60 protein-coding genes (1 of these 60 cut by a window edge) are annotated in these 54,043 nt (G+C 69.4%); 26 read left to right on the plus strand and 34 right to left on the minus strand.

The annotated features are described in order from the left end of the window. Positions 1-241: 241 nt before the first annotated feature. Positions 242-1,474, plus strand: a complete 1,233-nt coding sequence (locus N8I71_RS17885; RefSeq protein ID WP_262879390.1) for a bifunctional alpha/beta hydrolase/OsmC family protein — start codon at positions 242-244, stop codon at positions 1,472-1,474. Here the strand turns inward: N8I71_RS17885 and N8I71_RS17890 are convergent. After that, positions 1,434-1,907 carry an Lrp/AsnC family transcriptional regulator gene (locus tag N8I71_RS17890; RefSeq protein ID WP_262879391.1) on the minus strand — a complete coding sequence of 158 codons (474 nt, stop codon included), beginning with the start codon at positions 1,905-1,907 and terminating at the stop codon, positions 1,434-1,436. The two genes, N8I71_RS17885 and N8I71_RS17890, sit on opposite strands and share 41 nt — an antisense overlap. 410 nt (positions 1,908-2,317) lie before the next feature. Here N8I71_RS17890 and N8I71_RS17895 point away from each other — a divergent pair, with 410 nt between their 5' ends. Further along, a complete protein-coding gene (locus N8I71_RS17895; protein ID WP_316249265.1) occupies positions 2,318-3,157 on the plus strand; it encodes a ferredoxin--NADP reductase in 840 nt (279 codons plus the stop codon). Between the two features lie 87 nt (positions 3,158-3,244). On the opposite strand, the gene N8I71_RS17900 is transcribed toward N8I71_RS17895, so the two are convergent. After that, positions 3,245-3,982 (minus strand): translation initiation factor 3, encoded by a 738-nt coding sequence (locus tag N8I71_RS17900; protein WP_262879392.1) that lies wholly within the window; start codon positions 3,980-3,982, stop codon positions 3,245-3,247. Positions 3,983-4,218: 236 nt separating this feature from the next. Here N8I71_RS17900 and infC point away from each other — a divergent pair, with 236 nt between their 5' ends. Both infC and N8I71_RS17910 read left to right on the plus strand, forming a co-directional pair. Then, positions 4,219-4,710, plus strand: a complete 492-nt coding sequence (gene infC / locus N8I71_RS17905; protein ID WP_262879393.1) for a translation initiation factor IF-3 — start codon at positions 4,219-4,221, stop codon at positions 4,708-4,710. Positions 4,711-4,927: 217 nt separating this feature from the next. Continuing rightward, positions 4,928-5,533, plus strand: a complete 606-nt coding sequence (locus tag N8I71_RS17910; protein WP_262879394.1) for an NYN domain-containing protein — start codon at positions 4,928-4,930, stop codon at positions 5,531-5,533. A 97-nt stretch (positions 5,534-5,630) separates the two neighbouring features. Here N8I71_RS17910 and N8I71_RS17915 read toward each other — a convergent pair whose 3' ends face one another. The 8 genes from N8I71_RS17915 to N8I71_RS17950 all read right to left on the minus strand — a co-directional run bounded on the left by N8I71_RS17915 (position 5,631) and on the right by N8I71_RS17950 (position 15,996). After that, positions 5,631-6,422 (minus strand): FAD binding domain-containing protein, encoded by a 792-nt coding sequence (locus tag N8I71_RS17915; protein ID WP_262879395.1) that lies wholly within the window; start codon positions 6,420-6,422, stop codon positions 5,631-5,633. An 89-nt stretch (positions 6,423-6,511) separates the two neighbouring features. Next, complete coding sequence (locus tag N8I71_RS17920; RefSeq protein ID WP_262879396.1) at positions 6,512-8,890, minus strand: xanthine dehydrogenase family protein molybdopterin-binding subunit; 2,379 nt, start codon at positions 8,888-8,890, stop codon at positions 6,512-6,514. 132 nt (positions 8,891-9,022) lie between these two features. Further along, positions 9,023-9,508, minus strand: a complete 486-nt coding sequence (locus N8I71_RS17925) for a (2Fe-2S)-binding protein (protein WP_262879397.1) — start codon at positions 9,506-9,508, stop codon at positions 9,023-9,025. 164 nt (positions 9,509-9,672) lie between these two features. Continuing rightward, entirely contained in the window at positions 9,673-10,425 is a 753-nt protein-coding gene (locus N8I71_RS17930; protein WP_262879398.1) for a dienelactone hydrolase family protein, read from the minus strand. Positions 10,426-10,482: 57 nt separating this feature from the next. Further along, on the minus strand, positions 10,483-11,508 hold the full coding sequence (locus N8I71_RS17935; protein ID WP_262879399.1) for a molybdopterin-binding protein: 1,026 nt from the start codon (positions 11,506-11,508) through the stop codon (positions 10,483-10,485). Positions 11,509-11,515: 7 nt separating this feature from the next. Beyond that, positions 11,516-12,496 carry an XdhC family protein gene (locus N8I71_RS17940; protein WP_262879400.1) on the minus strand — a complete coding sequence of 327 codons (981 nt, stop codon included), beginning with the start codon at positions 12,494-12,496 and terminating at the stop codon, positions 11,516-11,518. Between the two features lie 67 nt (positions 12,497-12,563). After that, the gene (locus tag N8I71_RS17945) at positions 12,564-14,645 is read right to left on the minus strand and encodes an OmpA family protein (RefSeq protein WP_262879401.1); all 2,082 of its coding nucleotides are present in this window, start codon (positions 14,643-14,645) and stop codon (positions 12,564-12,566) included. A 70-nt stretch (positions 14,646-14,715) separates the two neighbouring features. Continuing rightward, positions 14,716-15,996 (minus strand): vWA domain-containing protein, encoded by a 1,281-nt coding sequence (locus tag N8I71_RS17950; RefSeq protein WP_262879402.1) that lies wholly within the window; start codon positions 15,994-15,996, stop codon positions 14,716-14,718. Positions 15,997-16,165: 169 nt separating this feature from the next. On the opposite strand from N8I71_RS17950, the gene N8I71_RS17955 reads away from it, so the two are divergent. After that, positions 16,166-16,999 carry a hypothetical protein gene (locus tag N8I71_RS17955; protein ID WP_262879403.1) on the plus strand — a complete coding sequence of 278 codons (834 nt, stop codon included), beginning with the start codon at positions 16,166-16,168 and terminating at the stop codon, positions 16,997-16,999. 78 nt (positions 17,000-17,077) lie between these two features. Here N8I71_RS17955 and N8I71_RS17960 read toward each other — a convergent pair whose 3' ends face one another. Together N8I71_RS17960 and N8I71_RS17965 are read right to left on the minus strand one after the other, a co-directional pair. Next, positions 17,078-17,563 carry a peptidase S1 gene (locus tag N8I71_RS17960; protein WP_262879404.1) on the minus strand — a complete coding sequence of 162 codons (486 nt, stop codon included), beginning with the start codon at positions 17,561-17,563 and terminating at the stop codon, positions 17,078-17,080. A gap of 88 nt (positions 17,564-17,651) precedes the next feature. Next, the gene (locus N8I71_RS17965; RefSeq protein WP_262879405.1) at positions 17,652-18,575 is read right to left on the minus strand and encodes an AAA family ATPase; all 924 of its coding nucleotides are present in this window, start codon (positions 18,573-18,575) and stop codon (positions 17,652-17,654) included. Positions 18,576-18,751: 176 nt separating this feature from the next. Here N8I71_RS17965 and N8I71_RS17970 point away from each other — a divergent pair, with 176 nt between their 5' ends. After that, the gene (locus tag N8I71_RS17970; RefSeq protein WP_262879406.1) at positions 18,752-19,711 is read left to right on the plus strand and encodes a hypothetical protein; all 960 of its coding nucleotides are present in this window, start codon (positions 18,752-18,754) and stop codon (positions 19,709-19,711) included. Between the two features lie 16 nt (positions 19,712-19,727). Here N8I71_RS17970 and ureG read toward each other — a convergent pair whose 3' ends face one another. The 6 genes from ureG to ureC all read right to left on the minus strand — a co-directional run bounded on the left by ureG (position 19,728) and on the right by ureC (position 24,451). Continuing rightward, positions 19,728-20,339: an urease accessory protein UreG gene (gene ureG / locus N8I71_RS17975; RefSeq protein ID WP_262879407.1), complete on the minus strand. Its 612-nt coding sequence runs from the start codon at positions 20,337-20,339 to the stop codon at positions 19,728-19,730. A gap of 13 nt (positions 20,340-20,352) precedes the next feature. Further along, positions 20,353-21,003: an urease accessory protein UreF gene (locus N8I71_RS17980; protein WP_262879458.1), complete on the minus strand. Its 651-nt coding sequence runs from the start codon at positions 21,001-21,003 to the stop codon at positions 20,353-20,355. A gap of 4 nt (positions 21,004-21,007) precedes the next feature. Continuing rightward, positions 21,008-21,592 (minus strand): urease accessory protein UreE, encoded by a 585-nt coding sequence (locus N8I71_RS17985; RefSeq protein ID WP_262879408.1) that lies wholly within the window; start codon positions 21,590-21,592, stop codon positions 21,008-21,010. 42 nt (positions 21,593-21,634) lie between these two features. Further along, on the minus strand, positions 21,635-21,856 hold the full coding sequence (locus tag N8I71_RS17990) for a hypothetical protein (RefSeq protein ID WP_262879409.1): 222 nt from the start codon (positions 21,854-21,856) through the stop codon (positions 21,635-21,637). Between the two features lie 168 nt (positions 21,857-22,024). After that, a complete protein-coding gene (locus N8I71_RS17995) occupies positions 22,025-22,666 on the minus strand; it encodes a hypothetical protein (protein WP_262879410.1) in 642 nt (213 codons plus the stop codon). A 24-nt stretch (positions 22,667-22,690) separates the two neighbouring features. Further along, a complete protein-coding gene (gene ureC / locus N8I71_RS18000) occupies positions 22,691-24,451 on the minus strand; it encodes an urease subunit alpha (RefSeq protein WP_262879411.1) in 1,761 nt (586 codons plus the stop codon). Positions 24,452-24,702: 251 nt separating this feature from the next. Here ureC and N8I71_RS18005 point away from each other — a divergent pair, with 251 nt between their 5' ends. After that, positions 24,703-25,542: a cytochrome c gene (locus N8I71_RS18005; RefSeq protein ID WP_262879412.1), complete on the plus strand. Its 840-nt coding sequence runs from the start codon at positions 24,703-24,705 to the stop codon at positions 25,540-25,542. A gap of 63 nt (positions 25,543-25,605) precedes the next feature. Here N8I71_RS18005 and N8I71_RS18010 read toward each other — a convergent pair whose 3' ends face one another. The 9 genes from N8I71_RS18010 to N8I71_RS18050 are packed head-to-tail and all read right to left on the minus strand — an operon-like array spanning position 25,606 to position 29,151. Continuing rightward, on the minus strand, positions 25,606-26,133 hold the full coding sequence (locus tag N8I71_RS18010; RefSeq protein WP_262879413.1) for a GNAT family N-acetyltransferase: 528 nt from the start codon (positions 26,131-26,133) through the stop codon (positions 25,606-25,608). Next, entirely contained in the window at positions 26,130-26,525 is a 396-nt protein-coding gene (locus tag N8I71_RS18015) for a carboxymuconolactone decarboxylase family protein (protein ID WP_262879414.1), read from the minus strand. Before N8I71_RS18015 ends, N8I71_RS18010 begins: the two co-directional genes overlap by 4 nt. Next, positions 26,525-26,680, minus strand: a complete 156-nt coding sequence (locus tag N8I71_RS18020; RefSeq protein WP_262879415.1) for a hypothetical protein — start codon at positions 26,678-26,680, stop codon at positions 26,525-26,527. The genes N8I71_RS18015 and N8I71_RS18020 overlap by 1 nt, the downstream gene beginning before the upstream one ends. Before the next feature lie 59 nt (positions 26,681-26,739). After that, positions 26,740-27,102 carry a lysozyme inhibitor LprI family protein gene (locus N8I71_RS18025; protein ID WP_262879416.1) on the minus strand — a complete coding sequence of 121 codons (363 nt, stop codon included), beginning with the start codon at positions 27,100-27,102 and terminating at the stop codon, positions 26,740-26,742. Then, on the minus strand, positions 27,099-27,416 hold the full coding sequence (locus N8I71_RS18030) for a hypothetical protein (protein WP_262879417.1): 318 nt from the start codon (positions 27,414-27,416) through the stop codon (positions 27,099-27,101). The genes N8I71_RS18025 and N8I71_RS18030 overlap by 4 nt, the downstream gene beginning before the upstream one ends. Beyond that, positions 27,413-27,718: an urease subunit beta gene (locus tag N8I71_RS18035; RefSeq protein ID WP_262879418.1), complete on the minus strand. Its 306-nt coding sequence runs from the start codon at positions 27,716-27,718 to the stop codon at positions 27,413-27,415. The genes N8I71_RS18030 and N8I71_RS18035 overlap by 4 nt, the downstream gene beginning before the upstream one ends. Next, positions 27,715-27,996, minus strand: a complete 282-nt coding sequence (locus N8I71_RS18040) for a hypothetical protein (protein WP_262879419.1) — start codon at positions 27,994-27,996, stop codon at positions 27,715-27,717. Before N8I71_RS18040 ends, N8I71_RS18035 begins: the two co-directional genes overlap by 4 nt. 15 nt (positions 27,997-28,011) lie before the next feature. After that, positions 28,012-28,314: an urease subunit gamma gene (locus tag N8I71_RS18045; protein ID WP_262879420.1), complete on the minus strand. Its 303-nt coding sequence runs from the start codon at positions 28,312-28,314 to the stop codon at positions 28,012-28,014. Positions 28,315-28,335: 21 nt separating this feature from the next. Next, positions 28,336-29,151: an urease accessory protein UreD gene (locus N8I71_RS18050; protein WP_262879421.1), complete on the minus strand. Its 816-nt coding sequence runs from the start codon at positions 29,149-29,151 to the stop codon at positions 28,336-28,338. 161 nt (positions 29,152-29,312) lie between these two features. Between N8I71_RS18050 and pyrC the strand changes: the two genes are divergently transcribed. From pyrC to N8I71_RS18105, 11 genes are all read left to right on the plus strand, one after another. Then, the gene (pyrC, locus tag N8I71_RS18055; RefSeq protein ID WP_262879422.1) at positions 29,313-30,356 is read left to right on the plus strand and encodes a dihydroorotase; all 1,044 of its coding nucleotides are present in this window, start codon (positions 29,313-29,315) and stop codon (positions 30,354-30,356) included. A 98-nt stretch (positions 30,357-30,454) separates the two neighbouring features. Next, on the plus strand, positions 30,455-31,135 hold the full coding sequence (locus N8I71_RS18060) for an orotate phosphoribosyltransferase (RefSeq protein WP_262879423.1): 681 nt from the start codon (positions 30,455-30,457) through the stop codon (positions 31,133-31,135). A gap of 234 nt (positions 31,136-31,369) precedes the next feature. Then, on the plus strand, positions 31,370-32,866 hold the full coding sequence (locus N8I71_RS18065; protein WP_262879424.1) for a replicative DNA helicase: 1,497 nt from the start codon (positions 31,370-31,372) through the stop codon (positions 32,864-32,866). A 311-nt stretch (positions 32,867-33,177) separates the two neighbouring features. Further along, positions 33,178-34,839, plus strand: coding sequence for a winged helix-turn-helix domain-containing tetratricopeptide repeat protein (locus N8I71_RS18070; RefSeq protein ID WP_262879425.1), 1,662 nt, complete (start codon positions 33,178-33,180; stop codon positions 34,837-34,839). Positions 34,840-35,068: 229 nt separating this feature from the next. Further along, complete coding sequence (gene alr / locus N8I71_RS18075; RefSeq protein ID WP_262879426.1) at positions 35,069-36,109, plus strand: alanine racemase; 1,041 nt, start codon at positions 35,069-35,071, stop codon at positions 36,107-36,109. Beyond that, complete coding sequence (locus tag N8I71_RS18080) at positions 36,106-36,894, plus strand: MlaE family ABC transporter permease (protein ID WP_262879427.1); 789 nt, start codon at positions 36,106-36,108, stop codon at positions 36,892-36,894. Before alr ends, N8I71_RS18080 begins: the two co-directional genes overlap by 4 nt. Next, entirely contained in the window at positions 36,891-37,637 is a 747-nt protein-coding gene (locus tag N8I71_RS18085) for an ABC transporter ATP-binding protein (protein WP_262879428.1), read from the plus strand. Before N8I71_RS18080 ends, N8I71_RS18085 begins: the two co-directional genes overlap by 4 nt. Then, positions 37,634-38,056 carry a hypothetical protein gene (locus N8I71_RS18090; protein ID WP_262879429.1) on the plus strand — a complete coding sequence of 141 codons (423 nt, stop codon included), beginning with the start codon at positions 37,634-37,636 and terminating at the stop codon, positions 38,054-38,056. The genes N8I71_RS18085 and N8I71_RS18090 overlap by 4 nt, the downstream gene beginning before the upstream one ends. Further along, positions 38,053-38,421 (plus strand): hypothetical protein, encoded by a 369-nt coding sequence (locus tag N8I71_RS18095; RefSeq protein ID WP_262879430.1) that lies wholly within the window; start codon positions 38,053-38,055, stop codon positions 38,419-38,421. Before N8I71_RS18090 ends, N8I71_RS18095 begins: the two co-directional genes overlap by 4 nt. A 134-nt stretch (positions 38,422-38,555) precedes the next feature. Continuing rightward, positions 38,556-39,023: a paraquat-inducible protein A gene (locus N8I71_RS18100; RefSeq protein WP_262879431.1), complete on the plus strand. Its 468-nt coding sequence runs from the start codon at positions 38,556-38,558 to the stop codon at positions 39,021-39,023. Beyond that, entirely contained in the window at positions 39,020-39,400 is a 381-nt protein-coding gene (locus tag N8I71_RS18105; RefSeq protein WP_262879432.1) for a hypothetical protein, read from the plus strand. Before N8I71_RS18100 ends, N8I71_RS18105 begins: the two co-directional genes overlap by 4 nt. A gap of 3 nt (positions 39,401-39,403) precedes the next feature. Here the strand turns inward: N8I71_RS18105 and N8I71_RS18110 are convergent, their stop codons facing one another. Further along, positions 39,404-40,285 (minus strand): autotransporter outer membrane beta-barrel domain-containing protein, encoded by an 882-nt coding sequence (locus N8I71_RS18110; RefSeq protein ID WP_262879433.1) that lies wholly within the window; start codon positions 40,283-40,285, stop codon positions 39,404-39,406. A 724-nt stretch (positions 40,286-41,009) separates the two neighbouring features. Between N8I71_RS18110 and radA the strand changes: the two genes are divergently transcribed. The 3 genes from radA (at position 41,010) to purF (ending at position 44,629) form a co-directional block, all read left to right on the plus strand. Further along, positions 41,010-42,377 carry a DNA repair protein RadA gene (radA, locus tag N8I71_RS18115; protein ID WP_262879434.1) on the plus strand — a complete coding sequence of 456 codons (1,368 nt, stop codon included), beginning with the start codon at positions 41,010-41,012 and terminating at the stop codon, positions 42,375-42,377. A gap of 63 nt (positions 42,378-42,440) precedes the next feature. Continuing rightward, complete coding sequence (locus N8I71_RS18120) at positions 42,441-42,998, plus strand: CvpA family protein (RefSeq protein ID WP_262879435.1); 558 nt, start codon at positions 42,441-42,443, stop codon at positions 42,996-42,998. A gap of 146 nt (positions 42,999-43,144) precedes the next feature. Then, positions 43,145-44,629 carry an amidophosphoribosyltransferase gene (purF, locus tag N8I71_RS18125; RefSeq protein ID WP_262879436.1) on the plus strand — a complete coding sequence of 495 codons (1,485 nt, stop codon included), beginning with the start codon at positions 43,145-43,147 and terminating at the stop codon, positions 44,627-44,629. Positions 44,630-44,633: 4 nt separating this feature from the next. Here the strand turns inward: purF and N8I71_RS18130 are convergent, their stop codons facing one another. Then, positions 44,634-45,038 (minus strand): BLUF domain-containing protein, encoded by a 405-nt coding sequence (locus N8I71_RS18130; RefSeq protein WP_262879437.1) that lies wholly within the window; start codon positions 45,036-45,038, stop codon positions 44,634-44,636. Positions 45,039-45,228: 190 nt separating this feature from the next. Further along, positions 45,229-45,801, minus strand: a complete 573-nt coding sequence (locus N8I71_RS18135) for a biotin transporter BioY (protein ID WP_262879438.1) — start codon at positions 45,799-45,801, stop codon at positions 45,229-45,231. Positions 45,802-45,946: 145 nt separating this feature from the next. On the opposite strand from N8I71_RS18135, the gene N8I71_RS18140 reads away from it, so the two are divergent. Then, a complete protein-coding gene (locus N8I71_RS18140; protein WP_262879439.1) occupies positions 45,947-46,627 on the plus strand; it encodes an SDR family NAD(P)-dependent oxidoreductase in 681 nt (226 codons plus the stop codon). 84 nt (positions 46,628-46,711) lie between these two features. Here N8I71_RS18140 and N8I71_RS18145 read toward each other — a convergent pair whose 3' ends face one another. Both N8I71_RS18145 and N8I71_RS18150 read right to left on the minus strand, forming a co-directional pair. Further along, a complete protein-coding gene (locus N8I71_RS18145) occupies positions 46,712-47,137 on the minus strand; it encodes a cell division protein ZapA (RefSeq protein WP_262879440.1) in 426 nt (141 codons plus the stop codon). Next, positions 47,130-48,005, minus strand: coding sequence for a coiled-coil domain-containing protein (locus N8I71_RS18150; protein WP_262879441.1), 876 nt, complete (start codon positions 48,003-48,005; stop codon positions 47,130-47,132). The genes N8I71_RS18145 and N8I71_RS18150 overlap by 8 nt, the downstream gene beginning before the upstream one ends. 341 nt (positions 48,006-48,346) lie before the next feature. On the opposite strand from N8I71_RS18150, the gene tkt reads away from it, so the two are divergent. Continuing rightward, positions 48,347-50,362 carry a transketolase gene (gene tkt, locus N8I71_RS18155; protein ID WP_262879442.1) on the plus strand — a complete coding sequence of 672 codons (2,016 nt, stop codon included), beginning with the start codon at positions 48,347-48,349 and terminating at the stop codon, positions 50,360-50,362. A 130-nt stretch (positions 50,363-50,492) separates the two neighbouring features. Here tkt and N8I71_RS18160 read toward each other — a convergent pair whose 3' ends face one another. Then, positions 50,493-50,924 (minus strand): DUF2267 domain-containing protein, encoded by a 432-nt coding sequence (locus N8I71_RS18160; RefSeq protein WP_262879443.1) that lies wholly within the window; start codon positions 50,922-50,924, stop codon positions 50,493-50,495. A 99-nt stretch (positions 50,925-51,023) separates the two neighbouring features. Beyond that, the gene (locus tag N8I71_RS18165) at positions 51,024-51,995 is read right to left on the minus strand and encodes a DUF808 domain-containing protein (protein ID WP_262879444.1); all 972 of its coding nucleotides are present in this window, start codon (positions 51,993-51,995) and stop codon (positions 51,024-51,026) included. Positions 51,996-52,256: 261 nt separating this feature from the next. On the opposite strand from N8I71_RS18165, the gene gap reads away from it, so the two are divergent. The 3 genes from gap to N8I71_RS18180 all read left to right on the plus strand — a co-directional run. Beyond that, on the plus strand, positions 52,257-53,261 hold the full coding sequence (gene gap, locus N8I71_RS18170) for a type I glyceraldehyde-3-phosphate dehydrogenase (RefSeq protein WP_262879445.1): 1,005 nt from the start codon (positions 52,257-52,259) through the stop codon (positions 53,259-53,261). Positions 53,262-53,378: 117 nt separating this feature from the next. After that, positions 53,379-53,897 carry a peptidase S1 gene (locus tag N8I71_RS18175; RefSeq protein ID WP_262879446.1) on the plus strand — a complete coding sequence of 173 codons (519 nt, stop codon included), beginning with the start codon at positions 53,379-53,381 and terminating at the stop codon, positions 53,895-53,897. Positions 53,898-54,003: 106 nt separating this feature from the next. Further along, positions 54,004-54,043 carry the beginning of a glyceraldehyde-3-phosphate dehydrogenase gene (locus tag N8I71_RS18180; RefSeq protein WP_262879447.1) on the plus strand. 104 nt of this gene lie beyond the right edge of the window, so 40 of the gene's 144 nt are visible here — the first part of the coding sequence; its start codon is at positions 54,004-54,006; the stop codon falls past the right edge of the window.

Raw genomic sequence — 54,043 nt, forward strand, 5'->3', positions numbered from 1 at the left:
GGGGGCTCTGCCCCCCGCGGCGCGGGCCGCGCCTCCCCCCGGAGTTTTCCACCAGGATGAAGAGATCGGCGCGGCGCCCCTGCCCGCCGGACGGCGGTCCGAGGCCCGCGCCCGTCCCCGGACCTGACACATCGGATCACGCCGGGGCACCTCCACGCACGGTTGCGCGAGCGGACCCGCCCGTGCCCTTGCCCCGCGCCGGGCCTGCGCCCATCCTCGGGGGACCTGAGGGAGACTGCCAATGCCCACCGATCGCTTCACCTTCACCGGCCACGACGGCCACGATCTCGCCGCCCGGCTCGACCTGCCGGAGGGGCCGCACCTCGCCACCGCGCTCTTCGCCCATTGTTTCACCTGCGGGAAGGACATCGCCGCGGCCCGCAGGATCGCGGCGCGGCTGACGGCGGAAGGCATCGCGGTCCTGCGTTTCGACTTCACCGGCCTCGGGCATTCCAAGGGCGAGTTCCAGAACACGTCCTTCACGTCGAACGTCGACGATCTGCTGCGCGCGGCCGAGGCGCTCTCGGCCCGTGGCATGGCGCCCACGCTCCTGATCGGCCATTCGCTGGGCGGTGCGGCGATGCTGAAGGCCGCGGGCCTGATCGCCTCGGCCCGCGCGGTCGTCACCATCGGCGCGCCTTTCGACCCCGGGCACGTCACCCATAATTTCGGCGACGCCCTGACCGAAATCCGGCGCGATGGCTCGGGCGAGGTCGATCTCGGCGGCCGCCCGGTGCGGATCGGCCGCGGCTTCGTCGAGGACGTGGAGGGCGCCGCGTTGGCCGAGGACATCGCCGGGCTTGGCCGCGCGCTTCTGGTCCTGCACGCACCGCGCGACAGTGTCGTCGGCATCGACAACGCGACCCGCATCTTCACGGCGGCGAAGCATCCCAAGAGCTTCGTGACGCTCGACGATGCCGACCACCTGATTTCCCGGCCCGCCGACGCGGAATACGCCGCCGGCGTGATCGCCGCATGGGCCGCGCGTTATCTCGACCTCAGGCCCCCCGCCCCACCCCCCGGCGCGCCCGAGGGCGTGACCCGCGTCTCGGAGGCCGATGCGAACGGTTTTCTGCAGGATGTCATGGCCGGACCGCTGCACCACGTTCTCGCCGACGAGCCGAAGAGCTATGGCGGCACGGGGCGCGGCCTGACGCCCTACCAGTTCCTCGCCGCGGGGCTTGGCGCCTGCACCTCGATGACGATCCGCATGTATGCGCGGCACAAGGGCTGGCGGTTGCGGCATGTCTCGGTCGACGTGACCCACGACCGCGTCCACGGGCAGGACGCGCGGGGGCATCACACACCGCTCGAGACCTTCCGCAGGGTCATCCGCATCGAGGGCGACCTCGACGAGGCGCAGCGCGCGCGCATCCTTCAGATCGCCGACAAGTGCCCGGTCCACCGCACGATGGAGGCCGGCGCCCAGGTCGTCACCGAACTAGTTCCAACGGAAGAAGCGGCGACGACTTGATCTCCTCCATGGAGAGCAGCGCGGTGACGGTGTGGATCTTCACCTCGCCGATGAGCGCCTGGTAGAACGTGTCGTAGGCCCGCGCGTTCGGCACCCTGACCTTCAGGATGTAGTCGATGTCGCCCGCAAGCCGGTGCGCCTCCATCACCTCGGGGCGGGCGCGGAGCGCGGCGAGGAATTTCCCCTGCCACTCCGCCTCGTGCTCGGAAGTGCGGATCAGGACGAAGAAACAGGCGTCGAGCCCCAGCGCCTCGGCATCGAGCAGCACCGTCTGCCGCCCGATCACGCCCGCCTCCTTCAGCTTGCGAATCCGCGTCCAGACCGGCGTCTTGGACGAGCCGACATGCCGCGCGATCTCTTCGAGCGAGCGGCTCGCATCCTCCTGCAGCGCGGCGAGGATCTTCCGGTCGAGGGCGTCGATCTGAACGGGCATTCGCGGTCTCACGGGTTGCGGGAACGGGAAACGTGCTGGCGGCGTGATACGGAACATATGTCCCGTTTCGCAAGAGATATCTGCCATTTGTCGGGAAAGTGTCCTACAGTGAGCGTCGATACGCCCTCTGGAGTTCGTCAAGATGTGCCGCGCCACTACCCTTCCCGCCAGGTTTCAGGCCCGGGAAACCACATCGCCGGTGCAGGCAGGCCCACCGTCCGGCGGCGTGAAGGCGGACGGTGGACGGCGCGGCCCCTTCGCGGCAGGGTGACGCCCGGGGCTTGCGCCGGCCGCGCCCCTGATCCAGATCAAGGCCGGCGCATCGGGGGAAGGGCAAGGTCCCCCGAACCCATGGCCAGCCACCAGGGCCAGCCACCAGAGCCCGAGACCACAGAACGAGGCCCGGACCCGTGAAAGACACCGATGCGAGCGCCGCCAAGGCGACCCCGACCCTTCCCGACGCGCAGACCGTGACGGAGGTGCAGCACTACACCGACCGGCTGTTCCGGTTCCGCTGCACCCGGCCCGCGAGCCTGCGCTTCCGCTCGGGCGAGTTCGTGATGATCGGACTGATGGACGAGCCCGATCCGAAGACGGGCAAGGCCAAGCCGCTTCTGCGGGCCTATTCGATCGCATCGCCCGCCTGGGACGACGAGCTGGAATTCTACTCGATCAAGGTTCCCAACGGCCCGCTGACCTCGCGGCTTCAGCACATCAAGCCGGGCGACGAGATCATCCTGCGACCGAAGCCCGTGGGAACGCTGGTCCACGACGCGCTTCTGCCCGGCCGGCGCGTCTGGTTCTTCGCCACCGGCACCGGCATCGCGCCCTTCGCCTCGCTCCTGCGCGATCCGCAGACCTACACCGACTATGACGAGGTCATTCTCACCCATACCTGCCGCGAGGTGGGGGAACTGACCTACGGGGCCGAACTGATCGAGAGCATCAGGGGCGACGAGATGCTGGAGGAGCTGATCGGCGAGGGCTTCGCGGACAAGCTGCGCTACTACCCCACGACAACCCGCGAGGAGAGCCCGAAGATGGGGCGGATCACCGACCTGATCCGCTCGGGCGAGGTCTATGCCGATCTCGGCGTCGCGCCGCTCTGCCCGCAAAACGACCGGGCGATGATCTGCGGCAACCTCGCCTTCAATCTCGAGCTGAAGGACATGCTGGAGGAAGCGGGGCTGACCGAGGGCGCGAATTCCAAGCCCGCCGAATACGTGGTGGAGAAGGCCTTCCTCGACTGACAAGCGCGTGGGCGAGGAACGAAAAACCCCCGGACGCCAGAAGGCGCCGGGGGTTTTCCTTTCGGCCTGAAGGCTCCGCCGTGGGGATCACTCGAGCCCGAGCAGACCCCGAACCTGCGCCAGCGCGCCGGGCAGAAGGTCGGGGTTGCCCCGGGCCCCTTCGAGCGCGGTCCGAGCCGAGCGTTTGGCCAGCGCCGACATTTCCGACGCCTCGATCGCGGCGATCGCGGCATCGTAGTCGAAGCCTTCCGGCGTGAAGAGCGCCGAGAGCGGCGCCTCGCCGGCCGCTTCCACGGCGCCGGACGCGGTCTCGGCCGTGTCGGACACGGCATCGCCCGCGCCTTCAACGGCTTCGGCAGTCGCCTCGGCGGCATCCGCGGCGGTCTCCGCGGCGGTGCCCGTGGCTTGCTCGGCGGCTTCTTCGGCGCCGGTCACGGCTTCTTCCACGGCGGTTGCAGCCTCGCCCGCGGCCTCGGTCGCGGCATCGACGGCCTCGGCGACCGTCTCGCTGCCTGTCTCCGCCGCGCCGGTCACGGCCTCCTCGACCGCCTGAACGGCCTCGCCGGCGGCGTCGACCGCGGCTTCCACGGCCTCCGATGCCGTTTCGGCGGCATCTTCCAGCGCGCCCTCGGCCGCTTCGGCGGCGTTCTCCAGCGCCTCGCCCGCGCCTTCGGCCGCGTCCCCGGCGGCTTCCGCGGCGTCGCCGGCGGCCTCCTCTGCGGTTCCGACCGCGTCGTCCACGGTCTCCGGCCCGCTCTGGCTCAGGAAGTACCCGCCGAGCCCGAGGGCGGCGAGAATGACGATAACGATCAGGATACGATTCATGATGGTCCCACCTTTGAATGTTCGTTGCGAACGTCGGTTGCGCTACACCATCACGTGCCGCGCGTGCAATGCGACGGCGGCAAAGTGCACACCTCCGGCGGATGCACGCCCAAATCGCCTTGAAAGACAGGGGGTCAGGCGATAGGTTACACGCTCGCAATCCAGGCTACAGAAGGACGCATCCCATAGCCCGCAGACCCCACAACGCGCCGCCGACCCGCGACACCGGCCCGCGCGTGAACGACCGCATCCGCGCCCCGGAAATCCGACTGATCGGACCGGAGGGCGAAAACCTCGGTGTGTTGCACCCCGCCAAGGCCATGGACCTCGCCGTCGAGGCCGGGCTCGACCTGGTGGAAATCTCGCCCAACGCCGAACCCCCGGTCTGCAAGATCATGGATTTCGGCAAGTTCAAGTACGAGACCCAGAAACGCGAGAGCGAAGCGCGCAAGAAGCAGAAGACGATCGAGGTCAAGGAAGTTAAGTTCCGTCCCAACACGGATATCCACGACTACGAAGTCAAGATGCGCAACGTCACGCGCTTCCTGGAAGGCGGCGACAAGGTGAAGGTCACGCTCCGCTTCCGCGGCCGCGAGATGGCGCACCAGAACCTCGGCCGCGACCTGCTGGAGCGGGTGGCCGCGGATGTCGAGGGCCTCGGCAAGGTCGAGAACATGCCCAGGATGGAAGGCCGGCAGATGGTCATGATGATCGGCCCGGCCAAGTAGGTCAGCCGCTCATCCGATGCCACGAGGCGCGCCGCTCTGGCGCGCCTTTTTTGTCTGGCCTCTCCCCTTCGCGGGTTGGCACGGGGGGGCACGCCCCGGCGCGACGAAGGCTGGAACGGCCTTGCGCATTACCGGAAATGGACTGTTTCGAGCCCGCCCCCGCCTCCGGCGCGGCCGCAGGCTTGGCCGGACGGCCCTGGCGCGCTAGGCAAGCAGGATGATCGTGCCCTTTTTGCTGTTGCTCCTGTCCCTTGCCGGTGTCGCTGCGGCGTTCGTCCTGCCCGGCATGTCCGACCTCCTTCTCATCGCAGCCCCCGCCGGTGTCGCGAGCCTTCTCCTGCTCGGCCGGGCCTGGCTGGCCGCACGGCGCGAGCGGGCGACCCCGGCGTGGATCGTGATCGACGGGTCCAACGTGATGCACTGGGCCGACGAGACGCCGCGGATCGAGCCGGTGCGCGAGGTGGTGCGCCGCCTCGAGGGCCTGGGGTTCACGCCCGGCGTCGTCTTCGACGCCAACGCGGGCTACCTGCTCGAAGGACGCTACCGTCACGACCATGCCTTCGGACGGATGCTCGGCCTGCCCTCCGATCGCGTCATGGTGGTGGACAAGGGCACGCCGGCCGACGCCACCATCCTCGAGGCGGCGCGGGACATGGGCGCGCGCGTGGTGACGAACGACAGGTTCCGCGACTGGGCCGAGCGGTTTCCTGATGTCCGGAAACCCGGTTTTCTCGTGAAGGGCGGCTACCGCGGCGGCCGCCTCTGGCTCGACCTCGACCAGGGCGCCGAGGTGCCCGCGACGGGACGCATGGAAGCCGACTGAAGCAGGGCGCCCTGCCCCCGTGAAAACGAAGCGGCCCCGCTTCGGGGGCCGCCGGGTCGTGGGCGCCCGGCCAGCCGGACGCCCTGCTTCGGGACATTCAGCCGGCGGCGGCGACCGCGCGGCCGGTCAGGACCTTGACCAGGTGCGCCCGGTAGGCGGCCGAGCCGTGCAGGTCCGCGATCATGTCGCCATCGGGCGGCGAGAGCGCGTCAATGGCATCCTTCGTGAAGGAGCCGTTCAGCGCCTCTTCCGCCTCGGTCCAGCGGAACACGCCGTCAGACGAAGCCCCCGTCACCGCGACGCGCACGCCATCGGCGTATTTCGCCACGAAAACACCCACCAGCGCGAAGCGCGAGGCCGGCTGCAGGAACTTCTGGTAGTTGGCCTTCTCCGGCACCGGGAAGCGGACCTCGGTGATGATCTCGCCCTCGTCGAGCGCGGTCGTGAACATCCCCTGAAAGTAGTCGTCCGCCGCGATGTCGCGCGCGTTGGTCTTGATCGTCGCGCCCGAGGCCAGAGCCGCCGCCGGGTAGCAGGCCGAGGGATCGTTGTTGGCGAGGCTGCCGCCGATCGTGCCCCGGTTGCGCACCGCCGGGTCGCCGATCCGGCCGGCGAGCGCGGCGAGCGCCGGGTAGTGCGCCGCCGCCTCTGCCGCGACCGTCGCATGGGTCGTCGCCCCGCCCACGCAGACCTCGCCCGCATCCGACAGGCATACGCCCTTCATCTCGGAAATGCCGGTGAGGCTCACGAGGGTCTCGGGCGCGGCCAGCCGCTGTTTCATGGTCGGCAGAAGCGTCTGCCCCCCGCCCAGCGCCTGCGCCCCTTCGGACGACAGCGCCGACACGGCCTCCCCGATCGTGGCGGGCTTGGCGAATTCGAAATTGTACATCTCGGTTCCTCCTGAAGGGATCGCCCTTCATCTTTCCTGAAATACGCAGACCCGGCCCCGCCGACATGCGGCGGCGCCGGAATATCGCCTCAGCCCCGCATCGCGGCCCAGACGCGCGACGGCGTCAGGGGCATGTCGATATGGGTGACGTGGGCATAGCCTCCGCGCTGCAGCGCATCGATCACCGCGTTGACCACCGCCGGCGGCGAGCCGATGGCCCCCGCCTCGCCGCAGCCCTTCACGCCAAGCGGGTTGTGCGTGCAGGGCGTGGCGCAGGAATGGTCCACCGTCACCATGGGCACGTCGTCGGCCCGCGGCATGGCGTAGTCCATGTAGGACGCGGTCAGAAGCTGCCCGGTCTCGTCATATGCGGTGTGCTCGATCATCGCCTGTCCGATACCCTGGACCACCCCGCCATGCACCTGCCCCTCGACGACCATCGGGTTCATCACGTTGCCGAAATCGTCGGCGCAGGTGAACGAGAGGATATCGACGCTCCCGGTATCGGGATCGACCTCGACCTCGCAGAGATAGGCGCCCGCGGGATAGGTGAAGTTGTTGGGGTCGTAGAAGGCGGTCTCCTCCAGCCCCGGCTCCAGCGTCTCCAGCGGGTAGTTGTGCGGCACGTAGGCCGAGAAGGCGATCTCGCCGAAGCTTTTCGCCTTGTCGGTGCCCGCGACCGCGAAGCTGCCGTTCTCGAAGGTGATGTCGCCTTCCGAGGCCTCCAGCATGTGCGCCGCGATCTTCTTGCCCTTGTCGATGATCTTGTCCATCGCCCGGTCGATGGCCGAGCCGCAGACCGCGAGCGACCGCGACCCGTAGGAGCCCATCCCGAACGGGATCTTCGAGGTGTCGCCATGGACGATCTCGACGTTCTCCTCCGGAATGCCGAGCTTCTCGGCCACGACCTGCGCGAAGACCGTCTCGTGCCCCTGCCCGTGGCTGTGGGCGCCGGTCATGACCTGGATCGTGCCGGTCGCGCTGACCCGCACGGTGGCGGCATCATAGAGACCCACGCGAGAGCCGAGCTGCCCCACGAGGTGCGAGGGCGCGATGCCACAGGCTTCGATCCAGGTGGAAAGGCCGAGGCCCCGCAGCTTGCCGCGCGCCTTGCTCTCCGCCGCCCGCGCCTCGAACCCGGCCACGTCGGCCATTTCCAGCGCCTTGTCGAGCGTCGCCTGGTAGTTGCCGGTGTCGTATTGCAACGCCACGGGCGTGGTATAGGGGAACATGTCCGGCGTGATCAGGTTCTTCCGCCGCACCTCGACGGGATCGAGGCCCAGTTCCCGCGCCATCTTGTCGATCGCGCGCTCGAGGCTGTAGGTCGCCTCGGGCCGGCCCGCGCCACGATAGGCGTCGACCGGCGCGGTGTTGGTGAAGACCGCCTTGAGGTTCACGTAGACGTTCGGGACCTTGTAGGGCCCGGCCATCAGCGTGCCGTGCAGGAAGGTCGGCGTCGCCGTCGAGAAGTTCGACAGGTAGGCGCCGACATTGGCAAGCGTCGTGGTGCGGATGGCGACGATCTCGCCGTCCTTCTTCGCGCCCACCTCGATCTTCGTGACGTGGTCACGGCCATGGGCATCGGTCAGGAAGCTCTCCGTCCGCTCCGCCGTCCAGCGCACCGGCCGGCCGAGCTTCTTGGCCGCCGCCAGCACCAGCGCCTCTTCGCCGTAGTGGTAGATCTTCGAGCCGAAGCCGCCGCCCACATCGGGCGCCACGACCGTGAGCTTGTGCTCGGGAATGCCGAGCACGAAGGCGCAGACCAGCAGCTTCGTCAGGTGCGGGTTCTGGCTCGTCGTGGTCAGCTTGTACTCGCCCGAAGCCGGATGGTACTCGCCGATCGAGGAGCGCGGCTCCATCGCGTTCGGAACCAGCCGGTTGTTCACGAGCTCCAGCACCGTGACGTGCTCGGCCGACTTCATGGCGGCATCCACCGCCTCGCGGTTGTCCTCGATCCAGCCCCAGTCGAAACAGAGGTTGTCGGGGATCTCGTCATGCACGCGGTTGTCGGCATTGGCGACGGCCGCGGCGAGGTCGACGATGGCGGGCAGTTCCTCGATGACCGTGCCCGCGGCCACCGCCTCGGCGGCGTCCTTGGCCTGGGCATAGGTCTCGGCCACAACGGCGGCATAGGCGTCGCCCACGTGACGCACCTTGCCATGGGCCAGCACCGGGCGCTTGGGCTCGCGCATCGGGCTGCCGTCACGCGAGTGGATCAGCCAGCCGGCGGGGTTGCCGCCCACCTCGGCGAAATCCTCGCCGGTGAAGATCGTCAGAACGCCGGGCATCGCCGCGGCTTCGGACGTGTCGATCGACACGATCTTGCCGTGCGCCACGGTCGAACGGACCATGACCGCGTAGGTCTGTCCCTGCATCGCCATGTCGTCGGTGTAGTGGCCGGTTCCGGTCAGGAAACGGACGTCCTCGCGGCGCTTGGACCTTGCGCCAATCCCATGATCTTTCGGCATGGGGTTCCTCCCTTGGGTGTGATCGCCCCGGCCCGCCACCATAGGGGGCCTCGGGGTTCGGGGCCTCCTCCGCCCCTTCATCTTTCCTCAAATACGCATCCGCGGCCTCTCACCCCGCGGGCGCGCCGGGCCTTACTCGGCGGCGATGGCCGAGACGTCCTGGCCGGACGCGGCCATGATCGCCTTCACGATGTTGTGATATCCCGTGCAGCGGCAGATGTTGCCCTCGAGATACTCGCGCACCTCGGCCTCGGTCGGCTTGGGGTTCTCCTTCAGGAGTGCCGCCGCAGACATCACCATGCCCGGTGTGCAGAAGCCGCACTGAAGGCCGTGATGGTCCTGGAAAGCCTGCTGGATCACGGAAAGCGAGCCATCGGCATTCGCCATGCCCTCGATCGTGCGGACCTCCGCGCCCTCGGCATCAAGCGCCAGCATCGTGCAGGATTTGACCGCTTCGCCGTCGACATGCACCACGCAGGCGCCGCACTGGCTGGTGTCGCAACCGATATGCGTGCCCGTCAGCCTAAGGCCCTCGCGCAGGAATTCAGACAGGAGCGTGCGCCCCTCGACATCGCCGGAAACAGTCTTGCCGTTCACCGACATGCTAACCTTGGTCATCCATGTCCTCCCTAGGTTTTCCCTTGGTTCTTGGGAGGTATCCAAACAAGGGATCGGCCGAAAATCAAATGGGATTTGCCGTTGACGGCGCTTTGCCGCGCGCGGGTCCCGGCAGAGGCCGCGCAGGCGGGCCGCGAAGGATGCGGCCCGCCCGCCAGAAAACTTCAGAGCGTTTCGTCGAGGAAGTCCAGCAGACCCGCCCAGCTGTCGGCATCGGGGCCTTCGAGATAGTCGTTCGAGCCCGGCACCGTGAAGCTGTGCCGCGCGCCGCCGTAGATCTCGGCGAGATGCGGGATGCCGGCCTCGTTCAGCTCGGCCATCACCTGCGCGAGATCGCCGATGCCCGAGACCGGATCGGCCGAGCCGTGGAAGAACATCAACGGCGCGCCCACGGCCGCCGACCAGTCCTGCCCCTCGGGTGTCGGCAGCCCGCCGTGGAAGCTGACGAAACCGTCGAGATCGGCACCTGCGCGCGCCGCCTCCAGAACCGCCGCCCCGCCGAAGCAGTAGCCGATCATGACCACGTTTTCCGTCGCGCCCGGCAGATCCGCCGCCGCCGCGATGGAGCCGAGCAGCCGCTCGCGGAACGTCTGCCGGTCGCCGTAGAGCGCGCCCGACAGCGCGCGGTATTCCTCGAACCCCTGCGGGTCGGTGTCGGCGCCGTAGACGTCGATGGCAAACGCGGTATAGCCCGCCTCGGCCAGCATCCGGGCGCGCGTCTCCTCGTAGTCGGTCATGCCGTCCCAGTCGTGGACGATCAGGATGGTGCCGAGGCTCTCCCCCTCGGGTGTCGCAAGGTAGCCTTCGAAATCCATGCCACCCACGGTGTAGGTGACGTAGTCGCCCGTGACCTCCGCCGAGAGCGGCAGGGGCGCGAGGGCGATAAGGGATGCGGCGAGTGTGCGTTTGACGGACATGGTTACTCCCTGGGTTTCTGTTCGCATGCCCGGGAAGATAGCGCGCAATCCCAACGTTCAATCCGGCGCGCCCGGCGCGCGGCGCGGGCCGTCGCGGGGCTGTGGCCGGGTCGGGATTTCCTTCAGGAGGCCACCGACCCCCATCGCGGCGATATCCTCGTGGCTCACCTCGACGCCGCAGACCACCCGCTCCAGCACCCAGTCCGCCCCGTTCAGCGCCGGTGAACGCGCGCAGCCCGGAAGCCCGATGACCGGACGGCCCCCGATCTCTCCGAGAAACAGCAGGTTTCCGGGATCGACCGGCATTCCGAAACGGATCAGCCGCCCGCCCGCCCGCACCATCCCCTCGGGCGCGACGTCATGGGCGTCCGACGTCGCCGACGCCGTCAGGATCAGCGACAGGCCCGAGCGATGGCGCACGAGCGCCGCGGCCACCGCGCCCGCTTCGTGATCAACGATCTCGACGCCCGCCAGCGCCACGCCGAGCGCGGCAAGACGCCCCTCGACCGCGGCGATCCCCTTGTCGTCACGCCGCGCGGGCGCGCCGGGAACCTGCGTCACGATCAGCTCCGCCGCGGAAATCACGGGCGGCAGGCGCCGGAGCGCCCCGCGACCAGCCGCACAGGCCGCCTCCAGCGCCGCCTCGGGTACCGCGTAGGAGATGATCTTCACCGTCCCGACCATCGTGCCCTCGGTCACCCGCTGCCATTCCGGAACGGTGGCGAGCGTTATCATCGGGTCGACGGCATTCAGCCGCGAGATAGCCGCGGCGTCGAGCGCGACGATCCCCGCCCCCGTGGCGCGGATGTTGACCCGGCCGGTGAAGGCGGGGTCGAGCCGCAGGCCCGCGGCCTGCCCATCGCCCACCAAAGCCTCGGCGAGCCGCAGCGCGGCCGCGTTCTCGCCCACGTCGCCGGGGTCGAGGCGGGCGACCGTCACCTCGGCGATCCCCGCCGCGGCGAGGGCGGCGAGGTCGTCCGCCGTCAGGACATGGCCCTTTTTCAGAAGCCCTCCCGGCACGCGCAGCGCGTAGGCCAGCAGCCCGCCCTCCGCCTCCGACAGGGGAACCGGGCCGAAGCGCATGGCGGCCTCAGCCCTTGCGCAGGCGCTGCGTCACCTGCGCCAGCACGGAAACGGCGATTTCCGCAGGCCCCCGCGCGCCGATGTCGAGGCCGACGGGCGCGTGGATGCGGGCGATCTCCTCTTCCGTGAACCCCGCCTCCTGCAGGCGCGCGACGCGCTTGGCATGGGTGCGGGTGGACCCCAGGCAGCCGAGGTAGAACACCTCCGAACGCAGCGCGCGGGTGATCGCGGGATCGTCGAGCTTGGGGTCGTGGGTCAGCGTGACAACGGCGGTGCGCGCATCGAGGCCGAGCGTGTCGAGCGCCTCGTCGGGCCAGTCGTCCAGCACCGTCTCGCCGGGAAAGCGGGTCTCCTGCGCGAAAGCCGGGCGCGGGTCGACGAGGCTCACGTCATAGCCCGCCATCTTCGCCATCGGCACCAGCGCCTGGGCGATGTGGACGGCGCCGACGACGATCATCCGAAGCGGCGGGTTGTGGACGTGGACGAAGGTTTCCCCGTCCTCCTCCATCCCCGAACGATCGGCGCGGAAGCGCTCGGCATGGGCATGGGCCGGGTCGAGCCGCCGGTCCCCCGTCGCGGTGTTCACGACATAGGCCACCGGCAGCCGCGCCGCGCGGGCCTCCACCAGTTCGGCCAGAACCGCCTCGGGCAGCGCGCCGCCCACCGGCTCCAGCCAGACGCGGATGCGCCCGCCGCAGGCAAGCCCGACCGCGAAGGCCTCGTCGTCGGAGACGCCGAACTCCAGCATTTGCGGGCGCCCCGTGCCGACGGCCTCCATCGCCTCGACCACGACCGCGCCCTCGACGCAGCCGCCCGAGACCGAGCCGGCCATCTCGCCGTCGCCCGAGATCACCAGCTGACTGCCGACCGGCCGGGGCGCCGAGCCCCAGGTCTCGACCACGGTCGCCAGCACCGCCCCGCGCCCCGCCCTGTGCCAGGCGAGCGCGGTCTCCGGCATGTTCTCCAGCTCCGGTGTCATGGGTGTCATGGCGACATCCTCCCTCGGGCCGAGCCTACGCCGGTCGTGGCCATGCGCAAGGCCCGAGGGTGACGCGTCAGTTCGCGCGCGCCACCGCCAGCAGGTCCGTGATCCGGCGCACGGCGACGCGGCGGTTCAGGCGCTCGGCCTCCAGCGTGGGGATGCGCAGGTCTGCCTCTCCGTACCCCTGGATGACCATGTTCTCGGGCGGAACCCCGAAATACTCGGACAGGGCCAGCGCCACCGATTCCGCGCGCCGGTCCGACAGCGCGAGGTTGTAGGACGCCGACCCCACCGCGTCGGTATGACCCTCGATCAGGAAGATCTCGCCGGGGTTGCGGGCGATGGTGTCGGACATGATGCGACCGAGCGACAAAAGCTGCGCCGCCTGGTCCGGCGCGATCGCGGCCGAGCCCGAGGCGAAGGTTATCGCGTCGAGATCGACCACCGGCGCAAGCGCGCGCACCGCGCCGATCTGGCGAATCTGCGCCAGCGAGAAGCCCCGGTCGAGCCCCGCCTCGCGCGCCAGCGCACGCGCCAGGGCGTCGGCATCCGCCGCCGATGCGGAGGGTCCGGGCGCGGCGGGAAGGGCCGTTACGGAGACCGGCGCGAGGGCGCGGGTATCGTCGATCAGCGTGGTCACCGTCCCGTCGGGCGCGATGACGCTGCGGCGCAGGATGCGCAGGTCGGCATCGCGCAACGTCACCACGCGGGTGCCGTCGGGCCGGGTGATCGTGGTCCGGGACGAACCATCGCGGAAGCTTTCGGTGACGACCCCGTTCCCCGGCCGGCGAAGAAGCACGTCGTCGTCCCGGATCACCTGGTAGTCGCCCTCGGGGCGCAGCACCACGATCCGGTCGTCGGAGCGGTTCACCACCTGCCGGTTGCCCGAGATGAGCGAGCCGACGAGCAGGCCGGCCGCGCCCGCGATCAGCGCGGTCTCCAGGTTGCTGAGCCCCCCCTCGCGCCGACCGCTCTCGACCGTGACGATCGGGGCGAACTCCTCGTCGGGTGCGCGCGCGGTCTCCTCGGTGATAAGCTCCTCGGTCACGACGGGGACCGGGGTTTCGGCGGCCTGGGTGGCGGTTTCGGTAGCGGGATCGGTTGCAAGCGCCATGGATTGCAGGCGCTGTTCCTCCTCGGACGCCAACCGCGCCACCTCGGCCTCGGCCTCGGCCATGGGATCGGCAGGCGCGACCTCTTCCTCCGCGGCGGCGGCGATCGCCTCGGCCTCGGCCACGGTCTCGGCCTGTTCGGCGGTGATCTCCTCGGGGGCGGTCAAGACGGAAGGCTCGGGCGCGACCTCGGCGGTCGAGGGCACCGTTTCTTCGGAAGCGGCGGGCGTTTCGGCGGCTTCGGCCGCGGCGGCTTCGGCCGCGGCGGCTTCTGCCGCGAGGCGGGCGGCCTCTTCGACGGCAGCCGCCTCCTGCGCTGCGGCGGCCTCCGCTGCAGCAGCTTCCTCGGCCACGCGGGCGGCTTCTTCCGCCGCAGCGGCTTCGGATGCGGCGGCCTCCTCTGCGACAGCGGCTTCAGCGGCAGCCGCTTCCTCCGCGGCGACCGCTTCGGCGGCGGAGGCTTCTTCCGCTGCACGCCTTGCCTCTTCGGCTGCGGCCTCCTCGGCGGCGGCAGCAGCTTCCTGCGCGGCAGCTTCTTCGGCCGCAGCGGCTTCCTGCGCGGCAGCTTCTTCGGCGGCAGCGGCAGCCTCAGCAGCGGCGGCGGCCTCGACAGCGGCAGCTTCCTGTGCGGCGGCCTCGGCGGCAGCAGCAGCCTCCTGCGCGGCAGCTTCTTCAGCCGCAGCGGCGGCCTCGGCAGCAGCGGCAGCCTCGGCGGCGGCGGCTTCCTCGGCAGCGGCAGCTTCCTGTGCGGCAGCTTCTTCGGCGGCGGCAGCCTCCTGCGCGGCAGCTTCCTCGGCCGCAGCGACGGCCTCGGCAGCAGCAGCCTCAGCGGCAGCGGCCTCAGCGGCAGCGGCCTCAGCGGCAGCGGCCTCAGCTGCGGCGGCTTCTTCTGCAAGAATCCGCGCCAGGCAGCTTTCCTCATCCTCGCCGTCGAGGCAGCGCGCGGGATCGATCGCCTGGGCGAAGGCCGCGGACGGAACCTGCGCCAGAACGAGGGCGAGGCTCGCGGCAAGGGCCGTGGTGGAGCGGAAGGTGCGGCGCATCGGGGCCTCGAATCATGTTGCGTGCCAGAAGTGGCACTCTGCAGTAGAGCCCCCCCCCGACGCTTGCAACTCACGTCCGCGCGCGCGTCTCCCCATCGGCAAGCAACCGCATCAGCCGCGCCTTCTCGCCGGCGTCGTCCGGCCGACTGACCGCCTCGGCCAGGCCCGCGAGGGCGGCGATGTTGTGGCCCGCCCGGAACGAATCGACATGCGGCAGCATCGCCCGGATGCCCGCCGCGCGCGGCGCAAACCCCTCCCAGCGCAGCAGCGGATTGACCCAGATGAGCCGCCGGGACGAGAGCTGAAGCCGCTCCATCGCAGCCGAAAGGCGCGCGGGCTCGTCGCGGTCGAGGCCGTCCGTGATCAGGAGCACGATCGCCCCCTGCCCCAGCACCCGCCGCCCCCAGTCGCGGTTGAAGGTCTCGAGGCAGGCGCCGATCCGGGTTCCCCCCTCCCAGTCCTGCGCCTCGGCCCCGGCGGCGGCAAGCGCGGCATCGACGTCGCGCTGCGCGAGGTGCCGGGTGATGTTGGTCAGACGCGTTCCGAAGGTGAAGGCATGGACCCTGGACCAGCCCGCGCCCTTGTGGTTCGCGACCGCGTGCAGGAAATGCAGGACCGCGCGGGAATAGGAGGACATCGACCCCGAGATGTCGCAAAGCGCCACGAGCGTGGGCCAGCGCGGGCGCGGCGCCTTCAGCTCGAAGCCGGTGAGTTCGCCCCCCTGGCGGAGCGACCGGCGCATCGTCCGCCGCCAGTCGGGTCGCCGCCCCGACAGCGCCGGCGCCGCGCGGCGGCTGGGGATCGGGCGCACGGCGAGCGACATGGTGGCCAGCACGCGCCGGGCCTCGGCCATCTCCTCGATGGACATCTGCTCGAAATCGAGGGTCTTGAGCCGTTCCTCCCGGCTCATCGTCAGGCTTGCGTCGATCTCGATCTCGGTCGCGTCCTCATCGGCCGGCGGCGGCTGCGGCAGGTCGCGGGTCTGTCCGTCCAGAAGCGCCTCGGCCGCGCGTTTCTCGGCGGCGACGGCGGGACGTTCCTCGGCCACGCCCGACAATGCGGGCAGCATCAGCGACATCATGTGTTCGAGGAACCGCGGATCGCGCCAGTAAAGCCGGAAGACCTGCGCGAAGACCGCCCGGTGCTCGGGCCGCGAGGTGAAACAGGCGCGCAGCGTGTAGAAGAAGTCGTCGCGGTCGGTGAAACCCGCGGCCTCGACCGCGCGGATCGCGTCGGCCACGCGTCCCGGGCCCGCGGGCAATCCGGCCTTGCGGAGCGCGCGGGCGAAATGGGTGATGTTGCGGACGAGCTGCGGATTGTCCGGCAGCTCCAGCTGGGCGAGCGCGACCATGCGCGCGAGACTAGGCGCGGTGCCGTCCCTTGGCCAGCCGCTTCGGGAGTCCCCGACCCGGAGTTATTCCATTTCGTTCGCAAGAATTGATATAAATCATTGTTTCACGAGACAATCGCAGAGCTCCTTCAGTCAGGGCGGCACGATCCCCGCCTGACTGGAGGCATTCATGACATATCGACGGCAGATTTCACTGGGCGTGGCTGCCCTGATCGGCGGCCTTTCCGCGCTCGCTGCGGCTCCGGCCACGGCGCAGCTCTACAACCCATGCCCCTACACCAACGACGGCGACTGCGACGAGCCGAACGGGCTCAACCTCTGCGCCTGGGGCACCGACACCGCGGACTGCTCGAACCCGAATTCCAATTTCGGCAACGGCACGGGTTATGGCGGCGGGGCCAGCACGACGGGCGGCGGGGGATCGGGCCTCTACAACCCCTGCCCCTACACCAATGACGGCGATTGCGACGAACCGAACGGGCTCAACCTCTGTGCCTGGGGCACCGACACGGCGGATTGCTCGAACCCCAATTCCAACTTCGGCAACGGTCCGGGTTACGTGGCGGGGTCGAGCGCGGGCGGCGCCACGCACCAGCCGGGCGCGAGCCCCTCGTCCTATTCGCCCTGGACCCGCATCACCAACGACCAGCGGCAGTACATCGCCCAGCCGGGCGGCGTCTTCCCGCTGTCGGTGACGAATGGGATGTTCTTCGAGCCCGGCAACTACGTGATCTACCACGGGCTGACCGACGGCTCGGGTCCGACCTCGCCGATCTGGAACGTGCAGGCGGTCTCGGTCACGCTGATGCCCGACGAGCGCTACATCGCGCGGGCCTCGGCCTACGGGATCGAGTCCTTCCAGCCGGGCGGCGGCGCGCTCAACATGTACAGCCCGCCGGAGCGGGGCCGCGCCATGATCTATGCGCGCAACGACGATTCGTCGAACTGGCGCGCGATCTGCGTGCTTCCGGCCAGCTGGCCTCAGAGCTATTGCGGCCAGTAGGCTCGCGACGGCCCGCGGAAACGAAACGGCCTCCGGCGCTGCGGCGTCCGGAGGCCGTCCGCTGGGAAAACCCGTGCCTCAGTAGTTCAGTTCGGTCACAATGAGCTGGGCGGGGTTGTTCGACGACAGGTAATAGCTGCCGGTCCAGATGTCGTACTGGCCCTGCAGCGGATTGTAGAACGTGATCGCGGAGTTGGTGCCGCGATAGTCGTCGTTGTAATGCCAGGTTCCGTCGGGCGCGTTCACCAGAAGGATGGTGTCGACGTTCGACCTCGCCTCGATGGCGATGGTCAGCTGGCCGGTCGGCGAGACGCCGGAATACTGGAACCGGAAATCGGGACGCGACACGACGTAGCCCGGCCAGTTGAAGCCGCAGCTCTGCAGGTTGACGGTGCCGCCTGCGGTCACGTTGCGGACCCAGGGATCGGGCATGAAGTTCGCGGGGATGTTCGCAGACCCGAACACCGTGGGGTTGTTGTAGCTGGGGCAGGCCATCGCGGCGGGCGCGGCGAGGGCCGCGACGGCGAGGCCCAGCGCGACGAAGGCGCCTTTGAAGAAGTTCATCTTGTCTCGTCTCCTGAAGTATTTGGCACGCGGGATCAGTGTAGACCGACGCTGGCCCGATTTGTGGAGAATCTGCGACCCTTTTTGTTCAATCGGCCGCGGCCGCCATCTCGTCGAGGATGCGCCGCGCCGCCGAGCCCTGAAGCTTCTGGATGTCGTCCTGGTATTTCAGGATCGCCCCGAGGGTGTCGGCGATGACCTCCGGCGACAGTTCGATCACGTCGAGCGCGAGCAGACACTTGGCCCAGTCGATGGTCTCCGCGACGCCCGGACGCTTGAACAGGTCCTCCTCGCGCAGCTTCTGCACGAAGGCCACGACCTGCCGGCTCAGCGTCTCGGAGGCCTCCGGCACGCGGGCCGCGAGGATCGCCATCTCGCGCTCGATGTCCGGGTAATCGACCCAGTGATAGAGGCAGCGCCGCTTGAGCGCGTCATGCACCTCGCGGGTGCGGTTCGAGGTCAGCACGACAATGGGCGGCTCGGGCGCGGCGATGGTGCCGAGCTCAGGGATCGTCACCTGGAAGTCGCTCAGCGCCTCGAGGAGGAAGGCCTCGAACGGCTCGTCCGTGCGGTCGAGTTCGTCGATCAGGAGGACGGGCGCGCCCGCCGGATCGGGGCGCATCGCCTGCAGCAGCGGACGCTCGATCAGGTAATCGGCCCCGAAAAGCTCGGCGCGCAGGACGTCCTTGTCGGCGCTGCCCTCGGCCTCGGCGGCGCGGATCGCGACCATCTGGGCGGCGAAGTTCCACTCGTAGACCGCGGAGGCCGCATCCAGCCCCTCGTAGCACTGGAGCCGGATCAGGCGCCGCCCCAGCCCCGAGGCCAGAGCCTTGGCGATCTCGGTCTTGCCGGTCCCCGCGTCGCCCTCGAGAAACAGCGGCCGGCCGAGGCGCAGCGACAGGAAGACTACCGTGGCAAGCGAGCGCCCGCAGATGTAACCCTGCCCGCGCAGCATCTCCTGCACGTCGCCGATGCCGGCGGGTGCCGCCCGGGCGCTCTCCGATGGGGCCATGCCGTCCCTCCTTGCCTTCCGCGCAATGAAGGCCGCCGCCCCGCGCGCGGTCAACCCCCCGAGACGGCCCACGAAAAGCCGCAAGCGCTCCACAGCTTTGCAAAACTCCCTGTTCAGGGGTATGCGGTATGGCCGACTCTCTGCACCGGCCAGCTGCCCGAGGATACCGACACCACATGCCGCCCGAGGCCCCTCCTCCCGGCCCCGAACACGGGCTCGACCGCGACGCCTGGATGCGCCGTCTGGCGCAGATCGGCGCCGACCACGGACTATTCGACCGAATCGGCGCCCATCACCTCGGCCTCTTCATCGAGGAAGGCGAGACCCTGCTGATCGCCTTCGACCGGGCCGAGCGCGCCTGGCGCGAGACATCGGACGGGTTGCCCGCGGGCTTCGACATGGTCCGGCGCCGGTCCTGGTCGCTCCTGTCTATCATGGCCGAGGGCGAGACCTGGTTTCGCGGCGCCCCGCTCCTGCGCTTCTTCCGTACCCTGAAGGACAGCGGAATCCTCGCGGGATACCATCGCGTGATCTTCTACGGCGTAGGACCCGATTGCGGGTTCGCGGCCTGTGCCTTCGCCGGGCTGGTGCCGGGCGCGCGCGTGCTGGCCGCCGCGCCGGTGGCGACGCTGAACCGGGCCGAGGCCCCGTTCGAACGCCGCTTCCGGGCGGCGCGCAGGCTCGACTTCCACGGGCCGGTCGGCAACGGCCCGCGCGGACTTGCGAAGTCAGACGGCGCGCTCGTGCTCTACGACCCGACCGATGTGGCCGAGGCGGCGCAGGCCGCACTCTTTTCGGGGCGGAACACGCTGAGGGTCGGCCTGCCCTACGCGGGCCGCGACTTCGCCCGCATCCTGCTGAACGGCGAGGCGGCGGCGCCGCTCCTGCGCATGCTGGAACGCGAGATGCCCACGGCCGCCGCCGTGCGTACCGCCCTGAAGGAGCCGATCCGCGAGAACCCGGGCACGATGATCCGCTGGTCCCGCGCGGCGCTGGTGCAGGGGCATGCGCGCCGCGCCGCGAGGATCGCGCGCGACGGGCTCGCGGCGACGGGCGACCGGAGGCTTCGCGCGCTTCTGGCCGAAACACGGGCCGAGGCGGAGTTGAACGGCAGGGCCGAGGCCGAGACCGTCTGAGGCGCGCGCGCCGTTGTCAGAGCCCGCCGGCCTCCTCGAGGAAGGCCACCACCGCGTCGAGGCCCTGGCCCGTCCTGAGACTGGCCATCACGAAGGGGCGCCCCGCCCGCGCCGCCGCCGCGTCGCTTTCCAGCAGGTCGCAGTCGACGCCCACGTGGGGCGCCAGGTCCACCTTGTTGACGATCAGCAGGTCCGAGCGCGTGACCCCCGGCCCCTTCTTGCGCGGAATGTCCTGCCCCGCCGCGGTGTCGATGACGTAAAGCGTCAGGTCGGCCAGTTCCGGCGAGAAGGTCGCGGCGAGGTTGTCGCCGCCCGACTCGATGAAGATGATGTCGAGGTCCGGGATGCGGGCCCGGAACTCGGCCACGGCGGCGAGGTTGATCGAGGCATCCTCGCGGATCGCGGTATGCGGGCAACCGCCGGTCTCCACGCCCTTGATGCGGTCGGCGGGAAGGACCTGCTTGCGCAGCAGATACTCGGCATCCTCGGCGGTGTAGATATCGTTCGTGATAACCGCGACGGAGTATTTCCGCGACATCGCGCGCGCCAGCCCTTCGGTCAGCGTGGTTTTTCCCGCCCCGACCGGCCCGCCGATGCCGACCCGCAAGGGTCCGTTTTCGCTTGGCATTCGCCCTCTCCCATCAGGTGCGGAACAGCCGCACCTCCTGCGTTTCATGTTCCATCGCGGCAAGGTCGGCGCCGAAGGCCGCGCCGCCCAGCGCGTCGGCCACCTCGCCCGGGGCGAGCCCGGCGGCCCCCCGCGCGACCGTGCCGATCGACGGGGCGAGGCCCGCGAGCACCCGCTGTCCCTCGGCCTGTCCGAGCGGCACGAACCGCACGGCGACCGAGACGAGCGCGGCCGCGACCGCCTGAAGGTAGAGCGACGCCACGGTTTCGGACGGAACGCGCAACGCGCGCGCCGCCTCGCCCACCGCGACCGGATAGGGCCGGTCGGGCGCGTCGGCCCCCATGGAGCGCCGCGTCCCGGCAAAGGCCGCACCCTGCGCGCGCGTCTCCTCCCAGCGTTCGGCGGACCCCGCCAGCGCCCGCGCCATGTCGGAAAGCGCCGCGAGGTCGGCGCCAGGCCGCATCGCGGCGGCCAGAAGGATCGCGTCCGTCCGCCCGCTGCCGACCTCCAGCACGGTTGCGATCCAGGATGCGACGCCCGCCCCGTCCGTCACCCGGCCGGCCGCGATCTCGGCCTCGAGCCCGTGGGAATAGGCGTAGGACGAGACCGGGAAAGCCGGCGACAGCCATTGCGTCAAGGCCAGGAGATCGGCGGCGTCGGTCATCTGCTCAATGGCCGGAGCCGTGGTCGTGACCGTGCGGATGGGAATGGTCATGGTCATGGTCGTAGCCGTGGTCGTGGCCATGCCCGTGCCCGTGCCTGTGCCCGTGGTCATGATCGTGACCATGATCGTGGCCCGGACCATGCGAATGCCCGTGCGTACGCCCGTGGCCATAGGCCCCGCCCTCCGGCGTGAAGGGCCCGGTCACTCGCTCCACCCCTGCGCCGAGGCGGGCCAGCATGTCCGACAGGACATGGTCGTCCCGGATCAGCAGATGCCCCTCCAAGACCTGGCAGGGCGTGTGGCGGTTCCCGATATGCCAGGCCAGCCGGGGCAGATCGCCCGTGATCCTGAGCAGAGGCTCCGGTGCGGCCTCCACCGCGACGAGGCCGCCCTCTTCCGTTTCCAGCGCATCGCCCGCGTCGAGCGACACGGTCTCGGGCAGATCGACGAGGACGGCGCGCCCCGAGGCACAGACCACGCGCTTGCGGCGCAGGAACCGGCCCTCGTAGTCGAGGATCAGCCGGTCGAGCGGCGCCCCGGTCCAGGCGCCGGCGCGGTGCAGGCGCGATGCGCGCAGGGTCTCGGTCATCGTGCCTCCCATGGATGCGGCCGGGCGGGTCCCCGGCCACGGTCAGAGCGTGAAGAGATCGCGGAACACGATACGGGGGATGTCGGCGCGCGCAATCCCCATCTGCCGCAGCGCGGCGTCAGGCAACCGGTCGAGCGCCACGGCAAGGGACAGCCTGGCCCCAGAAAGGTCGCGCGCGCCGAGCCCCTGCCCCAGGAGGCAGAAATAGGCGTCGAAGCGGATTCCGAGGGCGGGCGAGTAGTTGCAGTTCGCAGGCGAAGCCATTGGTGGACCACCTTTTTCGCGGCGACCAGCCACCGCGCGGCGGCGATGTCCGGGGCCTTGCGGCTCCTCCCCTGAGGCTAGAGCCTAACAGCGAATCCTCCCCGGTCGATGGACCCGGACGCGTCCGGGCAGGGACTTTCGCCGCATTGCGGCATCAGCGCCACAGGCTCAGGGCGCGGCCTCGCCCAGGGCGATGGCGCGGGGCTCGGACAACTGAGGCTCGACCCCCACCACATCCCCGCCGAGGAACATCGAGAAGCCGAGCTCTCTCAGATGCAGGTATCGGTTTATCGAGGGCGCCTCGGCGGCCGGCGCATCGGCAGACGCACGGGTCTCGTAGATCGGTATCGCCCGGTATCGACAGGCGCCGATCATGACCTCGCGCTCGGAGCCAAAGGTCCAGGCGACGAGGTTTTCCTCCGTGCTCCCGTCGGAAAGAACGGCTGTCTCGCGCCCGATCGCATTCGTTCCGGACATCGGCGCGGGGTATCCGCCGCCGATGAATACATAGCTGTAGCTCTCGCGCGTGGTGTCGTCCGGCATGCCGCCCGGACCCTCCATCCAGCTTTCGAAGATCAGGCCGGTCGGCAGGCTGACATAGACCCAGGTCTCGTCGTCGGCCGGATAGCGTTCCGTCTCGCGCAGCCTGCCGTCCGCTGTGCTGCGGTAGGTGATGGACATGTCGTCGAACCGCACCGTCACCCCGGACGCCAGCGCCGAGGGATCGCGTGGACAGTCGGACTGGGCCTGCGCGGCGTCGGCGATCAAGAAGACCACCAACCCCAGACCGCTACTCACGATGCGTCGCATCCGGTTTCCTCCCCCGGCCTTCGGTCAGTACATGAAGTAGCGCTGCGCCAGCGGCAGCTCGTGCGCGGGCTTGCAGGTCAGAAGCTCGCCATCGGCGCGGACCTCGTATGTCTCGGGATGGACCTCGACCTTTGGCGTCGCGCTGTTGTGGATCATGTCGGCCTTGCGCACCTTGCGGATACCCTCGACCGCCAGCGTCTCCTTCGCCAGGCCCAGAGCGCTCCGGATGCCCGCCGCCTCCGCCGCCTGGCTCACGAAGGTGACCGAGGAGCGTTCGAGCGACCGCCCGAAGGCGCCCCACATGGGCCGCGAGTAGACCGGCTGCGGCGTCGGGATCGAGGCGTTGGGGTCGCCCATCTGCGCCACGGCGATGGTGCCGCCGATCAGGACCATCTCGGGCTTCACCCCGAAGAAGGCGGTGTTCCACAGCACGAGGTCGGCGCGCTTGCCCACCTCGATCGATCCGATGTGCCGGGAGATCCCGTGCACGATGGCCGGGTTGATCGTGTACTTCGCCACGTAGCGCTTCACGCGCACGTTGTCGTTGTCGCCCGTCTCCTCGGCCAGCCGCCCGCGCTGGAGCTTCATCTTGTGGGCGGTCTGCCAGGTGCGGATGATGACCTCTCCCACCCGTCCCATGGCCTGAGAGTCGGACGCCATGACGGAAAACGCGCCCATGTCGTGCAGGATATCCTCGGCCGCGATCGTCTCCTTGCGGATACGGCTCTCGGCGAAGGCCACGTCCTCGGGGATCGACTTGTCGAGATGGTGGCAGACCATGAGCATGTCCAGATGCTCTTCCAGCGTGTTCACGGTGTAGGGCATCGTCGGGTTGGTCGAGGACGGCAGGATGTTCTGATAACCCACGACCTTCATGATGTCGGGCGCGTGCCCGCCGCCCGCGCCCTCGGTGTGGAAGGCATGGATGCAGCGGTCGCCGATGGCCGCGAGCGTGTTCTCGACGAAGCCGCTCTCGTTCAGGGTGTCGGTGTGGATCATCACCTGGATGTCCATGTCGTCGGCGACGGATAGACAACAGTCGATGGCGCCGGGGGTGGTGCCCCAGTCCTCGTGGAGCTTGAGCGCGCAGGCCCCGGCCTCGATCTGTTCGACCAGCGCGTCGGGACGCGAGGCATTGCCCTTGCCCGCGAAGGCGAGGTTCATCGGGAAAGCGTCGGCAGCCTGCAGCATCCGCCCGATATGCCAGGGCCCCGGCGTGCAGGTGGTCGCCAGCGTGCCATGCGCCGGGCCCGTCCCGCCGCCCAGCATCGTCGTCAGGCCCGAGTGCAGCGCGTCGTCGATCTGCTGCGGGCAGATGAAGTGGATGTGGCTGTCGAAGCCACCGGCCGTCAGGATCCGCCCCTCGCCCGCGATCGCCTCGGTCCCCGGGCCGATGACGATGTCGACGCCCGGTTGTGTATCGGGGTTGCCCGCCTTGCCGATGGCGTGGATGCGCCCGTCGCGCAGGCCCACGTCGGCCTTGTAGATGCCGGTATGGTCGACGATCAGCGCGTTGGTGATGACCGTGTCCACCGCCCCTTCGGCGCGCGTGCGCTGCGACTGGCCCATGCCGTCGCGGATCACCTTGCCGCCGCCGAACTTCACCTCCTCGCCGTAGACGGCAGCGTTCGGCCCGGACCCGCCGTTCATCGCCGCGCCGACGCGCGTCGCGGTCAGGTCGCGCTCCACCTCGATGATGAGGTCGGTGTCGGCCAGGCGCACGCGGTCGCCGGTGGTGGGGCCGTACATGTCGGCGTAGGTGCTGCGGGGAATGCGGGTGGGCATGGGTCTTTCTCGGCTCCGGCGTCGACGGCGTTCGCGAAAGCCTAGGACGCGGCGCCGGTCGAGGCCAAGGACAAAGACACGGCGCCCCCGCTCCGCGCCCGGGACTGCCACGAGTTTGAGCAGATCGCGCGCAACGGGCAGGCCCCGAAGGGGATTGGACGCGCGCGAAACGCGGAATCCTGCTATCGTGATGCTCTGGCGCGGGACGGCAACTGAACCATTTGAACCGCGCCGCTGGGAGGGAGAACATCATGAAAGTATGTGTTCCGGCCGCAGTTGCGGTCTCTCTGGTCGTTTCCATGGCCCATGCCGAGCCGAGCGTCGAACGGGGCGAATACCTCGTGCGCGGCATCGCGGGATGCGGGAACTGTCACACGCCCATGGGTCCGGACGGCCCTGTCATGGGAATGGAGCTTGCCGGGCAGGTGGTGGAGGACGGCGAGGCGTTCCGCGCCGTCGCGGCGAACATCACGCCGGCCAGCGAAATCGCGGACTGGTCCGACGCTGAGCTTGCCCGCGCCATCCGGGAAGGCATCCGCCCGGACGGGAGCCTCATCGGCCCGCCGATGCCCTTCGCGATGTATCGTGGCCTCGGGGACGACGACCTCATGTCCATCGTCATGTTCCTGCGCACAGTGCCCCCGGTCGAGAACGATCCCGGCACGTCCGAGTACCGCATCCCGCTGCCGCCCGCCTATGGCCCGCCGGTCGAGAGCGTCGCGGCCCCCGCGGCCGGCGTCACGGTCGAATACGGCGCCTACCTTGCCGGGCCGGTGGCCCATTGCATGGAATGCCACACGCCGATGGGGCCGCAGGGGCCGATGGTCGGCACCGACCTCGGCCGGGGCGGGTTCGAGTTCCACGGCCCGTGGGGAACCTCGGTCGCGCCGAACCTGACCAGCCACGAGGATGGCCTCGCCGGCTACAGTGACGCCGAGATCGCGACGATGATCACGCAGGGCGTGCGTCCCGACGGCTCGCGCATGCTGCCGCCGATGCCCTACGGCTATCTTGCGGGCATGACGGAAGACGACCTCGCGGCGATCATCCTCTACCTGCGCAGCCTCCCGGCTCTGCCCGACGCGGGCTGAGGCCCAGGCGCGGTCCGGGTCGCGTCAGGTCACCATGGGGGGCGGTGTGTCATCGCCCCCCGATCAATCCAAGGGCGGCCCGGAAAGATCGAGCCGCATGAGGATGACGCGGCTGTTCCCGGCATCGGGATCGATCGGGTCGGGCACCCTGCGAAACCCGAAGGATTCGTAGAGCGGGATCGCCTCGACATGGCGGTCGAGCGCACCGAGCCGGATCGCGGGATACCCAAGCGCGCGCGCCGTCTCGATCGCCCCGGCACAGAGCGCCCGCCCCGTTCCCGTGCCACGCGCGGCGGCGCGCACATACATGCGGTTCAGCTCGGCGTCGCCGTCCGGACGCGGCCGCACCATCACCATGCCGACCGGGCTTCCGGCGTGGCGCGCCAGCAGGCATTCGCCGTACGGCGGATTGTAGTTCGCCGCGAAATCCGCAAGCCGTGCCGCGACCTCCTGCCTCTCGATATAGGTGTCGATGTCCTCGACCATCTCGGGGTAACGCCCTTTCAGGAAATCGAAAAACTCCCAGACGAGGGCGGCCGTGGCCTCGATGTCGGCCCCGTTTCGGACCTTGGCAATCTCGACCTCGTTCATGCCTTGAACATCTCGTCCACCTCGACGCCGAGGCCTTGCACCAACCCGTTGGTCTGCATCGCCATCCCCACCACGGCGAGAAGTTCGGCGTGCATTTCGGGCGTCATCCCCTTGCCCTTCGCCGCCGCCGTGTGGCTGTGGATGCAGTATTCGCACCCGTTCGCCGTCGAGACCGCGACGTAGAGCATCTCCTTGACCACCGGGTCGAGCGCGCCCGGCGCCATCACGACCTTCAGCCGGTCCCAGAGCGCGCGCAGCCCCGCTGGATCATGCGCCATCGCGCGCCAGAAGTTGTTGACGTAGTCGGTGCCCCTGAGGGCCCGGATCTCGGCGAAGACCTCGGCCGCCTCGGGCGAGAGTTCTTCATCCCTCAGCAGGCGCACGGTTCCCATCAGACCGGCGCCACGACAGGCACGGCCCGGCCCCTGCCGCCCCTGACCATTGGCGCACCCGCGATCGGCGTCGCGCCTTTGGCCGCGCCCCCGACGCGGTCGCGGCGCGACGGCATCCGCTCCTCCACGCCGTTCATCATGCACTCATCGTTCATCTATCGAAGTCTCCCGGTTGCCGACCTGTTGCCCGACGGTTCCCCGCAGGCCTCCGCCCCTAGCCACCCGCCATCGCGGCGAGGTCCTGCGCCCGCCGCTCCGTCAGGCGCGCAAGGCAGCCGTTGCGCAGCATCGCCTCGCCAGAACCGCCCCGCATCTCGCCGGCCTCGACCTCGCAGGTGAGGTCCCGGTAGGTGACCCATGCAAGCTGCGCGGCGCGCATCCGCACCTCGTCCTCTTCCGGCAGCCGCGCGAGAACGGCGGCGTAGGCGCGCTCCATCTCGTCCTGCCAGCCGAGGTATCTCTGCCCGAGGCAGAAGTTGATCTGCTGCTGCGGCATCATCGATATGTCGCCAGCGCAATCCCAGTCCTGCGCCGCCGCCGGCGCGGCGAGGACGGCGAGGAATGCGATGACCCTCACGCCTGCCATCGCCGCCGCCCCCGTTCTTCCAGCCGCGTGCGGTTGTCGCGTGCATGCCGGGCCAGGGGATCGACCGCGGCCGAGACGACCTGCGCCGCGCCCTGTCCGCGTATCGCGGCCTCCGTCGCGCGCCCCAGCGCCTCGGCAAAGGCGCCCGGTTTCTCGCGCATCGCGCGCCAGCCCTCGTCGAAGGGCGTGTTCCAGGCCCCCGCCGCGCCCAGTCCGCGAAGCCAGATGACGCCCTGGGCCTCGATCCCCAGACGGGCCAGGTCCAGCCCCGCGCGCCAGGCATCGAAGGGCGTGACGAACCTCATAGCTTTCCCATGACCCCCTTGTTGAAGCCCCAGACCTCGCGGTCGCCACCGTAGGGCACAAGCTGTACCTCGCGGGTCTGGCCCGGCTCGAAGCGGACGGCGGTGCCGGCGGCGATGTCGAGCCTGTGGCCGCGCGCGGCCTCCCGGTCGAAGTCGAGGGCGGAGTTCGTTTCGGCGAAATGGTAATGGCTGCCGACCTGAACCGGGCGGTCGCCGGTGTTCGACACCGTCAGGGTGATCGCGTCGCGGCCCGAGTTCAATTCGATCTCGCCGGGCGCGGCCAGGATTTCTCCGGGGATCATGCGTCGTCCTCCTTTTCAATCGTACGGCCCTGGATGGCGGCTAGGATGCGCTTGCCGAAGATACCCGCCAGCGCGCCGATCAGAAGCGCGAAAGCCGATCCGCCGCCGCTCAGGATCGCCGCCGCCAGAAGAAGCAGCACAAGCGTCAGGAGGTCCATCTCCGTCTTCGCGACCGGGATCTTCGACAGGGCGACGTTTTCCAGGGCCTGCCGCACGAAAGGCTCGGCAAAAGGCGTCAGCGCGCCTGCGGCCACCCCCAGAAGAAAGCTGAAGATCATCGCACAACCCCTTGATTACCGGATCGGATGATGGACCGTCACAAGCTTCGTTCCATCGGGAAAAGTCGCCTCGACCTGCACGTCGTGGATCATCTCGGGCACGCCCTCCATGCATTGCGCGGCAGTCACCACGTGGGCGCCCGCCTCCATCAGGTCGGCCACGGAGCGGCCGTCGCGCGCGCCCTCGACCACGAAATCGGTGATGAGCGCGATCGCCTCGGGGTGGTTCAGCTTCACGCCGCGCGACAGGCGGCCACGGGCCACCATCGCGGCGAGGCTGACGAGGAGCTTGTCCTTTTCTCGGGGGGAGAGGTTCATCGTTTCATTCTTCCATGGATGTCAGACCTGCCAAACGCGCGGCAGGGGCAGTTGCGTGAGCGCCTCGACCGCGGCGGCGACGGCACGCCTGAGCGGAAAGGCCTGCGGCGAGAGAAAGCGGACGGTCAGGCGCCCGTCCCAGGCCGACGCCGCCGCGCGGACGGGGCCATCGGCGGAAAGGACGGCGCGGATCGCGGCCAGGCGGTCGGCGGCGTCGGCCGACAGCAGCGTCAGGCTTGCCTGCGCCCGGGCACCGTCGAGACCGGCTGGACCCGCGCGCGCAAGGTCTGCCTCGCCGAGAAACACGCCCTCGATCAGGACTGGCCGCCCGCCCCGCGTGACGCGGCGCCGGTCGGCGAGGTGCACATGGCTCAGCGTCTCGCCCATCGCCGCACGACCGAGCACGATCGTCTCCAGCATCACGAGCGTCGCATCCTCGGCCATCTCGACCTCGAGCCGCCGGTCGAGCGCCGCGCCCTCGAACAGGATCAGTTCCTGCGGCAGCCAGTGAAGCCGCGCCCCCGGCCCGAGCGTCAGGCGCGTCTCGACCCGCGCCGCGCCGCCCGCGCTGCGATAGGCCCGTTCCGCCGTCTGCGTCGTGGCGACCGCCATGCACCCCTGAAGCTCCACGGCGTAGTCCAGCCGGTCGCCCCCGGTCAGGCCGCCCGCGGTATTGAGAAACACGATCTCCGGCGCGCGACCATGCATCCGCGGCAGAATCGCCTTTGCCGCGCCCGCCTGCGCAAGGCGCGAAAGCCGCCCCTCCGGCGAGAACTGCACGGCGGCACGGCCCTGGACGCGCTGATGGCGGGGATCGCTGGCGGCGAGGTCGAACATGTCGGGATCGAGCCTAGGCCCGGCCCCGCGCCGCTGGCAAGCGTGCTCGCGCGCCCCGCCCTCCGGCGAAGCCCGGCACCGCCCGCCCTGCCCAAGAATGAGGCACCGCGCGGCCTCGCGCCCTCTTGGCCTCTGCGGGCCAATGGGTGTAGCGGAGGGACATGACCCAACGCCTCACCCTCCGCCGCCCCGACGACTGGCACCTCCACCTGCGCGATGGCGCCATGCTGGAGGGCGTCCTGCCCGAAACCGCGCGCCATTTCGCCCGCGCCATCGTCATGCCGAACCTCGTCCCGCCCGTGGTGACGGGCGACGATGCCCGCGCCTACCGCGACCGCATCCTCGCCGCCCTGCCCGACGGCATGGACTTCACGCCGCTGATGACGCTCTACCTGACCGAGACGACGGACCCCGCCGATGTGCGCGCGGCCCATGCCGACGGCCTCGTGACGGCGGTCAAGCTCTACCCGGCCGGCGCCACGACCAACTCCGCCTCGGGGGTGCGCGACCTCGGGCGCGTCCGCGGCGTGCTCGAGACGATGGCCGAGATCGGCCTGCCGCTCTGCATCCACGGCGAGGTGACGACGCCCGAGGTCGACATCTTCGACCGCGAGCAGGTCTTCCTCGAAACGGTGCTCGATCCGCTGCGCCGCGACCTGCCGGACCTCAAGGTGACGCTCGAACACATCACAACGTCGCACGGCATCGACTACGTGGCGGACGCGCCGGGCGACATCGCCGGCACCATCACCACGCATCACCTGATGATCAACCGCAACCACATGCTCGTGGGCGGGATCCGGCCGCATTACTACTGCCTTCCCGTGGCCAAGCGCTCGACGCACCAGCTGGCGCTTCGCCGCGCGGCGACCTCCGGCAACCCGCGTTTCTTCCTCGGCACCGACAGCGCACCCCATGTCGACGCCGCCAAGGAAACCGCCTGCGGCTGCGCGGGGGTCTTCTCGGCCACCAACACGCTGTCCTGCCTCGCCCATGTCTTCGAGGAGGAGGACGCCCTCGACCGGCTGGAAGGCTTCGCCTCGCTGCACGGCCCCGCGCGCTACGGGCTCGCCCCCAACACGGCGACGATCACGCTCGAGAAGCGCGGGACGCCCGTGCCGGTTCCCGCGAAGATCGAGACCGGTGCGGGCCCCGTCACCGTCTTCGATCCGGGTCATCCGCTCCATTGGCACGTGATCGCCTGACCTTCATCTTTCCCCAAATACGCCCGCCGGAGGCACGGCGCGGCGGGGGGCTCGGATGCCCCACGCCGCGCCACCCCGATCGCCAGAGGAGACGCCAGATGATCCCCAGCACATATCCCGACGACGCGACCATGGCGCGGATGACCGCGCGCATGCTGCTCGACATCCGCGCGGTGCACTTCAACACCGAGACCCTCTTCACCCATGCGAGCGGAAAGCAGGCGCCGACCTATCTCGACTGCCGCAAGATCATCTCGCACCCGCGCGTGCGCTCCACCACGATGGACTTCCTGACCTGCAAGGTGATGCGCGACGCGGGCCTGGAGGCCTTCGACAACATCGCCGGCGGCGAGACCGCGGGCATCCCCTTCGCGGCCCTCGTGGCCGAGCGGATGGGCCTGCCCATGTCCTACGTGCGCAAGAAGCCCAAGGGCTACGGCCGCGCCGCCCAGATCGAGGGCGACATGCCCGAGGGCGCGCGGGTCCTCCTCGTCGAGGACCTCACCACGGACGGGGGATCGAAACTGAAATTCGTGGACGCGATCCGGACCGCAGGGGCAAGTTGCGCACACACCGCGGTGGTCTTCTACTACGGCATCTTCGAGGACACGCTCGACCGGCTGGCCGGCCACGGGCTGACGCTGCACTGGCTCACCACCTGGGCCGACGTGATCGCCGAGGCGCGCCGCGGCGGCGATTTCGACGACGCGACGCTCGCCGACGTGGAGCGATTCCTCGCCGATCCCGAGGGCTGGCGGGCGGCGCGCGGCCTGTCGTGACGCATCTTCCGCGCGTCACGCTTGGGCCGTGGCGAATCCGACACATTCCTGTTACGCTACACGCCAGATGATGCGGCGGGGCGAGTGAAGTGGACCACATCTGGTAGCCGGAACGGCTAACAGGATACTCACAGGACACCCGCGATTGACGCCGCCGCAGTCGGTGAGGGTATACCCGCCGACACACCCTCCGCGAGACGCGGACGGAGGGACGGACAGGCCAGGGGTGAGATCATGAACGAGCAGTTGCCCGTACCGGCGGGCCAGGCGTCGAGTACCGACGAGACCTTCGCGCTTCCGCACAATCTCGAGGCCGAGCAACAGCTGCTCGGCGCGATCCTCACCGCCAACGACGTGCTCGACCGGGTCGAGGACCTGGTCAAACCCGCGCATTTCTTCGATCCCGTGCACCGCGAGATCTTCCAGCTCGCCGCCTCGCGCATCGCCAAGGGGCTCGCCACGGACGCCACGACGCTGAAGAACTTCGCCTCCGACATCGCCGGCCTGAAGGAGCTTGGCGGCGCGGAATACCTCGTGAAGCTGCAGCTGTCGGCCATCGCCACGAGCGCGGCGCGCGACTATGCCCAACTGATCCACGACCTCGCGCTGCGCCGGTCGCTCATCGACCTCGGCGCCTCGATCTCGGACCGGGCGCGCACGATGCGCGACGACCTGAGCCCCGACGACCAGATCGTCAGCGCCGAGAGCGACCTCTTCAAGCTCGCCTCCAGCGGCACGACCAACCGCGGCTTCCAGTCGTTCCTGTCGGCGCTGCACGAGGCGGTGCAGACCGCCAACGCCGCCCATAACCGGCAGGGAAAGCTCGCTGGCCTGTCCACGGGCCTGATCGAGATGGACCGGATGCTGGGCGGCCTGCACCGCTCCGACCTCCTGATCCTCGCCGGGCGGCCTTCGATGGGGAAGACCTCGCTCGCCACCAACATCGCCTTCAATGTCGCCAAGGCCTGGAAGGAGGGAAGGCGCGAGGACGGCACGGTCGGCACCGTCGACGGCGGCGTCGTGGGCTTCTTCAGCCTCGAGATGTCCTCGGCGCAGCTTGCCCAGCGGATCCTGTCGGAGGCCGCCGAGATCCCGTCGGAACTGATCCGCAAGGGCGACCTGACCGAGGAGGAGTTCCGCCGCTACCTCCGCGCCGCCGGCGAGCTGGAGCATTGCCCGCTCTACATCGACGACACCCCCGCCCTGCCGATCAGCCAGCTTTCGGCCCGCGCGCGGCGCCTCAAGCGCTCGCCAAAGGGCCTCGACCTGCTGATCATCGACTACCTGCAGCTGGTGCGCCCCGCGACCGCCAAGGACAGCCGCGTCAACGAGGTCTCCGAGATCACGCAGGGGCTCAAGGCCATCGCCAAGGAGCTCGACATTCCCGTCATCGCGCTCTCCCAGCTCAGCCGCCAGGTGGAAAACCGCGAGGACAAGCGCCCTCAACTTTCGGACCTGCGAGAGTCGGGGTCCATCGAGCAGGACGCGGACGTGGTGATGTTCGTCTACCGGGGCGAGTACTACAAGGAACGCGAGAAGCCGGGCGAGGACAACCTCGAGGCCATGACCAAGTGGCAGCAGGACATGGAGGCGCTGCACGGCAAGGCCGAGGTCATCATCGGCAAGCAGCGCCACGGGCCCGTGGGCAACATCGAGCTGAGCTTCGACGGGCGCTACACGCGCTTCGGGAACCTCGTGAAGCCCTGGCAGCAGGGGGCGGGCGAGTATTGAGGGGGCGTCGGCCTTCGGCCTTCGGCCTTCGGCCCCGACCGCGCCTTCGATGACCATCCGGAGACCGACGTATTCGGGTCCCGCAGCCGCCGTCGGGATCAGGCACGGCAGTCCGCGCCCCGGGCACAGGCAGACCCTCGCCGGACCGTTTAGCAACGTCCGTTTTGCCGTCGCCTCCGGGTTTGGGGTTCCTCCAACCCGTTAAAACCGTTGCAAAACGCGGAACTGTTGTTTCTTCTTGTCTGGCCCGGTGGCCATTTCGCTCAGCTTCCATTTCAGAGCATTGGCAAGCCAATCCTGGAGACGGCGCGTTGACCTACTACCGCTTCGGCGAATTCGTGCTGGCCCTGGACGAGCGCATGCTGACCCGGAACGGAGAGGAAGTGAACTTGGGGGCGCGGGCCTTCGACCTGCTGCGCCTGCTCGTCACACACCGGCACCGTGTCCTGACGAGGGAAGAGCTTCTCGATGCGGTCTGGCCGGATGTCGCCGTCGAGGAAGGCAATCTCACCGTTCAGGTCTCGGCCCTGCGAAAGGCGGTCGGTCCCAAGGCGCTCGCCACGATACCGGGGCGGGGATACCAATTCGTGCTTTCGGTGGAGGAAGGCGCGGCCGTTGCCGCGCCCCGGGCCGGGACACCCGCCAACCCGAACCCGAGAATACTCGTGCTTCCTTTCGTGAATACCTCGAACGACCCCGACCAGGAGTATTTCTCGGACGGGATCACCGAGGACATCATCACCGATCTCTCCAAGGTTGCCGCCCTGTCCGTCGTGGCCCGAAACACGGCCTTCACCTTCAAGGGCCGCGCCATCGACGTGGCGGAGGTCGCACAGCGCATGAACCTGACCCATGTGGTCGAGGGCAGCGTCCGGAAGTCCGGCAGCCGCCTGCGCATCAGCGCCCAGCTGGTCGATGGCGCGACCGGGCACCCGATCTGGGCGGATCGCTTCGACCGCGACCTCACCGAAATATTCGCGCTTCAGGACGAGATCGCCCAGGCCGTGGTCGCCGCGCTCAGGATCAGGCTGATCCCGTCCGAACGCGAGGCGATCACGTCGCGGCCGACCGACAATCCGGCAGCCTTCGAATTCTACATGCAGGCCCGCTACCACCACGCGCGACTGGACCGCAGCAACTACGCGATTGCCAGCCGCCTGGCCCGACAGGCGCTGGAAATCGATCCCGAGTACGATCGGGCCTGGGCGCTTCTTGCGATCAGTCTGACCGGGCTCCACGGTCTGTCGGCCTCGGACGATCACGGGCTGGAGGCGGCGGAGCGGGCGCTCGCGCTCAACCCCGATCTTGCAGATGCGCTGGCGGCCAAGGCCCGTGTCCTCGCCGGTCTCGGGCGCTTCGACGAGGCGTTCGTCCTGCACGAACGATCCCTGGAACTGGACCCGGATTCCTACGACGTGCGGTTCCTCTACGGCCGTTCCTGTTTCCAGACCGGACGCCACCACGACGCGATCGTGCATTGGGAACGCGCCACCGAGCTTTCGGAAACGGCGCTTTCTGCGGTCACCAACCTGGACATGAGCTATGTCGCAACCGGGCAAGAGGAAAAGGCGCTGGAGTCGAACCGGCGCACGCTCAGCCGGGCGGAAGCCATCCTCGCGGAGAATTCCTCGGATACCTATGCATTGATGTGCGGGGTGCTTGCCCTGGCGCGACTGGGCGAGGTCGAGCGCGCGAAGCAATGGGCCATTCGCGTCAAGGCGGTCGACCCTGACGATCCCAGCATCGACTTCAACATAGCTTGCGCGATGACGAACCTCGGCGAGCACGAGACGGCGCTCGACATGCTCGAGGTTTGTCTTCCCCGGGTGGATGCGGCGGTATTCTCGGTCTGGATGAAACGAGACACCGACCTCGACCCCCTGCGCGAAATCCCGCGTTTTCAACGCCTCATGTCCGATCTGGAGGCCCGTGCGGCGGCCGTGCGGCCCTTGCCGAGACCAACGGGGTCATAGACACCCCGGTGCAAGTCCCGAGGTTCTCGACACCCTCGGAACGATCGGGATTGGTTCACGCATGGCACCTTCGCCCGATGCCGTTCCGGTCACCGCAAAAGGCCGGTGCCTCCGCATGTGGGCGTCAGGCCCTCTCGCGGCGAATGACTGCTGCCGACCTTCGCCGGCCCCCTGATATTCCCCCCAATCCCGCTTGACCCCGCCCCGGCGGCGTCCCAGACAGTCCTCCATGGGAACCGGAACCCTCCACATCGACCTCGACGCGCTCGCCGCCAACTGGCGCGCGCTCGATGCCATGACCGCCTGCGAGACCGCCGCCGTGGTCAAGGCGGATGGCTACGGTCTCGGCGCCGTCCCCGTCGCCCGGCGTCTGGCCCGTGAAGGCGCGCGGCGTTTCTTCGTCGCCGTCGCCGAGGAAGGCGCCAGCTTGCGCAATGCGCTCGGCGAAGGCCCCGAGATCTGCGTCTTCTCCGGCCACATGGAAGGCGACGCCGCGATCCTCGCCGGCGCCCGCCTGACGCCGATGCTGAACAGCCCCGAGCAACTCTCTCGCCACCGCCACGCGCTCCCCGGTGCGCCCTACGGCGTGCAGCTCGACAGCGGCATGAACCGGCTGGGGATGGAGCCCGCCGACTGGGCCGCCGTCCGCGCCGAGGCCGAGGCCGGCCCACTGCGCATCGTGATGAGCCACCTCGCCTGCGCCGATGAGCCAGGCCACCCGGCCAACGAGGCGCAGCTGCGCCGGTTCCGCGAGATGACCGAGGGTGCCGGTGCCCCCCGCTCCCTCTCGGCCACGGGCGGCATCCTCCTCGGCGCCGACTACCATTTCGAGCTGACGCGTCCCGGCGTCGGCCTCTATGGCGGGCTGCCCTTCGCGGACGCCACGCCGGTGGTGAGCCTGTCGCTTCCGGTGATCCAGGTCCGCGACCTCGCCCCGGGCGAGACGGTGGGCTACGGCTGCAGCTTCACAGCGACGCGGCCGACGCGGATCGCGACGGTCGCGGCCGGCTATGCCGACGGTCTGATCCGCGCCATGTCGGGCCGCGCGACCCTGTTTGCGGGCGCGACGCCCTGTCCGCTGGCCGGCCGCGTGTCCATGGACCTCCTGACGGTGGACGTGACAGACCTCGCCGAGGTGCCCGGATCGCTCGACATTCTCGGGCCGTCGCAGGGCGTCGACGACCTCGCCGGGGCGGCCGGCACCATCGGCTACGAGATCCTGACCTCGCTCGGATCCCGCTACGACCGCCGCCACACGGGCGAGGCATGATCCGCGCCGCGACACGCCCCCTCGCCTTTGTCGGCCGCACCGTCCTGGGCCTGCTCGGCGCGATCGGCCGCGTCGCGATCTATTTCGGGGCGACGCTCGGCCATGTCCTTCGCCCGCCCTGGTATCCGCGCGAACTGCTGCACCAGCTTCTGCACATCGGCTGGCTCTCGCTCCCCGTCGTGGGACTGACGGCGCTCTTCACCGGGGGCGCGCTCGCGCTGCAGATCTACGCCGGCGGCTCGCGGTTCAACGCCGAGGCGGTGGTGCCCTCCATCGTCGCCATCGGCATGACGCGCGAGCTTGGCCCCGTCCTTGGCGGGCTCATGGTCGCGGGTCGGGTCGCCGCCGCCATCGCCGCCGAGATCGGCACGATGAAGGTGACCGAGCAGATCGACGCGCTGGTGACGCTGTCCACCAACCCGATGAAATACCTCACGGTCCCGCGCGTCCTCGCGGCCACGCTCTCGCTCCCCGTCCTCGTCGCGGTGGGCGACTCGATCGGCATCTTCGGCGGCTACCTCGTGGGCACCACGCGGCTCGGCTTCGACCCGGCGACCTACATCCGCAACACCGCCGACTACCTCGAAGCCTGGGACGTGATCTCGGGCCTCGTGAAGGGGGCGGTCTTCGGCTGCATCGTCGCGGTGATGGGTTGCTATCACGGGATGAATTCCGAACGCGGCGCGCGCGGCGTGGGACGCGCCACGACCCGCGCCGTGGTCTCCGCCTCGATCCTGATCCTCGCGGCGAACTACCTCCTGACGGAAGCGTTCTTCTCGGCATGATCCGGCTCGAGGGCGTCACAAAGGCCTTCGGCGCCAAGCAGGTCCTCCGGGGCATAGACCTCGATGTCGAGACGGGCGAGAGCCTTGTCGTCATCGGCGGGTCCGGCACCGGCAAGTCGGTCCTCCTCAAGTGCATCCTCGGCCTCGTCCGGCACGATGCGGGCCGCATCCTCCTCGATGGCGAGGACGTCACGCGCACCGACCGGGACGCCTTCCTCGCGCGCTTCGGGATGCTGTTCCAGGGCGGCGCGCTCTTCGATTCGATGCCGGTCTGGCAAAACGTCGCCTTCCGCCTCCTGCGCGGTCCCGGCCGCCTGCCGAAAGCCGAGGCGCGCGCCGTCGCCATCGAGAAACTCGCCCGCGTCGGCCTCGACGCCGACACCGCCGAGCTCTATCCCGCCGAGCTCTCGGGCGGCATGCAGAAACGCGCGAGCCTCGCCCGCGCCATCGCCGCCGAGCCCGACATCATCTTCTTCGACGAGCCCACGACGGGCCTCGACCCGATCATGTCGGGCGTCATCAACGCGCTGATCCGCGAGATCGTGACCGAGATGGGCGCGACGGCGGTGACGATCACCCATGACATGAGTTCCGTGCGGGCCATCGCCGACCGCGTGGCGATGCTGCACGCGGGCAAGATCCGCTGGCACGGGCCGGTCTCGGAGATGGACGCGGCCGGGGACTCCTATCTAAGGCAGTTCATCACCGGCGCCGCGGACGGCCCGATCGGAACGCTCCGGTGACGGCCGGGCTACTCATCGGCTCGCTTTTCGCGGTCTGCCTCTTCCTCCTGCCGCTCAGCACGCTGGCGGCGGGGGCGCTGCGCTGGCGCAACGGGGCGCGCGGCCGACCGCTGCACATCGCGACCGCGGTGTTCTCCGCCGTGGCGCTCGCGGCCCTCGCGGCGCTGGCCCTGGGCTCCCATGCGGCCGCGGCGATCCTCGCGGTCCCGCTGGCTGCCCTGGTGGCCGGGCCCGCCTGGCTTGTCGGCGCGCTGCTCGCCCGCGCCCGGCCGCCGGCCGCGGATCTGGGGGTGATCGCCGCGACGCTCCTCTTCGTGGCCGCCTCGGCGCTCGTCACATCGACACCGGGCGCCAGGATGCCCGGTTTCTTCGCGATGACGATCCCCGGACCCGACGATCCGCCCGGGCAGACCCGATGACCCCCATCGCCGTCGTCGAGGCCGTCGCCACCCTGTTCTGGACCTATGCGGGCCTCGCCGGGATCGAGTGGGCCGTCCGCCTCGCCCGGACCGAGCGGCGCGAGCATATCCCGCTTGTCGCCGAACTGACCGGCCACCTCGTGCCCGCGATGATCATGCTTCTCGTCGTGGTCCTCGCCGGCGCCTTCTTCGGGTTTCCCACCGTCGTCGTCGTCATCGCCATCCTCTTTCCCGCGGGCCTCGCCGTCGGTCTGCACATGGGGCTGAACGACCTGCGCGAGGCGACGTGGCGCGGCGAGGCGACGCGCTTCGCCCTCACCGCGCTGATCGGCGGCGCGGTGATCTGGATGCGGCAATTCGGGTGAAGCCCGTTTCCTCCCGACCCTTCATCCTGGCAGGAAAACTCTCGGGGGGCGCCGCCCTTGGCGGCGGGGGGCAGACAGCCCCCCTGCTCCGCCCGCCCCTTGCACCGGCCGGCGGCAGGTCACACCTGCTGCCGATGCCCCGCTCGTCCATGCTCCGCCTGCTCTTCGGCCTGAACCTGTCGCTCCTGGTGCTCTTCCCGCTGGCCTGGGGCGCGCCGCTGATGCGCGCGGGCCTCCTGCCGCTCTTCGGGCTGTCGGAGGTGTCGGTCCTCTCGGGGCTTTCCGCCCTCTGGCAGGGCGGCGAGGCCGCGCTCGCGATCCTCGTGGCGCTCTTTGCGCTCGTGGCGCCGATGGCCAAGACGGTCCTGCTGGCGCTGATCCACCTGTCCCGCGCGCCCACGCGCCTGTTGCCGGCGCTGCAGCTTCTGGGCAAGCTGGCCATGGCCGACGTCTTCTTGATCGCGGTCTACATCACGCTCGCCAAGGGCCTCGCCGTCGGCCGCGTCGAGACCGCCTGGGGCCTCTGGCTCTTCACGGCCTGCGTGCTGGCCTCGCTCGGGATCGGCATCGCCACGGCCCGCCACATCCGGAAACAGACATGACGACCTTCATGATCCCGCTCGCCGTCTTTCTCGCCGCCTTCGCAGCACTTGCGGGCCTGTCGTGGCTCCGCCGTGCCATCGGCGAACCCGCGGCGCGGCGGAAGGGCATGGCGCTGAACCTCGCGCGCCGGTCCGGACCGCCGGTCATCGCCGGGATCGCGGTCCTTGCGCTCGGCGCGGCCCTCGGCGGTGCGGGCACGGGCCTTCCCGCCGCGATCCTTGTCGCGGGTGGCCTCGCCTGGGGCTTTCACCAGGGGCTTTCCGAGGTCCGGCAGGCCAACTGGCGGAGCACGGGGCTCCGCGCGCTTCTCGCGTTCGCCGCCGCCACCGCGTATCTCTGGATGTCGGGTCTGGCCGGGGGCGGACCCCCGGCCTGAGGCTCAGAAGCGGAACGCGAAGCGGAGCGAACCGCTCGTGCTGCGCAGGTCGCCGCCGAGGCCGCTCAGCTCCACCGAGGTGTCGAGAAGGACGCCGCCGCCGATCTCGGTCGAGAGGCCAAGCTCCAGCCGGCCCGTCCAGCCGTCGTCGATCAGGAGGTCCGAGACCAGCGCCGTATCCGACGAGGTGTCGAGCCAGTCGGCGTGGAGCCCCCCGAAGAGTTCGCCGCCGCCGATCGTCTGGCTGATCTCGGCACCGAACGAGGCCTGCGTGAAGCGCACCGTCTCGCGGCCTGCGCCGGCGAGCGTGCCGCTGACGCCCTCGATCCGCTCGACCCCGTGCACGAGGCCCAGCATCGGCGTGACCGTGACGCCCGGCTGCAGCGCGATGTCGTAGCCGCCGCTGAAGGTCAGGGCCGTCAGGCGCGTCTCGCCGGTGCCGTCGCCGCCGCCCGAGCTCTGCGAGAAATCGCCGTGTCCGTAGAGCAGCGACGCCTCGCCTGCCCATGCGCCGGAGCGATAGGCGAAGTAGGGCTGGAGGTAGCGCAGCACGCCGTCCTGGCTGACGGTGCCGACGCTGCCGTCGAGGTCCTGCACCCCGAAGGAGAGGCCCGCCACCATGTCGGGACCCAGCGCGATGTCGGCGCCGATCTGCAGGCCGCGGCCGGAATAGGCGCGGTTCGTGCCGTCATCCTCGGCGCGGAAGCCGGTGAGGTCGATCCAGGTGTAGACCTCGCCCATCATGCCTTCGTGCGCCATCGTGGACTGGGTCACCTGCAGTTCGCCGGTCTCGGGGTCGGCCACGCGGGTGAAGGAGAGCATCGCGTCGCGCGTGGTCAGGCTGTCCTGGCCGCGGTCGCCGGCGAGACCGCCTGCGTTGATCACGACAAGACGACCGGCGGCATTCGCGCCCGCGGCGAGGTTGGCGATTTCTTCGGTGACGGTGGGACCCCAGCCGAGTGTGGCGCCGACAAATTCGAACGCAAACGGCGCGGAGACCGGACACGCAAATACACAGCTGTAGGTCACAGTGGCCTGATCACCGTCTGTAAAGCCACCAACGCGAAAGGAAGACGCTGATGCCCCGAAATTGATGAAGGCAGTTCTGGACGACACCGTCTCGGTCGCTGGAACAGGTTGCGTCAGATCGGCATCCGTAAGGAAGAAAGCGACTCGGTCTTGAAATGACACGGCTGCAGGGTATTCGACACCAAAGACGCCAGAATTCGTGACTGTCACTCGGTAGACGAACCCGTTTCCATCCGCTGCGACACTTCCTGGCGTCGTGTAAAAAGGTGAGGCAGCAGAAAGGTCGCCGCTGACGGACGTCTGCCCCCACGCTGGCGCCACGATCGCCGTGCTGGCGAGACAAACTGCGGCAAACGTCTTTGTTTCGGGGAAAATGCGCATCTGTTCGATCCTCTTTGTCTTTCATTGGCGATTTTTCGCTTATTCCCTCCGTAGCAGCGGCTGCTCCATCGTCACAACGAAGATAACTAAAGTTTTCCAGAGGGATCGAGGCCGTGGCGCGCTGGCCACAGGGCCGCCCCGCCCCTCCTAAATGCCCGCACCGCTTGCCTTCACCGTCCGCTTCGCTACACCCGCGAACATGGCCAAACCCGTCACCCGCTTCGTCTGCTCGTCCTGCGGCGCCGTCACCCAGAAATGGGCCGGCCGCTGCGAGAGCTGCGGCGAATGGAACACCATTGCCGAGGAGGCGCCGCTGTCGGCGGGCCCCTCGAAGCAGAGCCTCGGCGCGGCCAAGGGACGGCGCATGGGGCTCAGCGACCTGCGCGCGGACGAGGCCCCCCCGCCCCGACGCGCCTCGGGACTGGGCGAGCTCGACCGGGTGCTGGGCGGCGGCCTCGTGCCGGCCTCCGCCACGCTGGTGGGCGGGGATCCCGGCATCGGCAAGTCCACCTTGCTGCTGCAGGCCGCGGCGAGCTTCGCGCGCAAGGGCCTGAAGGTCATCTACGTCTCGGGCGAGGAGGCGACGGCGCAGGTCCGGATGCGCGCCCGCCGCCTCGGTCTTGCCGATGCCGCCGTCTCGCTCGCCGCCGAGACGAACCTGCGCGACATCCTCACCACGCTCGACGCCGAGGTGCCGGACCTCGTCATCGTCGACTCGGTGCAGACCATGTGGCTCGACACCGTGGACAGCGCGCCGGGCTCCGTCAGCCAGGTGCGGGCCGCGGCGCATGAGCTGACCACCTTCGCCAAGCGGCGCGGCGTGGCGGTGATGCTGGTCGGCCACGTCACCAAGGACGGGCAGATCGCGGGCCCCCGCGTGGTCGAGCACATGGTCGACACCGTGCTCTATTTCGAGGGCGAGCGCGGCCACCAGTTCCGCATCCTGCGCTCGGTCAAGAACCGCTTCGGCCCGGCCGACGAGATCGGCGTCTTCGAGATGACCGGCGCGGGGCTGGCCGAGGTGCCCAACCCCTCGGCCCTGTTCCTCAGCGACCGCGACACGCCCGCACCCGGGTCGATCGTCTTCGCGGGGATCGAGGGCACCCGGCCCGTTCTCGTTGAATTCCAGGCGCTTGTCGCCCCTTCTTCACTTAGTCAGCCGCGCCGCGCCGTGGTCGGCTGGGACGGCGCGCGCCTGTCGATGATCCTCGCCGTGCTCGAGGCGCGGGCCGGCATCAGCTTCCAGGGGCTCGATGTCTACCTGAACGTGGCCGGCGGCATGCGCATCTCGGAACCGGCCGCGGACCTCGCGGTGGCCGCGGCCCTGCTGTCGGCGCGCGAGGACGCCGCCCTGCCCGCCGATACGGTCGTTTTCGGGGAATTGTCGCTCTCGGGGGCGCTGCGTCCGGTCACACAAGCGGAAAATCGTCTGAAGGAAGCGCTGAAACTCGGTTTTTCCGCCGCAATCCTGCCCAAAGGATGTAATATCGCGGAAAATGGCGGTGTCTCGATCCGCGCGATGGAGGATCTCCCCCGTTTCGTGGGAGAGGTATTCGGCGCAGGTTGACACGGGACGCGGACGACCGCGAAAGAACCGGCAGGCAAGAAACGGCAAGAGGCAAGGGCAGCGATGGAAGGCTTTACCATCTTCGACGGAATCGTCGCGGGCGTCATACTGGTTTCGGCGGTGCTGGCCTATTCGCGCGGCTTCGTGCGCGAGGTCATGTCGATCCTCGGCTGGATCGGCGCGGCGATTCTCGCCTTCGTCTTCGCACCAAACGCGCTGCCGCTCATGAACGAGATCCCGTATCTCGGCGAGTTCATCGGCGGCTCCTGCGAGCTTGGCATCATGGCCTCCTTCGCGGCAGTCTTCGTCGTGGCGCTCGTGCTCATCTCGCTGTTCACGCCGGTCTTCTCGCAGGCGGTGCAGCGCTCGGCCATCGGCGGCGTGGATGCGGGCCTCGGGTTTCTCTTCGGGGTCGCGCGCGGCGCCCTGCTCGTCGTGGTCGCGCTGATCGCCTACGAACGGATCGCGGGCGACGAGCCCATCGCGGAGATCGCCGACAGCCGCTCGGCCCAGGTCTTCGCGCAGGCACAGTCCGCCATCGAGGCGGAGATCCCCTCCGACGCGCCCGGCTGGCTGATGGAGCGTTACGACCAGCTGACGGGAACCTGCGCGGCCGAGTGATCCGGGCCCCGTCGGTACCGATCCGCGACATGACGTGACAGGCATGTGACAGGCAGGGTGACAGGGGCGCCCCGCTGCCCTATGTGGAGGTGCGAAGGGCCCCGAGGGGGAATCGGGGTCTCGCCAGCTGCCATGGATCACGCCCGATGCGCGACGACGAGTCCGTCCCCTTCATCCATCCGTTCGATCCCGCCGACGGCGACAAGCTGCGCGAGGAATGCGGCGTGTTCGGTGTCGTCGGCGTGTCGGACGCGGCCAATTTCGTGGCGCTCGGCCTGCATGCCCTGCAGCACCGGGGCCAGGAAGCCGGCGGTATCGTCACCCACCACCCGCAACTGGGCTTCAACTCGGCCCACCGCTTCGGCCTCGTGCGCGACACCTTCACCAGCCAGAAGGTGATGGAGACGCTGCCGGGCGAAATCGGCATCGGCCACGTGCGTTATTCGACCGCCGGATCCAAGGGCGCGACCCAGATCCGCGACGTGCAGCCCTTCTTCGGCGAGTTCGCCATGGGCGGCGCCGCCATCGCCCATAACGGCAACATCGTGAACGCCGACGAGCTGAGGCGCGAGCTGATCGAGCGCGGCTCGATCTTCCAGTCCTCCAGCGACACCGAGTGCATCATCCACCTGATGGCACGGTCCCTGCAAAGGACCATCCCCGAGCGGATGAAGGACGCGCTGCGACGGGTGGAGGGGGCGTTCTCCATCGTCGCCATGACCCGCACCAAGCTGATCGGGGTGCGCGATCCGCTGGGCGTGCGCCCCCTTGTGCTGGGGCAGCTCGGCGACGGCCACGTGCTGAGCTCCGAGACCTGCGCCCTCGACATCATCGGCGCGGACTTCCTGCGCGAGGTGGAGCCCGGCGAGATGGTCGTCATCTCCGGCGGCAAGGTCGAAAGCTTCCGCCCGTTCGAGCCGCGCCGGTCGCGGTTCTGCGTCTTCGAGCACGTCTATTTCTCGCGCCCGGATTCGATCATCGGTGGCCGCTCGGTCTACGAGACGCGCCGCCAGATCGGGGTGGAGCTGGCCCGCGAGGCGCCCGCCGACGCCGATCTCGTCTGCCCCGTTCCCGACAGCGGGACACCGGCGGCCATCGGCTTCGCCCATGAAAGCGGCATTCCCTACGGCATGGGGATCATCCGCAACCAGTACATGGGCCGGACCTTCATCGAGCCGACCGAGCAGATCCGCAACATGGGTGTGCGCCTGAAGCTGAACGTGAACCGCGCCCTCATTCGCGGCAAGCGCGTGGTGCTGGTCGACGACAGCGTCGTGCGCGGCACGACCAGCCGCAAGATCAAGGAGATGATCCTCGACGCGGGCGCGGCGGAGGTCCATTTCCGCATCGCCAGCCCGCCGACCGCCTGGCCCTGTTTCTACGGCGTCGACACGCCCGAGCGGGAAAAGCTCCTGGCCGCGACGATGTCGGAAGAGGAGATGCGGCGCCATCTCGGCGTCGCGTCGCTCAGGTTCGTCTCGCTCGACGGGCTCTATCGCGCCGTGGGCGAGGCCCAGGGACGGAACGGCAAGTCGCCGCAATACTGCGACGCCTGTTTCTCGGGCGAATACCCGGTCCGCCCGGTGGACATGATCGCGAAGGGATTCGAACTGCCGCACGCGGCGGAGTAGGTCCTCAGACCTCCGGCAGCTGGCTCCGCAGCCGGGCGAAAATCGCCTGGAACGCCTCGGGCCCTTCGAGGTCGAGCGCGCCGTCGGCCACGGCCTCCCGGTCCCACATCCAGCTTTGCGCCGGGTCGTCGCGCATCGCCCAGCCCGCGAACATGCGGTGTGGCGCGGGCCCCTTGTGGCGCAGCGTCACCTCCACGTGCCGGTCGTCGCGGCGGATCCGGGCGTAGCAGGCCGCCACCTTGTCCGCCGGCCCTTCCAGAAGCTGAATGTAGAGATCCGCCCGGCAGATCAGCGCGCCGGTGATGTCGTCCTCGGCATTGTTGCGCCGCGCCTGCAGGAGGATGCCGTTGAGCATGCCCTGGTCGAAGCCGAAAGGCCGGGAGGTGTAGATCAGGCGTATCAGGTCCATGGCTGTGCGATCCCCTGGTTTGCGGCCTTTGCCGGATCGCGTGGAGCCGCAGGTGCCCACAACGACTGAAGACATGGGCCGATCCGAGCGCCTGTCCAGCGGCCCGCGCGCGGACATGATACCATTCCGAAACGAAGACGCCGCCCCGGGGCAACCCTGGGGCGGCGTTGGAAAAGCTGTGGCGACGCGTTCAGGCGCGGCGGCGGAAGGCCGCCAGACCGCCCGAGACCGCCAGCGCGGCGATCACCGACTTGATCGCGTCACCCGCCAGGAACGGCGCCATCCAGCCGGCCCAGAGCGCACTCCATTCGGTGCCGAGGGTCACGGCGGGCCAGATCAGGCCGGGGATGTAGATGATCGCGGAGGCCACGAGCGCGACGAGGATCGCGGGCAGCGCGCGGCGCGCCAGCCCCCGGTCCGCGGCCCATCCGGCCAGCCATGCCATCGCGACGAACCCGAGAAGGAAGCCGCCCGTCGGCCCCATCATGTAGGCCACGCCCGCGCCACCGGCCGAGAAGACCGGCAGGCCCATGGCGCCCTGGCCGAGGTAGACGATCAGCGTCGCGGCGCCGAGCCGCGCGCCGAGCGCGAAGCCGACCGTCAGGATCGCCAGCGTCTGAAGCGAGAGCGGGACGGGTCCGATGAAGACCGAGAACTGCGCCGCCACGGCGATCAGCAAGCTGCCGGCCAGAACCAGCGCAGTCTGTTTCAGAAGGCTCAGATCGCCGAGGGCGGCCTGTGCAAGGGTGGTGTCGCGGCTCATGTGAACCCTCCGGTTGTCATGGTCGTTCATCCTGTCGCCCTCCGGTATTCCCGTGGCTCCCGGCGAAGTCAAGCGCGCCCCGCGCCGCGCCCCCGTCTCGAGGCACCCTTGCCAATTGCCGCGCGGCAGGGCATTGCGCGCGGCCATGAACGCTACGCACGCAAAACCGCTGGACGGAAAGATCGCGCTGGTCACCGGGGCCTCGCGCGGGCTCGGTGCGGCCTGCGCCGAATGGCTTGCCGCGAAGGGTGCCCACGTGGTCGCCGTCGCCCGCACGGTGGGCGGCCTGGAGGAACTCGACGACCGCATCCAGGCCGCCGGCGGCCACGCGACGCTGGCGCCGATCGACCTGACCGACGAGGGCGCGATCGCCCATCTCTGCCGCTCGGTCCACGACCGCTGGGGCCGGGCCGACATCTGGGTCCATACCGCGATCCACGTGACCGCGCTGACGCCCGCGCCGCACATCACTGCCAAGGACCTCGACCGCAACATCACGACGAACATCCGCGCGCTGGCGCGCCTGATCGCGATGATCGATCCGCTCATCGCGCCCGCGACGGCGCCGGTGGCGGTGTTCTTCGACGACGAATGGGACGAGAAATTCGCCGGTGCCTACGCCATGTCGAAGGCCGCCCAGCGCGCGCTGGTGCAGAGCTGGCAGGCCGAGACGGCGAAACACGGGCCCGACGTGCACCTGCTGCGCCCCGCGCCCATGCCGACCGCGACGCGCGCGCGCTTCTACCCCGGCGAGGACCGCTCGAAGCTCGCCAATCCGCGCGACGAGGCGGCGCGGCTTCTGGCGCCGATCCTCGGCGGCGCCTAGAACGGGACCGTTTCGCGCCGGAACCCCCGGCGCGATTGCGTATTTCAGGAAAGATGAAGGCCCAGTCGGGCGCGCGTCCGGAGCTCAGGCCCCGCCGCTCGACGCCCTGCCCTCGAGTTCCTCGGCCAGCGCCTCGGCCCGCGCGGCCAGTTCGGCCAGCCCGTCCGTGACGCTGTCGGGCAATTCGGTGCGCGGCCCGGCCTCCTGCAGCTCCGCGATCCGGCGCGCGCGGTCCGCGAGACGTTCCTCGGCCGAGCGGAGCGCCTTTTCCTGCGCCGCGACCTTGGCCTGCAGGCCCTTTACGTCATCCTCCAGCGCGCCGGTCTTGTCAGCCAGCATCAGCCCCGCCATCAGGAGCATCTTGTCCGACGGCATGCGTCCGATCTGCCCCAGGATCACAGCCGCCTCGGTGTCGAGAAGCTTCGCGGCGGCGCGCAGATAGGGCTCCTCGCCTTCCTTGCAGGCGACAGCGAAGGACCGTCCGCCGATCTCGATCTCGACCTCAGGCATGTCCGGCTTCCTCCTGGCTGGGCCCCTCGCCTTCGGTCAGTTCGGCGAGAATGCGGTCGAGCTCGGCCGCCTCGGCGCGGCGCGCCTCCGTGAGGGCGGCGACCTGCGCCTCGAGCGCCCGGGTGAGCGCCCCCTGCCCGTTCGTCCCCGCCTCGCCGTCCGCCACCATGGTCGTTCCGGCCCTCATCTCGTCGAGGCCCTGCGACATCTCGTCGACGACCCGCTTCAACCGGCGCACCTCGGCGCGCAGCGCCAGCGCGCGCGCGTCGGGCTCGAGGCCGGAGGTCTCGCCAAGCTCTTCGGCGAGGTCCTGGGCGGCGTCGCGGGCGGCCAGCGCCTCGGCACGTTCCTCGCGGGCACGTTCCACACGCCGCTTCAGCAGGCCGTTCTCGTGTTCGAGCTCCGCGATCCGCTCGCCATCGCCTGGGGTTTCTTCCGCCGCCTTCTGAAGGTCGGCCACGCGCGCCTCCAGCGCGTCGCGGGCTTCGGTCAGGGCGGATATCTGGGCCTCGCGGGCGGCGAGGTGCTCCTCGAGCTCGGCGATGCGTCCCGCGCCGGCATCGGCGGCGCTTCCGCTCTCGGCGAGTTTCGCTTCGGCGCCGCCAAGAGCGTCCTGCGTTTCGGCCAGGCGGGCTTCGAGCGCCTCGACACGCAGTGCAAGGTCCCGCGCGCGGGCCTCGGCCTCGTCCCGGGCCGCCTCGGCGGCTGCGAGCGCCGAGGAGGCCGGCGACGCGACCGGGGGGCCATCGGCCGTGAAGCCGACACCACCTACGGCGCCCGCGTCGAGGCCCCTGGCGATCCGGTCGAGTGCCGATGCCAGTCGCGCCTCGAGAGCGCCCAGTTTCTCGAATTCCGCGCTGTCGCCCATGGTTACTATACCGTTCCGGTCCTGCTTCGATCTGGATGCCCGGGTCCGGCCCGCACCTCCGATTTGCGCGCCCTCCTGCCGGTTCCGGTCTTGGAGGGGTCGTCGCGCCGGGCGGATGCCTCGGCCGCCCAACTCCACGCAATCCCAATCTGGCCGGATTTGCAAGTTTTTCCCGCCCGGTTGGCGCAAGATCGCCCATGGCGGGCCGACCTGCAGGGGCCCGGAACCGCCCCGACGGCGGCAACCCGCGCGCTTGCACTTCGCCCGCCACCTGCTATCACGCCGCGACAGCCGCGCCGCCCGTCCGCGCCCCTGCAAAGCAAAGCCAAGGACCAAGCCACATGGACATCGCCGCCCTCGCCCGGAACCACCCCGACCACTGGCGCCGCGCCGCCTGCATCCGGACCCTGACGCTCGATGCGGTGGCCGCGGCGAATTCGGGCCATTCGGGAATGCCGATGGGCATGGCGGACGTGGCGACCGTTCTCTTCGACAAGCACCTGAGTTTCGACGCATCGGCGCCCGACTGGCCGAACCGCGACCGCTTCATCCTGTCGGCCGGCCACGGTTCGATGCTGCTCTATTCGCTCCTCTATCTCACCGGCTCGCCCGACATGACGCTGGAGCAGGTCAAGGCGTTCCGGCAACTGGGCTCGATCACCGCGGGCCATCCGGAATACGGCCATGCCAAGGGGATCGAGACGACGACAGGCCCGCTCGGCCAGGGCATCGCCAACGCGGTCGGCTTCGCCATGGCCGAGGAATTCCTGCGCGCCAAGTGGGGCCGGAAGATCATCGACCACTACACCTGGGTCATCGCCGGCGACGGCTGCCTGATGGAGGGCGTGAGCCAGGAGGCACTGGCGCTCGCAGGCCGGCAGGAGCTGTCGCGGCTGATCGTTCTGTGGGACAACAACGGCATCACCATCGACGGCAAGGTGTCGATCGCCGACCGCACGGACCAGCTGGCGCGGTTCGCCGCATCCGGCTGGGATGTCTTCGAGTGCGACGGCCACGATCCCGTCGACATCGACCGCGCGCTGACCGCGGCCAAGGCCAGCGCCCGGCCCGCCATGGTGGCCTGCAAGACGCACATCGCGCTCGGCCATGCCGCGCAGGACACCGCAAAGGGCCACGGCGCGTTGACCGACGCGGCGCAGCTGGCGGCCGCCAAGGAAGCCTATGGCTGGCACCACGGCCCCTTCGAGATCCCCGCCGACCTCAAGGCCGAGTGGGAGGCCATCGGCGCCCGCGGGCGGCCCGCGCGCGAGGAATGGGAGACGCGCTTCGGGCTTCTTTCCGACGGCAAGCAGGCGGAATTCAACCGGGCCTTCGCGGGCGAGATGCCGACGAAGCTTTCGGCCACGATCCGCGCGCTGAAAAAGCAGCTCTCCGAGGCACGCCCGAGTGTCGCCACGCGCAAGGCCAGCGAGATGGCGCTCGAGGTCATCAACCCGATCCTGCCGGAAACGATCGGCGGCTCGGCCGACCTGACCGGGTCCAACAACACCAAGACCGCCGATCTCGGCACCTTCGAGCCGGAGAACCGCAAGGGCCGCTATGTCTACTACGGCATCCGCGAGCACGGCATGGCGGCGGCGATGAACGGCATGGCGCTCCATGGCGGCGTGCGGCCCTACGGCGGCACCTTCATGTGCTTCGCCGACTATGCGCGCCCGGCGATGCGGCTGTCAGCGCTCATGGGCGTGCCGGTGCAGTACGTCATGACCCATGACAGCATCGGGCTCGGCGAGGACGGGCCGACCCATCAGCCGGTCGAGCATCTCGCCATGCTGCGTGCGACGCCGAACATGCTGGTCTTCCGGCCCGCCGACGCGGTCGAAACCGCCGAGGCCTGGGAGGTCGCGCTGTCGCAATCCTCGACGCCGTCGGTCCTGGCGCTCAGCCGCCAGAACCTGCCGACCGTGCGGACCGAACACAAGACCAGGAACCTGACCGCGCAGGGCGGCTACGTGCTGGCCGATGCGGAGGGCAAGCGCCAGGCGATCCTGATGGCGACGGGCTCCGAGGTCGCGATCGCCATGGCCGCGCGCGACCTTCTGCAGGCCAAGGGGATCGGCACGCGCGTCGTCTCCATGCCCTGCTGGGAACTGTTCGAGGACCAGGACGAGGCCTATCGCAAGCGCGTCCTGCCCGGCGGGCCGGTGCGCGTGGCGGTCGAGGCCGCGATCCGCTTCGGCTGGGACCGCTGGCTTTTCGGCGAACGTGGCCGCCGCGAGAAATCGGGCTTTGTCGGGATGCACGGCTTCGGCGCGTCGGCGCCGTCCGAGGATCTCTACCGTCACTTCGGCATCACGGCCGAGGCCGTGGCGGAGAAGGCGAAGTCGCTTCTCTGAACCGGCTCCTGCCCTTCATCCTGGCGAAAAACTCCCCGCCCGGAGGGCACCAGCCGCGGCCGAATGCTCCCGCAGGGGGCATGAGACCGCGGCTTTGCGGGACGCCGCCCGAAGGCGGCGATGCGCAGTGTCAGCCGTCCGCGAAGAGCGCCCGGATCTCCCCCGTGAAGCTGGCCCGCACATGGGCCATTTCGCCTTCGGAGACATGGGCGTCGAGTACGTCGAAGACCGCACCGATGGCGTGCTCCGCATCGCCCATTGGATCGCCCTGAAAGGCCGCCTGGACGCGCTCGATGAAGCCCGCCTTGCTGCGCTCGACCACCGGCGTCTTCGACGGGTCATAGCCTTCGTAGTAGATCCCGCGCACGAAAATCGGCAATTGCGCCGACAATTGCGCCGCCTCGTCGGGGGAAAGGTGGTCGCGCAGGGCCTGCAGGACCGCGCGCATCAGCCGGTAGGCACGCTGCTTGTTGGCCCAGCCGGCCCGGTAGTCGACCTCGTTGATCCAGACGTTGGCCTGCTGCACGGATTCGTCGATGATCTTCAGTCCCAACGCACTCATGGCGTCCTCCCTCGCTTGCCCCGGCGCCTCGTCCCGCGCCGCCTGTAATGAGAGCACGACGGCGCGTCGGGCGCCTTGACCTGCGTCAGAAGGCGGGACTCAATGGGACGCGCCTTCCCCCCCGAGACCCACGGCCCGCAGCACGGGCGAGATCACCCGGCCGACGACCGGCATCAGGAGAAGACCGATCGCCAGGCCGAGAAGCCCGTCGATCACCGCCTTCGCCGCCCAGACCGCGAAGTCCCCCGCTCCGTCGGCCATCTGCGCGATCGCGTCGATGGCATCCTCCGGCACGTGCCAGCCGATCTCGGCCAGCGAATGCACGACGATCGAGCCGCCGACCCAGAGCATCGCGAGCGTGCCCACGAAGGTCAGCAGGCGCATGAAGCCCGGCATGCCCCTCACCACGCCCCGGCCGATGGCCCGCCCCAGCGCCGTGCGCCCCTGGCGGGCGAGGTGCAGGCCCATGTCGTCCGCCTTCACGATCAGGGCCACGGACCCGTAGACGAGCACGGTGATGCCAAGGCCCACCAAGGCCAGCGCAACCGCCTCGAACAGGAGCGAGTCGGTCTCGATGGCGGCCAGCGCGATGGTCATGATCTCGGCCGACAGGATGAAGTCGGTCTTGATCGCGCCCTTCACCTTCTCCTCCTCCAGGTGCGCGCTGTCTTCGGCGGACATCTTCTTCCGGGCGGCTTCCTGGACGTCGTGATGCGCGGGCGAGAGCCAGTGAGCCACCTTCTCCGCGCCCTCGAAACACAGGTAGCCGCCCCCCAGCATCAGCAATGGCGCGATCGCCCAGGGCGCGAAGGCCGACAGCAGCAGCGCGGCGGGCAGCAGGATCACCAGCTTGTTGAAGATCGAGCCGCGCGTGATCTTCCAGACGATCGGCAACTCGCGCTCGGCGGTGAAGCCATGGACGTATTTCGGCGTCACCGCGGCGTCGTCGATCACCGCGCCCGCCGCCTTCGCGCCGGCCTTGGTCGCCTGGCCCATCACGTCGTCGACGGAGGCCGCGGCGACCTTCGCGATTGCAGCGACGTCGTCGAGAAGCGCCAGCAATCCGCTCATGGTTTCCCTCTCCAGACCCGTAGCGGCCGGAGCATAGCGGGCCACCCCCCGCAGACAACCCGCCTTCCCGAGGAAACGGTTTGCCCGGCGGCGCCCGTTTCGGATGCGATCCGCGAACGACCGCCCAAAGCCGTTAGCGCAAACGGCGGATGTTTTCGCTAACATGCAGATAAATCGTGATTTTTCGTCTTCCCGGTCGCGGCATGCTTTTGTATGCGGTGACGCAGAACGGGATTGCCGAATTCGGGAAAGGTGCATTTCATGACGATCACGCTGGGTATCAACGGCTTCGGCCGCATCGGACGCTGCACGCTGGCGCATATCACCGAGGCCGCACGCAACGACGTCCAGGTGGTCAAGATCAACGCGACCGGCCCGATCGAGACGAATGCGCACCTCCTGAAATACGACAGCATCCACGGCCGCTTCGGCGGGCAGGTCCGCGTCTCGGGCGACACGATGGACCTGGGACGCGGGCCGATGAAGGTCTTCTCGACCTACGACCCGGCCGAGCTCGACTGGGAGGGCTGCGACGTCGTCCTCGAATGCACCGGCAAGTTCAACGACCGCGACGCGGCCGCCGTTCACCTGACCCGCGGCGCCAAGCGCGTCCTCGTCTCGGCGCCCGCGAAGAACGCCGACAAGACCATCGTCTACGGCGTGAACCACCGCGAGCTTCTGGACAGCCATCATGTCGTCTCGAACGGCTCGTGCACGACGAACTGCCTCGCACCTCTCGCCAAGGTCCTGAACGACGCCATCGGCATCGAACGCGGGATCATGACCACGATCCACAGCTACACCGGCGACCAGCCGACGCTGGACCGCCGCCACAAGGACCTCTACCGCGCCCGCGCCGCCGCCATGGCGATGATCCCGACATCGACGGGCGCCGCCAAGGCGCTGAAGGAGGTACTGCCGGAGCTGGAAGGCCGCCTCGACGGCACCGCGCTGCGCGTGCCGACGCCGAACGTCTCGGCCGTGGACCTGACCTTCGAGGCCGGACGGGACGTGACCGTCGAGGATGTGAACGAGGTGGTGCGCGAGGCCGCCGCCGGCCACATGGGCGCTGTGCTGGCCTACGACCCCGAGCCCAAGGTCTCCATCGACTTCAACCACACGACGCATTCCTCGATCTTCGCCCCCGACCAGACCAAGGTCGTCGGCGGGCGCACCGTGCGGGTGCTCGCGTGGTACGACAACGAATGGGGCTTCTCGGCACGCATGGCCGATGTTTCGGCGGCGATGGGGCGGCTCCTGCACTGACGGGCCGCGCAGGCTGCGGGCTGGCGTGTTGACGCCGGTCAAGGCGCCGAACCCTGAAACGCGCGATCATCCCCGGGCGCCATCGTCACGGCGCGAGCACAGAGGGGAGATTTTCTCATGCGAACGACTCAGAGCATCCGGTTTGCTGCCCGCCTCGGCGCGACCGCGCTTCTGGCCTGCGGCCTGTCCGGAGCGGCGATGGCCCAGTCCTGCCCCGATGTCGGGCTCGGCGGCGCGCCGCTCGGCTACGGCGCCGGACAACTCCAGGGCGGCCTTTCCTTCGACGTGATCGCCGGCGGGAACATCGATCTTGGTGCCTGCGGCAGCGCGCCCGGTTACGGCTGGATCGTCGAGGCGCCCGATTTCGAACTCACCCTGTCGGGCGCGGCGGCCGACGAATCCCTCACCCTTTCGGTCTCCGGCGATTGCGACACCGTCCTTCTGGTGAACGACGCAACCGGCGAGTGGTTCTTCAGCGACGACGAAGGCGGCGGCCTCGACCCCGCAATCTCCATCGCGCCGGCCCGCAACGGGGTCTATGACATCTGGGTCGGCACCTATGGCACCGAGACCTGCCCCTCGGTCCTGACGCTGCAGACCGGCGCCGGAAGCGGCGGCGCGGCGGCCAGCAAGTAACGGCACGGACCTCCGCCACGCGGCGCGAAACGGGGCTTGGCCCGGTGCCGCGCCGCGTGTCAGTGTGCGCCCCGGGGGCAGACCTGCGGAACCGGCGGAGCATGACATGACAAACACCGTGGCGGCCTGGCTTGCCGCCGTCATCG

Origin of the sequence: Roseicyclus sediminis (assembly GCF_025515305.1) — a bacterium.
Lineage (GTDB): Bacteria > Pseudomonadota > Alphaproteobacteria > Rhodobacterales > Rhodobacteraceae > Roseibacterium > Roseibacterium sediminis.

Bases quoted from the DNA above. Each gene is read 5' to 3' on its own strand.
- N8I71_RS17885 (WP_262879390.1), top strand. From the start codon at position 242: ATGCCCACCGATCGCTTCACCTTCACCGGCCACGACGGCCACGATCTC.
- N8I71_RS17890 (WP_262879391.1), bottom strand. From the start codon at position 1,907: ATGCCCGTTCAGATCGACGCCCTCGACCGGAAGATCCTCGCCGCGCTG.
- N8I71_RS17900 (WP_262879392.1), bottom strand. From the start codon at position 3,982: ATGAATCGTATCCTGATCGTTATCGTCATTCTCGCCGCCCTCGGGCTC.
- N8I71_RS17910 (WP_262879394.1), top strand. From the start codon at position 4,928: ATGATCGTGCCCTTTTTGCTGTTGCTCCTGTCCCTTGCCGGTGTCGCT.
- N8I71_RS17915 (WP_262879395.1), bottom strand. From the start codon at position 6,422: ATGTACAATTTCGAATTCGCCAAGCCCGCCACGATCGGGGAGGCCGTG.
- N8I71_RS17920 (WP_262879396.1), bottom strand. From the start codon at position 8,890: ATGCCGAAAGATCATGGGATTGGCGCAAGGTCCAAGCGCCGCGAGGAC.
- N8I71_RS17925 (WP_262879397.1), bottom strand. From the start codon at position 9,508: ATGACCAAGGTTAGCATGTCGGTGAACGGCAAGACTGTTTCCGGCGAT.
- N8I71_RS17930 (WP_262879398.1), bottom strand. From the start codon at position 10,425: ATGTCCGTCAAACGCACACTCGCCGCATCCCTTATCGCCCTCGCGCCC.
- N8I71_RS17935 (WP_262879399.1), bottom strand. From the start codon at position 11,508: ATGCGCTTCGGCCCGGTTCCCCTGTCGGAGGCGGAGGGCGGGCTGCTG.
- N8I71_RS17940 (WP_262879400.1), bottom strand. From the start codon at position 12,496: ATGACACCCATGACACCGGAGCTGGAGAACATGCCGGAGACCGCGCTC.
- N8I71_RS17945 (WP_262879401.1), bottom strand. From the start codon at position 14,645: ATGCGCCGCACCTTCCGCTCCACCACGGCCCTTGCCGCGAGCCTCGCC.
- N8I71_RS17950 (WP_262879402.1), bottom strand. From the start codon at position 15,996: ATGGTCGCGCTCGCCCAGCTGGAGCTGCCGGACAATCCGCAGCTCGTC.
- N8I71_RS17955 (WP_262879403.1), top strand. From the start codon at position 16,166: ATGACATATCGACGGCAGATTTCACTGGGCGTGGCTGCCCTGATCGGC.
- N8I71_RS17960 (WP_262879404.1), bottom strand. From the start codon at position 17,563: ATGAACTTCTTCAAAGGCGCCTTCGTCGCGCTGGGCCTCGCCGTCGCG.
- N8I71_RS17965 (WP_262879405.1), bottom strand. From the start codon at position 18,575: ATGGCCCCATCGGAGAGCGCCCGGGCGGCACCCGCCGGCATCGGCGAC.
- N8I71_RS17970 (WP_262879406.1), top strand. From the start codon at position 18,752: ATGCCGCCCGAGGCCCCTCCTCCCGGCCCCGAACACGGGCTCGACCGC.
- ureG (WP_262879407.1), bottom strand. From the start codon at position 20,339: ATGCCAAGCGAAAACGGACCCTTGCGGGTCGGCATCGGCGGGCCGGTC.
- N8I71_RS17980 (WP_262879458.1), bottom strand. From the start codon at position 21,003: ATGACCGACGCCGCCGATCTCCTGGCCTTGACGCAATGGCTGTCGCCG.
- N8I71_RS17985 (WP_262879408.1), bottom strand. From the start codon at position 21,592: ATGACCGAGACCCTGCGCGCATCGCGCCTGCACCGCGCCGGCGCCTGG.
- N8I71_RS17990 (WP_262879409.1), bottom strand. From the start codon at position 21,856: ATGGCTTCGCCTGCGAACTGCAACTACTCGCCCGCCCTCGGAATCCGC.
- N8I71_RS17995 (WP_262879410.1), bottom strand. From the start codon at position 22,666: ATGCGACGCATCGTGAGTAGCGGTCTGGGGTTGGTGGTCTTCTTGATC.
- ureC (WP_262879411.1), bottom strand. From the start codon at position 24,451: ATGCCCACCCGCATTCCCCGCAGCACCTACGCCGACATGTACGGCCCC.
- N8I71_RS18005 (WP_262879412.1), top strand. From the start codon at position 24,703: ATGAAAGTATGTGTTCCGGCCGCAGTTGCGGTCTCTCTGGTCGTTTCC.
- N8I71_RS18010 (WP_262879413.1), bottom strand. From the start codon at position 26,133: ATGAACGAGGTCGAGATTGCCAAGGTCCGAAACGGGGCCGACATCGAG.
- N8I71_RS18015 (WP_262879414.1), bottom strand. From the start codon at position 26,525: ATGGGAACCGTGCGCCTGCTGAGGGATGAAGAACTCTCGCCCGAGGCG.
- N8I71_RS18020 (WP_262879415.1), bottom strand. From the start codon at position 26,680: ATGAACGATGAGTGCATGATGAACGGCGTGGAGGAGCGGATGCCGTCG.
- N8I71_RS18030 (WP_262879417.1), bottom strand. From the start codon at position 27,416: ATGAGGTTCGTCACGCCCTTCGATGCCTGGCGCGCGGGGCTGGACCTG.
- N8I71_RS18035 (WP_262879418.1), bottom strand. From the start codon at position 27,718: ATGATCCCCGGAGAAATCCTGGCCGCGCCCGGCGAGATCGAATTGAAC.
- N8I71_RS18040 (WP_262879419.1), bottom strand. From the start codon at position 27,996: ATGATCTTCAGCTTTCTTCTGGGGGTGGCCGCAGGCGCGCTGACGCCT.
- N8I71_RS18045 (WP_262879420.1), bottom strand. From the start codon at position 28,314: ATGAACCTCTCCCCCCGAGAAAAGGACAAGCTCCTCGTCAGCCTCGCC.
- N8I71_RS18050 (WP_262879421.1), bottom strand. From the start codon at position 29,151: ATGTTCGACCTCGCCGCCAGCGATCCCCGCCATCAGCGCGTCCAGGGC.
- pyrC (WP_262879422.1), top strand. From the start codon at position 29,313: ATGACCCAACGCCTCACCCTCCGCCGCCCCGACGACTGGCACCTCCAC.
- N8I71_RS18060 (WP_262879423.1), top strand. From the start codon at position 30,455: ATGATCCCCAGCACATATCCCGACGACGCGACCATGGCGCGGATGACC.
- N8I71_RS18065 (WP_262879424.1), top strand. From the start codon at position 31,370: ATGAACGAGCAGTTGCCCGTACCGGCGGGCCAGGCGTCGAGTACCGAC.
- alr (WP_262879426.1), top strand. From the start codon at position 35,069: ATGGGAACCGGAACCCTCCACATCGACCTCGACGCGCTCGCCGCCAAC.
- N8I71_RS18080 (WP_262879427.1), top strand. From the start codon at position 36,106: ATGATCCGCGCCGCGACACGCCCCCTCGCCTTTGTCGGCCGCACCGTC.
- N8I71_RS18085 (WP_262879428.1), top strand. From the start codon at position 36,891: ATGATCCGGCTCGAGGGCGTCACAAAGGCCTTCGGCGCCAAGCAGGTC.
- N8I71_RS18095 (WP_262879430.1), top strand. From the start codon at position 38,053: ATGACCCCCATCGCCGTCGTCGAGGCCGTCGCCACCCTGTTCTGGACC.
- N8I71_RS18100 (WP_262879431.1), top strand. From the start codon at position 38,556: ATGCCCCGCTCGTCCATGCTCCGCCTGCTCTTCGGCCTGAACCTGTCG.
- N8I71_RS18105 (WP_262879432.1), top strand. From the start codon at position 39,020: ATGACGACCTTCATGATCCCGCTCGCCGTCTTTCTCGCCGCCTTCGCA.
- radA (WP_262879434.1), top strand. From the start codon at position 41,010: ATGGCCAAACCCGTCACCCGCTTCGTCTGCTCGTCCTGCGGCGCCGTC.
- N8I71_RS18120 (WP_262879435.1), top strand. From the start codon at position 42,441: ATGGAAGGCTTTACCATCTTCGACGGAATCGTCGCGGGCGTCATACTG.
- purF (WP_262879436.1), top strand. From the start codon at position 43,145: ATGCGCGACGACGAGTCCGTCCCCTTCATCCATCCGTTCGATCCCGCC.
- N8I71_RS18130 (WP_262879437.1), bottom strand. From the start codon at position 45,038: ATGGACCTGATACGCCTGATCTACACCTCCCGGCCTTTCGGCTTCGAC.
- N8I71_RS18135 (WP_262879438.1), bottom strand. From the start codon at position 45,801: ATGAGCCGCGACACCACCCTTGCACAGGCCGCCCTCGGCGATCTGAGC.
- N8I71_RS18140 (WP_262879439.1), top strand. From the start codon at position 45,947: ATGAACGCTACGCACGCAAAACCGCTGGACGGAAAGATCGCGCTGGTC.
- N8I71_RS18145 (WP_262879440.1), bottom strand. From the start codon at position 47,137: ATGCCTGAGGTCGAGATCGAGATCGGCGGACGGTCCTTCGCTGTCGCC.
- N8I71_RS18150 (WP_262879441.1), bottom strand. From the start codon at position 48,005: ATGGGCGACAGCGCGGAATTCGAGAAACTGGGCGCTCTCGAGGCGCGA.
- tkt (WP_262879442.1), top strand. From the start codon at position 48,347: ATGGACATCGCCGCCCTCGCCCGGAACCACCCCGACCACTGGCGCCGC.
- N8I71_RS18160 (WP_262879443.1), bottom strand. From the start codon at position 50,924: ATGAGTGCGTTGGGACTGAAGATCATCGACGAATCCGTGCAGCAGGCC.
- N8I71_RS18165 (WP_262879444.1), bottom strand. From the start codon at position 51,995: ATGAGCGGATTGCTGGCGCTTCTCGACGACGTCGCTGCAATCGCGAAG.
- gap (WP_262879445.1), top strand. From the start codon at position 52,257: ATGACGATCACGCTGGGTATCAACGGCTTCGGCCGCATCGGACGCTGC.
- N8I71_RS18175 (WP_262879446.1), top strand. From the start codon at position 53,379: ATGCGAACGACTCAGAGCATCCGGTTTGCTGCCCGCCTCGGCGCGACC.